The organism is Streptomyces sp. NPDC058576 (assembly GCF_042718715.1).
GTDB lineage: Bacteria > Actinomycetota > Actinomycetes > Streptomycetales > Streptomycetaceae > Streptomyces.
Genome location: NZ_JBHXPF010000014.1, coordinates 54,189 through 110,748 on the forward strand (window position 1 = coordinate 54,189; position 56,560 = coordinate 110,748).

Genomic DNA, 56,560 nt, shown 5'->3' on the forward strand with positions numbered 1-56,560 from the left:
CCCGGACATCACCGGACTGCTCGACCTGGACCGCCCGGTGGCCCTGCTGCTGGTCGCGGTGCTCCACTTCGTCGAGGACGCCGACGACCCGCGCGCCGCGGTCGCCGAACTGCGCGAGGCGCTGGCCCCCGGCAGCCTGATCGTCCTGACCCACGCCTCGTACGAGGGCATCCCGCTGCCCGAGGAGGAGGCGGCCGGCACGGTCGGCGTCTACAAGAACATCCGCAACCCGCTGATCATGCGCTCGCGCGAGGAGATCGGCCGGTTCTTCGAGGGCTACGAGATGGTCGAGCCGGGACTCGTGTCGATGCCCGAATGGCGGCCCGACACCCCGCAGTCGCCGGAGCAGGAAGACCCGTACGCCTTCTCGGGCTTCGCAGGGGTCGGGCGCAAGGCGTGAGCATTCCCGCCCAGGCGTCCGGGGAGCCGGACGCGGAACCCGACGGTCCGGAAGGCCGGCTCCGCAGATTCGCCAGGATCTGGAGCCGGGCCATCTTCCCCCTGACGGCCACCTCCCTCACCCGGCCGGAGTTCGAACAGCATCTGCTGCCCCTGGCACGCGAGCTGAACGGCATCCTGCACGCCCACCCCTTCGACGCCTCGCCCGCCCAGCGGGTCGGCGCGGCCCTGATCGAGGCGCACTGCACCGATCCGGACGCCCTCAGCTCCACGCTCGGCGTCGTCGACTCCTACCTCGTCCTGTACTGCGGCGGCAACGGACCCGGCACGCTCTCCACCGAGGACGGCCGGGCCCGCTGCGCCCGGATCCAGCACACGCTGGCCGCGGGCTTCACCGGGGCGCTGCGCGAGCGCACGCTCGCCGAGCAGGAGGCCATCGCCCGCTCGGCGCTGACCGCCCGCTCGCACGCCGAACAGGCCCTGCACGCCACCGAGGCCCGGTTCCGCGCGGTCTTCAAGGACGCCGCCATCGGCATCGGCATCGCCGACCTGGACGGCAACATCCTGGAGATCAACGACACCCTCACCAAGATGTTCGGCGGCCTTGAGCACCACGTCCGCAGCCACAAGGTGAACGAGTGGGTCCACCCCGAGGACTCGCCGCAGGTGTGGAAGTTCTACGACGAACTGGTACGCGGCGAGCGCGAGCACTACCGGGTCGAGAAGGCGTACTACCGCAACGACGGCACCGTCCTGTGGACCAACCTCACCGTCTCGCTGCTGCGGGACTCCGAGGGCCGTCCCGAATACCAGCTCGCGCTGATGGAGGACACCACCGAGCGCCGGCTGCTGAATCTGCGGCTGCGGTACGAGGCCACGCACGACGCGCTGACCGGGCTGCCCAACCGGACCCTGTTCTTCGAACGTCTGGAGAAGGCCCTCGCCGCCCAGGCGGGGGTCCGTTTCGGCCTCTGCTACCTGGACCTCGACGGTTTCAAGGCCATCAACGACAGCCTCGGGCACGCCGCCGGCGACCGGCTCCTGGTCGAGGTCGCCGACCGGCTCCAGAGCTGCGCCACCGCCCCCGGCGAGATGGTCGCCCGGCTCGGCGGCGACGAGTTCGTGGCGCTGACCACCGGCCCGGACACCGCCGACGAGGTGCACGAACTGGCCGGCCGCATCCTGGGCGCGCTCGCCTCCCCGATCCGCCTCGACGGCCGCGAGCTCACCGTCCGCGGCTCGATCGGCATCGTCGAGGGGCCCTCGGGGGAGCGCAGCGCCGCCGAGGTGCTGCGCAGCGCCGACATCACGATGTACCGGGCCAAGGCGGCGGGGGGCAACCGCTTCCAGCTCGCCGACGCGGAGGCCGACGCACGCGCCATCACCCGGCACGGGCTGACCACCGCGCTCCCCGCCGCCCTGGACCGGGGCGAGTTCTTCATCGAGTACCAGCCGCTCGTGCACCTGGGCGACGGCACCGTGCACGGCGCGGAGGCGCTCGTACGGTGGTGCCATCCGCAGCACGGCGTGCTCGGCCCCGACCGGTTCATCCCGCTCGCCGAGCACACCGGTCTCATCGTGCCGCTCGGCCGCTGGGTGCTGGAGGAGTCCGTACGGCAGGCGAACTTCTGGCAGGAGCGGCACAGCGACGGCGGCCCGCTGCGGATCAACGTCAACCTCTCGCCGACCCAGCTGCACCACCCTCGCCTCGTCGCGGAGACGGTCGACGTGCTGGAACGTTCCGGTCTGGAGCCGGGAGCGCTCTGCCTGGAGGTGACCGAGTCCGCCCTGATCGGCGCCGACGACGACCTCCTCAAGCCGCTGCGGCAGCTCGCGGAGATGGGCGTCGACATCGCGCTCGACGACTTCGGCACGGGCTACTCGAACCTGGCGAACCTGCGGCGGCTGCCGGTGAGCGTCCTCAAGCTGGACCGGTCCTTCACCCGGGGCATGCAGCAGCACCCGGCGGACCCGGTCGACCTGAAGATCGTCGAGGGCATCGTGTCGCTGGCCCACAGCCTGGAGCTGGCCGTCACGGTGGAGGGCGTGGAGACGGGCGCCCAGGCCGAGCAACTGCGCCGGATCGGCTGCGACACCGCCCAGGGCTGGTACTACGCCCGCCCGGGGGCCCCGGACCGCATCCACTCCCTGCTGCTGGCGGACGCGGTCTGAGCCGTCGCCGGGCGGGGTCCCCCGCCCGGCGGGCCGGCCCGCCGGGTGGTCAGCCGGAGACCGGCCGGTGCTCCAGCAGCATCCGCTGGAGTTCGCGCGCGGCCCGGGGCGGGTCCACGTCGCTGCGGTGCGCCAGCGCGATGGTGCGCCGCAGCCCGTCGCCCGCCAGCGGGGTCCTGCGCAGGTCGTGGCCCGCCCGGGCGGCGACCATGCTCGGCACCACGGCGATGCCGAGCCCCGCCCGTACGAAACCGAGCACCGCGTCCATCTCGCCGCCCTCGACGGTGAACGTCGGCTCGAAGCCCTCCGCCCGGCACGCGGCGAGCGTCAGCTCCCGCAGGTTGTACCCGTGCCGGAACATCACCAGCGGGGCCCCCTCCAGGTCCGCGATCCGGATCGATCCGCCCCGCCCCGGGGGCGGCTCCGTCGCCGCTGACACCACCACCAGGTCCTCCCGCAGCAGCTCCACCGTGGTCAGCGCGGGGGAGGCGGCCGGCAGCGGGAGCACCACCAGCGCCAGGTCGAGCGCCCCCCGCGCCAGCTGACGTACGAGATCGTGCGAGCCGCCCTCCTCCAGCAGCAGCCGTACCCCCGGGTGCCGGTCGTGGAAGGCCCGCAGCAGGTCCGGCAGCAGCCCGGTGCACAGGCTGGGCGTCGCCCCCAGACGTACCCGGCCGCTGCGCAGCGAGACCAGCTCCTGGACCTCGTGGCGCGCCGTCTCCGCGTCGGCGAGGATCCGCCGGGCCAACGGCAGCAGCGCCTCGCCCGCGTCCGTAAGGGTGATGTTGCCCCGGGCCCGGCTGAACAGATCCGCGCCCAGCTCCGCCTCCAGGGCCCGGATCTGCTGGGAGAGCGAGGGCTGCGACACATGCACTGCCTCGGCGGCCCGGGTGAAGTGCCGGGCCTCGGCGACCGCCACGAAGTAGGTGAGCTGCTGGAAGTGCATACGGCGACGATATCCCTCGCCGATAGGGCCTGCCTATGGAGATCAGCCGCGCCATGTCTTGGACTGATCGGCCCCGCACCTCTACCTTCGTGTGCATGGCATTGGCAACGCGGACGGACCGACGGCCGTCGATGACGCGTACGCTCTGGGACTCGACCGTCGGCAAGAAAACCATCATGGCCGTGACCGGTCTGATCATGCTCGGATACCTCGTCGCCCACATGGCGGGAAACCTGAAGATCTTCTTCGGGCCCGGTGAGTTCGACGGGTACGCCCACTGGCTGCGCACCATGGGCGAGCCGATCCTGCACTACGAGTGGGCGCTGTGGATCGTCCGTGTGGGGCTGGTCGCCGCCGTCGTGCTGCACGGCGTCTCGGCGTACCAGCTGAGCCGGCGCGACATCAAGGCGCGCCCGGCCAAATACGTCCACAAGAGGCCTCGCGCGAGCTACGCCACCCGGACCATGCGCTGGGGCGGCGTCATCCTCGCGCTCTTCATCGTCTGGCACATCCTCGACCTGACGACCGGCACCGTCCACCCCGGCTTCCAGCACGGACATCCGTACCAGAACGTCATCGACACCTTCTCGACCTGGTACGGCAACGTCATCTACATCGTCGCGGTGCTCGCCATGGGCCTGCACGTCCAGCACGGCTTCTGGAGCGCCGCGCAGACCCTGGGCGTCGGCAACGCGACCCGCGACCGCATCCTGAAGACCCTCGCCAACCTCCTGGCGGTTGTGCTGACCCTGGGCTTCATCTCCGTACCCGTCGCCGTCATGACCGGAGTGGTGAGCTGACATGCCCGACTACACGCAGTACCGCACGGGCGAGCCCGCCGTCGACACGAAGGCCCCCGAGGGCCCCGTCAACGAGCGCTGGGACACCCGCCGCTTCCAAGCCAAGCTCGTGAACCCCGCCAACCGGCGCAAACACACCGTCATCGTCGTCGGCACCGGCCTGGCCGGCGGAGCGGCCGGGGCCACCCTCGCCGAACAGGGCTACCACGTCGTCCAGTTCTGCTTCCAGGACTCGCCCCGGCGGGCCCACTCGGTCGCCGCCCAGGGCGGCATCAACGCCGCGAAGAACTACCGCAACGACGGCGACTCCATCCACCGGCTGTTCTACGACACCGTCAAGGGCGGCGACTTCCGCGCCCGCGAGTCCAACGTCCACCGGCTCGCCCAGATCTCCGTCGAGATCATCGACCAGTGCGTCGCCCAGGGCGTCCCCTTCGCCCGCGAGTACGGCGGCCTCCTCGACAACCGGTCCTTCGGCGGCGTCCAGGTCTCGCGCACGTTCTACGCGCGCGGCCAGACCGGGCAGCAGCTACTCCTCGGCGCGTACCAGGCGCTGTCCCGTCAGATCGCCTCGGGCGGCGTCGAACTCCACGCCCGTACCGAGATGCTGGACCTGATCGTGGTCGACGGAAAGGCGCGCGGCATCGTCGCCCGCGACCTCGTCACCGGGAAGATCGACACCTATTTCGCCGACGCGGTCGTCCTGGCCACCGGCGGCTACGGCAACGTCTTCTACCTGTCGACCAACGCCATGAACTCGAACGCCACCGCGATCTGGCGGGCCCACCGGCGCGGCGCGTACTTCGCCAACCCCTGCTTCACCCAGATCCACCCCACCTGCATCCCGCGCACCGGCGAGCACCAGTCCAAGCTCACCCTGATGAGCGAGTCGCTGCGCAACGACGGCCGCATCTGGGTCCCCAAGGCCAAGGGCGACACCCGCCCCGCGAACCAGATCCCCGAGGACGAGCGCGACTACTACCTGGAGCGCATCTACCCCGCCTTCGGGAACCTGGTGCCGCGCGACATCGCCTCCCGCGCCGCCAAGAACGTCTGCGACGAGGGACGCGGCGTCGGCCCCGGCGGGCAAGGGGTCTACCTCGACTTCTCCGAGGCCATCGGCCGGATGGGCCGCAAGGCCGTCGAGGCCAAGTACGGCAACCTCTTCGACATGTACCAGCGGATCACCGACGAGGACCCCTACACGGTCCCGATGCGGATCTACCCCGCCGTGCACTACACGATGGGCGGCCTCTGGGTCGACTACGACCTCCAGACCACGATCCCCGGCCTCTTCGCCATCGGCGAGGCGAACTTCTCCGACCACGGGGCCAACCGGCTCGGGGCCTCCGCCCTGATGCAGGGCCTCGCCGACGGCTACTTCGTCCTCCCCTCCACGATCAACGACTACCTCGCCCGCAACCCGCACACCGAGCAGGCCGACGCCGATCACCCCGCCGTCGCCGAGGTGGTGGCGGAGACCGAGGACCGCATCAACCTGCTGCTCTCCGTCGACGGCGACCGCACCCCGGACTCCTTCCACCGCGAGATCGGTGAACTCATGTGGGAGTACTGCGGGATGGCGCGCACCGAGGACGGCCTGCGCAACGCGCTCGCCAAGATCCCCGAGATCCGCGAGGAGTTCTGGCGGCGCATCAAGGTCCCCGGCACCGGCGAACAGTTCAACCAGTCGCTGGAGAAGGCGAATCGCATCGTCGACTACCTGGAGCTCGCCGAGCTGATGTGCCTCGACGCCCTGCACCGCGCCGAGTCCTGCGGCGGCCACTTCCGTGCGGAGTCCCAGACCCCGGACGGCGAGGCCGAACGACGCGACGAGGAGTTCTCCTACGCCGCCGCCTGGGAGTTCACCGCCACCGGCGGCGCCCCCGTCCTGCACAAGGAAGACCTCGTCTTCGAGTACGTCCACCCCACCCAGCGGAGCTACGCATGAAGCTCACCCTGCGCGTCTGGCGTCAGCGCAACGCCGAAGAGCCCGGCGCCATGGCCACCTACGAAGTCGACGACATCTCGCAGGACATGTCGTTCCTGGAGATGCTCGACACCCTCAACGAGGAACTCACCCTCGCCGGGGACGAGCCGGTCGCCTTCGACCACGACTGCCGCGAGGGCATCTGCGGCGCGTGCAGCCTCGTCATCAACGGCGACGCCCACGGCCCGGAGCGCACCACCACCTGCCAGCTCCACATGCGGTCCTTCGCCGACGGCGACACGATCGACATCGAGCCCTGGCGCGCCTCCGCCTTCCCGGTCATCAAGGACCTGGTCGTGGACCGCTCCTCCTTCGACCGGATCATCCAGTCCGGGGGCTACATCTCCGCCCCCACCGGCACCGCACCCGACGCGCACGCCACCCCGGTGCCCAAGCCGGACGCCGAGCTGGCCTTCGAGAACGCCGAGTGCATCGGCTGCGGAGCCTGCGTCGCCGCCTGCCCCAACGGCTCGGCGATGCTCTTCACCGCCGCCAAGGTCAACCACCTGAACGTCCTGCCGCAGGGCGCCCCCGAGCGCGAGACCCGCGTCCTGGACATGGTGGCCCAGATGGACGAGGAGGGGTTCGGCGGCTGCACCCTGACCGGCGAGTGCGCCACGGCCTGCCCCAAGGGCATCCCGCTGCCGTCGATCGCCGCGATGAACAAGGAGTGGCTGCGGGCGACTCGTAAAGTCCGCCGCTGACAACGGAGTTGATCCCGTACGGACCCGGGGGCCGCACCCGGAGCCGTACGGGATCAGCGTCGTGCGTTCAGCGCCGCAGCGCCTTCGTCAGATACGGGGCCGTACGGCTCCCGGCTTCCCGCGCCACCTCGGCCGGAGTGCCGGCCGCGACGATCCGGCCGCCCCGGTCCCCGCCCTCGGGCCCCAGGTCGATGACATGGTCCGCGCCCGCCACCACGGCCATGTCGTGCTCCACGACCACCACCGTGCTCCCGCCGTCCACCAGCGCGTGCAACTGCTGCATCAGCACCTCCACATCGGCCGGATGCAGTCCCGTCGTCGGCTCGTCCAGCAGATACAGCGTGTGCCCGCGCCGGGTGCGCTGGAGCTCCGCCGCCAGCTTGATGCGCTGCGCCTCACCGCCGGACAGCTCCGTCGCGGGCTGCCCGAGCCGCAGATAGCCGAGCCCCACATCGAGCAGGGTCCTCAGCGCACGCTCGGCGGCGGGTGTCCCGGCGAAGAACGGCGCCGCCGACTCCACGGTCAGATCCAGGACCTGAGCGATCGTCAGACCGTCCAGAGTGACGTCCAGGGTCTCCGGGTTGTAACGCGCGCCGTGGCAGTCCGGGCAGGGCGCGTAGGTGCTGGGCAGGAACAGCAGCTCCACCGAGACGAAGCCCTCGCCCTGGCAGGTCTCGCACCGCCCGCCGCTCACGTTGAACGAGAACCGCCCCGCGCCGTAGCCCCGCTCCCGCGCCGCCTCCGTCCCCGCGAACAGCTTCCGTACGGCGTCGAACAGTCCGGTGTACGTGGCCAGATTGGACCGGGGCGTACGCCCGATGGGCTTCTGGTCGACCTGGACGAGCCGGTCCACCGCCGCCAGGCCGGTGGCCGCCCGGCAGTACCGCTCGCCCGGCCCCGGCTCCTCGCCCGCCTGCCGGTCCGCCAGCACCCCGGCGAGCACCTGGCCGACCAGGGTCGACTTGCCCGAGCCGGACACCCCGGTCACCGCCGTGAACACCCCGAGCGGGAACGCCGCGTCGACGCCCCGCACATTGTGCCGCTCCACGCCGGTGAGCCGGATCCACCCGGACGGCGTGCGGGCCTCACGCGGAGGAGCGGAATGGTGGCCGTCCTCGGGGAACAGGAAGCGGCGCGTCGCCGACTCCGGTACCTGGGCGAGTCCCTCGGGCGGCCCGCTGTGCAGCACCCGCCCGCCGTGCTCCCCGGCCAGCGGGCCCACGTCCACCAGCCAGTCCGCCCGCCGCACCACGTCCATCTGGTGCTCCACCACGAAGACCGAGTTCCCGGCCTCCTTCAGCCGGCCCAGGACCCCGAGCAGCGCCTCGGTGTCCGCCGGGTGCAGCCCGGCCGACGGCTCGTCCAGGACGTAGACGACACCGAAGAGCCCCGACCGCAACTGCGTCGCCAGCCGCAGCCGTTGCAGCTCACCGGAGGACAGCGTCGGAGCCGTGCGGTCCAGGCTCAGATAGCCGAGCCCCAGCTCCGTCACCGTCCCGATCCGCGCCAGCAGATCGCCCGTCAGCACCCGGGCCGTCTCCTCGCCGCCCGCACCCGCCCCGGACAGCACCTCGGCCAGGACGGACAGCGGCAGCCCGGCCAGCTCCGCGATGGTCCGCCCGGCGAAGGTCACCGCCATCGCCTCGGGCCGCAGCCGGCTCCCGCCGCACACCGGACACGGGGCACTGGTCAGGAAGCGCTCCGCCTTGGCCCGCAGCGACCGGCTCTTGGTGTCGGCGAAGGTGTGCAGCACATAGCGCCGCGCGCTCATGTACGTGCCCTGGTAGGGGCGTTGGATCCGGCCAGCGTCCCGCACCGGATGCACCGTCACCACCGGCTGCTCGTCGGTGAACAGGATCCACTCCCGGTCCTTCGCCGGCAGCTCGCGCCACGGCCGGTCGACGTCGTACCCGAGCGCGTCCAGCACATCCCGCAGATTCTTCCCCTGCCACGCCCCCGGCCAGGCGGCGATCGCCCCCTCCCGGATCGACAGCGAGGGATCGGGGACGAGCAGTTCCTCGTCCGTCCGGTGGATCCGCCCCAGCCCATGGCACTGCGGGCACGCCCCGACGGCCGTGTTGGGGGAGAAGGAGTCGGAGTCCAGCCGCTCGGCCCCCGGCGGATAGTCCCCCGCACGGGAGAAGAGCATCCGCAGCGAGTTGGAGAGCGTGGTCACCGTCCCGACGGACGACCGGGCCCCCGGGGCGGAGCGCAGCTGCTCCAGCGAGACGGCGGGCGGCAGCCCGGTGATCTCCCCGACCGCCGGCGCGCCCACCTGATGGATCAGCCGCCGGGCGTAGGGGGCGACCGATTCGAAGTAGCGGCGCTGCGCCTCCGCGTAGAGGGTTCCGAACGCCAGCGAGGACTTCCCCGACCCCGACACGCCCGTGAAGACGGTCAGGGTGTCACGCGGAATGTCGACCCGGACGTCCTTGAGGTTGTGCTCGCGGGCGCCGCGCACCCGGACGTACGGATCGTGGGGGGAGTGCATAGGGCTCGGCTCCGTACGAGTGGGGGGTGCTGACGCCTGGTGGGACAAACAGTTCGATTCTAGGCGTCGGTGCCGGTGGCGGCCCGGGGGGATCCCGCCGCGTGGCTCACCGGGCCGAGGCCCGGGTCCCGCTCGTCGGCCCGGACCGGCGGGCGGGCGATCCGGGCGAGCCGCCGCAGCGAGTCCACCAGAGCCTCCCGGTCGTACGTGCTGGTCGTGACGAGCACCTCGTCCGCCCCGGTCTCCCCGATCGCCTGTTCCAGCCGCGCGGCCACCTGGTCCTCGGTGCCGTAAACATGGCCTTCGAGCCCCTGCTCGTACAGCGACCGCTCCTTGGGCGTCATGGTCAGGGCCTCGACGCGCTCGGCGGGGGCCAGCGGCGGAAAGTCACCGTGCGTACGGGAGTACGCCATGGCCCACGCCTCCGGCACGAGCAGCCGACGGGCCGCCTCCTCGGTGTCCGCGACGGCCACCGTGCCCGCGACGATCACCTCGGGCCGCTCGGCGCGGGCAGAGGGGCGGAAGTCGCGGCGGTAGACCTCGATGGCGCGGAGCACCTTGTCCCGGCCGCGCAGATCGCCGATGACGAGGGGGAGCCCGGCGGCCGCGGCGACCGACGCGCCCTCCCCGATCGCCAGGACGTACGCGGGGATGTGCAGGCCCTCCGCCGGATGGGCGTGCACCCGGGGGTGGGCCTGCTGGGTGCCGTCGATCCAGCCGAGCAGCTCCGCCAGCCGTCCGGGGAAGTCCTCGGCGTCCTCCTTGCCGTGGCCGAGCGCCCTGCGGACACCGTCGGTGAAGCCCACGGAGCGGCCGAGCCCCATGTCGATCCGGCCGGGGAAGAGGGAGGCGAGCACCCCGAACTGCTCGGCGACGACCAGCGGCCGGTGGTTGGGCAGCATCACTCCGCCGGTGCCGACCCGGATGGTGGAGGTCGCGGCGGCGACGGCGGCGGCCAGCACCGTCGGCGCGGACCCCGCGACCCCCGGCACGCCGTGGTGCTCGGAGACCCAGAAGCGGTGGAAGCCGAGCGCTTCCGCCTCCCGGGCCAGGTCCACGGTGTCGCGCAGCGCCCGGGGGGCGTCGTGCCCCTCGCGGGTGCGGGAACGGTCCAGGACGGAGAAGCGGGTCGACGCGATCACAGAGCTCACGCCCTGTTCAACACCGCCGCCCGCCCAGGATTCCCGCACGCCGGCCGACGTCCCGGGCCGGTCCCGTCGGCCGATGCCTCCCGGCGGCGGACTTCCTAAGCTGGAGGAGTGGACAACGACGCACGGCCGCTGGCCGTATTCGACCTGGACGGCACCCTCGCGGACACGGCCCACCGGCAGCATTTCCTGGAGGGCGCGAAGCGCGACTGGGCCGGCTTCTTCGCCGCGGCCGCGGACGACCCGCCGCTCCCGGAGGGCGTACGGATGGTGCACGAGAGCGCCGCGGAGTGCCGAATCGTCTATCTGACCGGACGGCCCGAGCGGTGCCGCCGCGACACCGTGCGCTGGCTGAGCCGTCAGGGGCTGCCCGAGGGAACGCTGTTCATGCGGCGCAACGACGACCGCCGCCCCGCGCGCCGGACGAAGCTGGACATCCTCCGGCGGCTGGGGCGGACGGGGCAGGTGCGCGTGCTCGTGGACGACGACGAGCTGGTCTGCGATGCGGCCGAGGTGGCCGGATTCGCTGTGGTGCGGGCGCGTTGGGCCGATTCTTCGGCGGCGCTGAAAGACGCCCAGGAACGCGAAGGGCGGACCTGATCAGGCGTTTTCGTCGAGCCGAAAGCCCACCTTCAGGCCGACCTGGTAGTGCGCGATTCGGCCATCTTCGATATGTCCCCGAACTTGATTAATCTCGAACCAATCGAGATTGTGCAACGTTTCCGCCGCTCTCGCGACGCCGTTCCGGATCGCCGCGTCGATGCCCTCCTCGGACGTTCCTACGATCTCGGTGACCCGATAGGTGTGGTTAGCCATTGTTTGTCTCCTCTCCTGTGACCACGGTGCCCCAATCCGGGGTGTCCCGCGAGAGGGAGGGCGGGGCACATCGGGGCGGGCGCCCGCCTTGACCTACTCATTGGTCCATACCAAGATTCAGCCAACCACCCGTGCGAGCGCCGCCCGCAATCCCCCACACCGGGTCCGATTTCGTCGTGCCGTTTCGCAGAAGGTGACCACGTGAAGAACCGCATCCTGGCCGGAGCCATCGCGCTCGTCTCGACCGTCGCACTCGGCGGATGCGGCTACATATCGGGGTCGGGTGGCGGAGACCGCACCGTGACGGTCTGGCTGATGAAGGACAGCGTCTCGCCCGGCTTCCTGGACAAGTTCACCCGCTCGTACGAGGAGGAGAACCCCTCGATCGAGCTGGACTTCACGATCCAGGAGTGGAGCGGCATCGGCCCCAAGGTCATCTCCGCGCTGGAGGGCGACGACGCACCGGACGTCATCGAGGTCGGAAACACGCAGGTCGCGCAGTACGCGGAGAGCGGCGGCCTGCGGGATCTGACCCTCGAATCGATGCGCGACCTGGGCAGCGAGGACTGGCTGCCCGGCCTGGCCCAGCCCGGCAGCATCAACGGCGTGCAGTACGGCATCCCCTGGTACGCGGCCAACCGGGTGGTGATCTACAACAAGGAGATCTTCGAGGAAGCGGGCATCGGCTCCGTCCCGAAGACGCGCACCGAGTGGATCGCCGCCACCGAGAAGCTCAACAACGCGGGCAACCAGGGCATTTACCTGGCAGGCCAGAACTGGTACGTGCTCGCCGGATTCATCTGGGACGAGGGCGGCGAGCTCGCCGACGAGAACGGCGGCGACTGGCAGGGCGCTCTGGACACCCCTCAGGCCCTGGCCGGCATGGACTTCTACCAGAAACTCCAGGCGCTCGGCGACGGCCCCAAGGACGCCGACGAGGAGAAGCCCCCGCAGACCGACGTATTCGCCAAGGGCGACGTCGCGCAGATCATCTCGGTGCCGGGCAGCGCCGCGCTCATCGAGCAGAAGAATCCCGAACTCAAGGGAAAGCTCGGCTACTTCCCCATTCCCGGCAAGACAGCGAAAGCCCCCGGCTCGGTATTCACCGGCGGCTCCGACCTGATCGTCCCGAAGAACGCCGACGAGCGCAGCGCCGGCATCGCCGTCGTCAAGGCGCTGGCGAGCGAGAAGTGGCAGACGGAGCTGGCCCGGAGCATGAGTTACGTCCCCAACAAGCCGAGCCTCGCCCATGTCATCGAGGGTGACGAAGGCACCGCGGCGATGGCGGAGGGCGCCACCCGGGGCCGCGCCACCCCGAACTCCTCCCAGTGGGCCAGGGTCGAGGCGGAGAACCCGATCAAGCCCTACATGACGGCAGTGCTCCAGGGCGGCGAACCGGCCCGCGAGGCCAAGGCCGCGTCCGAGCGCATCACCGCCATGCTCACCGGCAGCGGCTGATCCCTCCCGGATGCCGCGCCCCCCGGGGACACGGCATCCCTGGGGATTCAGCCGTCGCACATCCCCGCTCCCCGCAGCGGTCATGTCGAATCCAGCCAGTGACGGAAGAAGTAAGGGGCCGGGCGCTCGCACCCCGCGACAGCCCGGCAGCGACCCTCGCCGATCCGTCCCCGGAGACCGCCATGACCGTGCTGCCCGTCGCCCCGCACCCCGCCGCTCCCGCCTCCGTCCCGGCCCCTGCCGCCTCCCCCGTCCCTGCCGCCGTCACCGTCCCGGCTCCTTCCCCTGCCTCCGCCCCCGAGCCGGCCGGCGCCGCCCCGGAACCGGCCTACCGGGTCTCCCTCGCCACCTGCCAGGAGGACGTACGCGCGGCGCAGCGGCTGCGCCACCTGGTGTTCGCCGGGGAGCTCGGAGCCCGGCTGGAGGGACCCGAGCCCGGCCTGGACAGCGACGCCTTCGACGCCTACTGCGACCACCTGCTGGTCCGGGAGACCGCCACCGGCGACGTCGTCGCCACCTACCGTCTGCTGCCCCCGGACCGCGCCCGGATCGCCGGACGCCTCTACGCGGAGGGCGAGTTCGACCTCACCCGGCTCGCTCCGATCCGTGACGACCTCGTCGAGGTGGGCCGCTCCTGCGTCCACCCCGCCCACCGCGACGGCGCGGTCATCGCCCTGGTCTGGGCCGGACTCGCCCGCTACATGGAGCGCAGCGGCCACACCTGGATCGCGGGCTGCTGCTCCCTGCCGCTGACCGACGGCGGCGCGTCGGCCGCCCGGAGCTGGAACACCGTACGCGCGGGACACCTCGCGCCGGAGACGCACTGGGTCACCCCCCACCGCCTCTGGGACTCCTCCGCGCACGGCACGGAACCCGGCTCCCGGGCGGACCTTCCGCCCCTGCTGCGCGGCTACCTCCGGCTCGGCGCCCAGGTCTGCGGAGCCCCGGCGTACGACCCCGACTTCAACGTCGCCGACCTGTACGTCCTGCTCTCGATGCGCCGCACCGACCCGCGCTACCTGCGCCACTTCCTCTCCCTGGCCCCCCTGCGATGAGCGTCTGGCTGCCCGTCGCCCCGTGCACACCGGCCGGCTGCGCCCGGCACGCCGGGGCCGTACGCGCCCCGCTCCCCGCCGCCCTCCTGCTGCTGTCCGGCTGCACGCTGGTCCTGCTCGGGGTGGCCTGCGTCCCGTTGGTCCGGCTGCTCGGTGCGGCCCCCCGGCGCCGGCTGATCCGGCGCTGGGCGCGCGCGGTTCCACGGGCGTTCGGCGTGCATGTCGTGGTCCGGCAGCAGGCGCCGGACCCCGTCCCGGGCGGCGAACTCGTCGTCGCCAACCACATCTCCTGGCTCGACATCCCGCTGGTCGCCGCCGTCCTGCCCGGCCGCATGGTCGCCAAGAGCGAGATCCGCCGCTGGCCGCTCCTCGGGCCGCTCGCCGCGCTCGGCGGCACCCTGTTCATCGACCGGGACCGGCTGCGTGCCCTGCCCGCGGCCGTACGGACCATCGCCACGGCCCTGCGCTCCGGCTCCCGGGTCGTGGTCTTCCCCGAGGGCAGCACCTGGTGCGGACGGGGGCGCGGCGGCGCGTTCCGGCCCGCCGCGTTCCAGGCGGCGATCGACGCCGGCGCGACGGTCCGCCCGGTCCGCATCGCCTACCGCACCGCGGCACACCACCGCGGACCGGCCGCGGGCGCCGCCGCGTTCGTCGGTTCCGACCCGCTCGCCGTCTCCCTGTGGCGGGTGGTGCGGGCGGCCGGGCTCACGGCCCACATCGACGTGCTCGCACCCATCCCCGCGGACGGGAAGGACGGCCGCCGAGCCCTGGCCGGCAGGGCACGAACGGCCGTCCTCAGCACGGAGAATCCCCGCCGCTCCTGTCAGACCGCCGTGGCCAGCGACAGGGCGAACCGGCCCGCCGAGTCCGTCCACCACTGAGCCAGCCGCATACCGGCGGCGGCCAGCTCCTCCCGGACGTCCTCCTGCCGGAACTTCGCCGACACCTCCGTACGCAACTCCTCACCGGCCTCGAACGGCACCACGAGGTCCAGCTCCCGGATCTTGACGCCCAGCGCCCGACGGGCGCGCAGCCGCATCTCGACCCACCGCTCCCGCGGGTTCCACACCGCGAGGTGATCGAAGTCGTCGAGCGGGAAATCGGCCCCCAACTCACGGTTGACGACGCTCAGGACGTTCTTGTTGAAGGCCGCCGTCACCCCGGCCGCGTCGTCGTACGCGGCCACCAGCGTCTCCTCCTCCTTCACCAGATCCGTGCCCAGCAGCAGCGCGTCGCCGGGGGAGAGCAGCGAGCGCACCGACCGCAGGAACGTCGCCCGCTCCTCCGGCAGCAGATTGCCGATCGTGCCGCCCAGGAACACCACCAGCCGGGGCCCCGGCGTCCCCGGCAGGGCCAAGCCGCCGGTGAAGTCCGCGATCAGCGCGTGCACGGACAGCTCGGGGTGCTCCGCGAGCAGCGACTCGGCCGCCCCCGTCAGCGCGCTCTCGCTCACATCCACCGGCACGTAACTGTGCAACTCGGGGAGGACGTCCAGGAGATGGCGGGTCTTCTCGGACGACCCCGAGCCCAGCTCGATCACGGTCCGGGCGCCCGAGGCCGCGGCGATCTCCTCGGCGCGTGTCTGGAGGATCTCCCGCTCCGCGCGGGTCGGGTAGTACTCCGGCAGCCGGGTGATCTCCTCGAACAGCTCGCTGCCGCGGGCGTCGTAGAACCACTTCGGGGGCAGCGTCTTGGGGTGCCGGGTCAGGCCGCTCAGAACGTCGGCGCGCAGCGCGGCGTCCGTCGCGTCCACCGGCAGGGTACGGGTCAGCAGGAAGGGACTCACGCGGTGGGCTCCTTGAGCGGGGTGAGGAGGACGTCCGAGGAGGTCGCGACCAGCAGCGTGCGGTCGGGAACCTCGCGCCAGAGCGGGTCGTCGTCGTACGGCTCCGAGGCGACCGCGGTGCGGCGGCCCGGCTCCGTGAGGTACCAGAGGGTGTCGCCCCAGGCGGTCGCCGTGATGGTGGCGCCGTCGGTGAGCAGCAGATTCAGCCGGGATCCGGGCGCGGCGGCCGCGACCTCGCGGACCGTCTCCGCGACGGCGCGCGGCACGTCGTCCCCGGCGTCGGTCCGGTGCCGGATCAGCGCCCAGACCAGCGCCGAGTCGTTGCGGGCGGCCAACGACAGCAGCTTCTCGGCGGGCAGGGCGGCAGCCGGACCGGCGAGCGAACCCGGCCAGCCCTTCACCGCCCCGTTGTGGCTGAACAACATCCGCCCGGCGGCGTACGGCGCGGCCGCGGCCTCCCCGTCCGCACCCGCCTCGGTGGCATCTCGTACGGCGGCGAGCAGCGCGGTGCTGCGGATCACCCGGGCCAGATCGGTGAAGGTCTCGTCGCCCCATATGGGGCCCTGCCGGCGGTAGCGTCCGGGCGCCGGATCCCCGTCCGCGTACCAGCCGACGCCGAAACCGTCCGCGTTGACCGTTCCGTAGCGCTGGCGGCGCGGCTCCCAGGACTGCCGCACCAAGGAGTGCTCGGGCCGCAGCAGAACCTCGCCGAGCGCCACCGGCTTGCCCACATAGGCGACATGACGGCACATCAGGCATCCCTCGCCGTACGGAACCCGGCGAAGATCTGGCGCCGCACCGGAAGGTCCCAGTTGCGGAAGGTGCCCCGGCACGCGACCTGGTCCACGGCGAACGAGCCGCCGCGCAGCACCTTGTGCCCCGGACCGAAGAACACTTCCGAATACTCGCGGTAGGGAAACGCCACGAACCCCGGATAGGGCAGGAAGTCGCTGGAGGTCCACTCCCACACATCGCCGATCAACTGCCCTGCTCCGGACGGCGACCGGCCCAGCGGATACGCCCCGGAACGCGCCGGACGCAGATGCCGCTGCCCCAGATTGGCCCGCTCCGGCGTCGGATCCTCGTCGCCCCACGGGTAGCGCAGGGAACGGTCGGAGGCCGGGTCGTGGCGGGCGGCCTTCTCCCACTCGCTCTCCGTGGGCAGCCGCCGCCCCGCCCAGCGCGCGTACGCGTCCGCCTCGTACCAGCTGACGTGCAGCACCGGTTCGTCGTCCGGCACCGGCTCGGTCACCCCGAACCGGCGGCGCAGCCACTGCCCCGCCTCCCGCCGCCAGAACAGCGGTGCGAAAAGCCCGTGTTCGCGGACCATCGCCCATCCGTCGGGGGCCCACCAGCGCTCGTCCCCGTAGCCGCCGTCCTCGACGAAACGGAGGTACGCGCCGCAGCTGACCGGCGAGGTGTCCAGGTGGAACGCGGCCACGTCGCGCCGGTGCGCGGGGCGTTCGTTGTCCAGGGCCCACGGCTCGGCGGAGGTTCCCATCGTGAACGGGCCTCCGGGGACCAGGACTTCGTCCGGGAACGCCTCGGCGTCGACGGGCGGGGGAGGGGCGGGTGCGGTGAGCGCCGCCGGACCCGCCCGCAGCTGATGGGTGATCAGCATGGTCTCGTCGTGCTGCTGCTCGTGCTGGGCGATCATCCCGAAGGCGAACCCGGCCCGCTCCAGCGGCCGTCCGCCCTCGTGCAGCGGCGCGCCCTCCAGCAGGTCGAGCGCCCGCCCCCGCACGTCGGAGGCGTACGTCCGGGCCTCGGCCGGGGCCAGCAGTGGCAGCGAGGGGCGGGAGGCGCGGGAGTGCTCGAAGGCGTTGTACAGCCCGTCGATCTCCGGGCGCAGTGCCTCCCGGCCGCCGACGGCGCGCAGCAGCCACTGCTCCTCCTGGTTGCCGATGTGCGCCAGGTCCCAGACCAGCGGCGACATCAACGGCGAGTGCTGTGCGGTCAGTTCACCGTCGTCCACGCTGTCGGTGAGCAGGGCGGTGCGATCGCGCGCGGTCAGCAGCGCGTCGAGAGCACGCCGTCGCAGGGTCTCCGGATCGATGCCGGAGGCGGCGGGGAAGCCCGCCGAGGCGGTGGCACGCGCCGGGTCGAACGCGTCGGAGTGCTCTCGGTGTGCGGAGTCTTCACGGGGCTCGGTCATGTGGAGGCCGCCTTTCCGGGATGCGGCGGGATCGTCGGCCGGCCGGAGACCAGGCCCTCGCGCGTGCGCGCGGGCCGCTCGGGCGGTCCGGGGCGGGAGGGCGTGCTCGGATCGCAGAGCGTGCTCGGATCCGTGAGCGTGCTCGGATCGCTCAGCAGGCTCGGATCGGTGAGGTCGCCGGGGTCCGGCAGGTCGTCGGCCGGACATCGGCCGCGGGCGACATAGCGTTCGGTGAAGGCGGCCACCGTGCCGCGCACCGCGTCGCTTGCGCCCATCCGCTCCAGCGCCGGGAGCGCCGCCCCGAAGCAGGCGATGGCCGCGGCCCGCAGCTCCGGGTCGGCGAGACCCTCGCGGGCGGCCGCCGTCCAGAGCGGATTGCGCGGGGCGGCCGCCGCGCCCGCCGTCTCCGCCAGCGGCTTCACCGCGCGGTACACGGTCTCGGCGGCCTCCGGGTCGTCGAACAGGGCCGTGGCGACGGCGAGCGGCACCAGCCACCCGTCGGGCCCGCTCTGCGCGTCGATCATGCGCAGTTCGAGATGCCCACGCGGCCGGATCGGCGGGAACAGCGTGGTGAGGTGGTAGTCGAGATCGGCCTGCACCGGCGGCCGGGGCGACCCGGTGCGGATCCACTCGCGGAAGGTGAGCCCCTCCGGCACGTCCCACGGGCCCGACTCGCGTCGGATGCACAGCACGGGCGTGTCCAGCACATGCGCGGCCCAGGCCTCGCGCGGGGCGCGCCCGTGGCCCGGGGCGAGGGTGCGGCCCGGGTCGAGGTCGGCCCAGAGCGACTGCCGGGTGGAGCGCCAGCCGGTCCGGCGGCCCTGCTGGAACGGCGAATTCGCGAACGCCGCCACCAGCACCGCGCCCAGCAGGTGCGCGAGCTGCCAGCGCCGTCCGTAACCGAGCGGCCCCGGCTCCTCCTCGCCCGCGTCCAGGCAGACCTGGACCGAAGCGGAGGTGCACATCATCGCCCGCCCGGCCGGCCCCGCACGGTCCAGCGCGGCCTCCATCGCCTCGTAGCGCGGCTCCCGGAGTCTGCGCCGCGGCTGCTGCCACGGGTCCACGCCGAGCCCGACCGGCGCGAGCCCCGCCGCACCGAGCGAACCGCGGACCGCCGCCAGATCGGCCGCCGTCGTCTCGACGCACTCCATCAACGAGCCGGCCGGCTGTGAACTGAGTTCCAGCTGCCCGCCCGGCTCGAACGTGAGCGCCGCGCTCAGCGGCAGCGCCCGGACCGCCTCGACGGCGCTGTCCAGCCGGTCCTGCTCCACCGGAAGATCAGGACGTGCCCGGTCGTGGATGAGCCATTCGAGTTCCACCCCGACGGTTCGAGGGGGGCCCGTCTTGAAACATATGCCGCGCAGCAGATCCTCCGCCCCGCGCTCGTCGAGGGGGGCGGCGTCCGGGCACGCGCCCGTCGCGCCTGGAATGTCCAAGCCCATGAGGGCCTCCTTCGCAGCTGCGTACGTACCAGCGAAACCCGTACCCGGAGATCGCACAAGAGTGCCCCCGAGCCAAGAAAATACGGTTGCGCCCAGGCCGGGTTCCCCGTGAGCATGCCCCGTATGCACCACATGGGGGAGCGCCGGTGAGCGCGCGGCTGCGCGGGATCGCGCGCGAGACGGAAGCGGTCGTCGAGGCCGGGCGGTACCGCAACGCGGCAGGTCAGGACGTGTCCATCGAGCGGGCCGTGGCCGCCGCACGCTCCGGCACCAGGCTCTACGGCCCGGATCCGGTGCCCGTCGCGGCCCTGGACACCGACCGCGTCCCGCACATCGAGGTCACCGCCGAGAGCAGCCTCGCCGCGGCCCGCCGGATGACCGGCGAGGCCCCCGGCCGGGTCGCCGTTCTGAACTTCGCCTCCGCCCGCAACCCCGGCGGCGGCTACCTCAACGGCGCGCAGGCCCAGGAGGAGGCCCTGTGCCGCGGATCGGCCCTCCACACGACCCTCCTGTGCGCCCCGGAGTACTACGCGCACCACCGCGCGGAGCGCAGCGCCTTCTACACCGACCGGGTGATCCACTCGCCCGCCGTGCCGGTCTTCCGCGACGACCGGGGCGCCTTCCTGGACGCCCCGTACGCGGCCGGATTCCTCACCTCGCCCGCGCCGAACGCCGGAGTGATCCGACGACAGACCCCCGAGGACGCCCACCGTGTCCCGGCCGCCCTCGCCGCCCGCGCCGAACGGGTGCTGGAGGTCGCGGCCGTACGGGGCTACCGCAGGCTCGTCCTGGGCGCCTGGGGCTGCGGAGTCTTCCAGAACGACCCGAGCCAGGTGGCGGAGGCGTTCCGGGCCCTGCTCGGCGAGGGCGGCCGATTCGGCGGCCACTTCGAGCAGATCGTCTTCGGCGTCCTGGACCGCGACCCCGACTCGGCGGTCCGGGCCGCCTTCGCCCGGACCTTCGCCCAGGGCGGGCCGTTCGGATCAGGTCGGGCTCACGGGGTCCGACCTGATCCGGACGACACGCCCTGAGCCCGAGGGCTGCCCCGGGCGGGCCGTCCGCGCGACGGAGGGGCCCTCAGCTCCAGCCGTACCGCTCGCGCAGCCGCCCCACGACCCGGTCGAAGCGGTCCCGGTCCAGGGCGCACGCCTCCCGGCGCATCCCGTCCTCGTGGACCCGCAGCACCCGGTCCAGATCGGCCCAGGACGGCCGCCCCGAGCTGTCCCACGGTCCCGCGCCCAGCGCCACCCACTCGTGATCCCGGTCGTGCTGCTTGCTGGAGAGCTGGACGGCGAGCAGCGTGCCCGCCTCCTCACGGGCCACGACGAGCACCGGGCGGTCCTTCCCGCGCCCGTCGTTCTCCTCGAAAGGCACCCAGGTCCAGACGATCTCGCCGGGGTCGGGATCGCCGTCGCGATCGGGGGCGTACGAGGTGCGCACGGAACCCACGTCGGCGGGCTCGGCCTGCGCCGTGGCGGTCGGCCCGCTGCTGCCGGGCACGTCAAAGGGGTTGTCGGAACGGTACGCGCTGTCGTGGAACGTCATCGCAACACCGTAGAACGCTTGACCCCCGATCCTGGGAGCGGGGCGTCGGACCCGGGCCGCGGGGCGGCGTTCCGGCCACCGTGACCGGACCTGCGGGCCCCGGGCCGAAACCCGCTCCCACGGGTCTGGAAGACTTCCCGACGCCATGAGCCAGTTACCCCATCAGCCCGCCGAAGTCTCCGTCCCGACCAGCGCCGATGTCGCGCGCCTCGCCGGAGTGTCCCGGGCCACCGTGTCGTACGTACTGAACAACAACGCCGCCGTCCGGATCAGCGATCCCACCCGACGCCGGGTCAGAGAGGCCGCGCTCCAACTGGGTTACGTGCCGCACGCGGCTGCCCGCAGTCTGCGCGCCGGACACAGCCGCATGGTCCTGTTGCCCTCCGGCCACATACCCGGGGGACCACCGCACCAGTACTTCTTCGAGGAACTCCAGTCCGGGTTGCGCCGCCTGGACTACACCGTCGTCCAGTACGGCAGCGTCGGCCTCACCGCCGACGAGGCGGCCACGGCCTGGGCCGAACTGCGGCCCGTCGCCGTCGTCGTACCGCCCGGCATCACCCTCACCCCGCACGGCACGGGGATCCTGACCCGCTCCGGCGCCAAGGCGGTGATCACCCTGGGGCCCGAACCGGTGCCAGGGGCGCACGGCCTGGTCATGGACCAGCGCCGGGTCGGAGGAAGCGCCGTGGAACACCTGCTGGCGCGCGGCCGACGCCACATCGGCGTGGTCATGCCCCAGGAACCGTGCCGGGCGTCCTTCTCCGAACCCCGACTCGCCGGCGCGCGGCGTGCCGCCGAATCCGCGGGGGCCCGCGTACGCCCGCTGCCGCTGCGGTACGAGGAGGAGTCCGCACAGCAGCTGGCCGCCCGCTGGCCGGAACTGGGACTGGACGCGGTGTTCGCGTACAACGACGAGTACGCCATGCTGATGATGCGGGCCCTCCAGGACGCGGGCGTGGCCGTGCCCGCCGACACGGCGGTGATCGGCGCGGACGACTCCCTCATCGGCAGGCTGCTGCGCCCCCGGCTGAGCACGGTCCGGATGGAGCTCGCCCTGCCGCAACCGATGGCCGAGACCATCGACCGCATGGTCCAGAACCCGGGCGGGCCAACGGTCCACCACGACCTGCTCCGCACCAGCGCCGTCCACCGGGAATCCAGCTGACCGCCTCCGGCGCGACGACGTGCGCGGTGCACGGCGGATGTCTAGCGTCGGAGGCATGAGCCATCCGCAGAGTTACGAGCTCCTCCTGATCCCCGACCACAGCAGGACGCGGTCCGGAGCCCCCGGCCGGCCGATCCGGTCCGCGGTCGTCGCCGCCACCGGCGAGACGGGGGCCTCGGGCTACCCCCGCTATGCGGGCGACGGCATGGAGGCGGACGTCGATCCGGAGACCCGGACGGTGGAGGCCGTGCTCATCGACGGCGAGGAACTCGACTACGGCATGTCGGTCCGCGTCGCCGGGGCCGAGGGCGAGCGCCCCGCGTCCTGAGAACACCTGCGCACCGCCCCGCGCCCCGAGAACACCTGCGCACCGCCCCGCGCCCGGGCACGACAGAGGCCCCGACCGCGCACACCGCGTCATCGGTGTCGGTCAGGGCCTCCGGGTCGTTCGTGCGCCGGTCGGGCGGCTACTGGGGCTCCGGCTGGTCCTGCCCCGCCTCGGCCGCCCGCTTCTGCTCCTCGACGGACTTGCGGACCTCGTCCATGTCCAGATTCCGGGCCTGTCCGATGACGTCCTCCAGCGCCGCCTCCGGCAGAGCGCCGGGCTGCGCGAAGACCGCGACATTGTCCCGGACGATCATCAGCGTCGGGATGGAGCGGATCTCGAAGGCCGCCGCCAGCTCCTGCTGCGCCTCGGTGTCGACCTTGGCGAAGACCAGGTCCGGGTGGCGCTCGGAGGCCGAGTCGTAGACCGGCGCGAACTGCCGGCAGGGGCCGCACCAGGAAGCCCAGAAGTCGATCAGGACGAAACCGTTCTCGCTGACGACCTGATCGAAGTTTTCCTTGGTGAGCTCGACGGTGCTCATGCGGGGGATACCTCTTCCTCTGCCGGGGATCCTGACGGTCCTGTCCGGCACAACGGTGACGTCACTTGCGCTATTCCGCCTGCCCATGTGGCCGGGGCGCACACCCACGAGGACACTGTTTCCATGACTGATGCAGGGAAGACCTCCGAGAGCTCGACGTACGACGTGGTGGTCATCGGTGCGGGACCGGTGGGGGAGAACGTGGCCGACCGGGTCCGCGCCGCCGGGCTCTCCGCAGCGGTGGTGGAATCCGAGCTGGTCGGCGGTGAATGCTCCTACTGGGCCTGTATGCCGAGCAAGGCGCTGCTGCGCCCCGTCGTCGCCCGCGCCGACGCCCGCCGGGTGCCGGGACTGAGCGAAGCCGTGCAGGGCCCCCTGGACACCGGGGCCGTCCTCGCGCACCGGGACGAGAAGACGAGCCAGTGGAAGGACGACGGCCAGGTCGCCTGGCTGGACAGCGTCGGAGCGGACGTCTACCGGGGTACGGGGCGGATCACCGGCCCCCGGGCGGTCACGGTCACCGCCCCCGACGGCACGGAGCACCGCCTCACCGCCCGGCACGCCGTCGCCGTCTGCACCGGCACCCGGGCCGTGGTCCCCGCCCTCCCCGGCATCGAGGAGGCCCGCCCCTGGACCAGCCGCGAGGCCACCAGCGCCAAGGAGGCCCCGGCCCGGCTCGTGATCGTCGGCGGGGGAGTCGTGGGCGTGGAGATGGCGACCGTCTGGCAGGCGCTGGGCTCCGAGGTGACCCTGCTGATCCGGGGCGGCGGCCTGCTCCCGAAGATGGAGCCCTTCGCCGGCGAGCTGATCGCCGACGCGCTCACGGAGGCCGGCGCCCGGATCCGTACCGGCGTCTCCGTCACCGCCGTTCACCGCCCCGCCCCCGACGCCCCCGTCACCGTCGAGCTGGACGACGGCGACCGTGTCGAGGCGGACGAGATCCTCTTCGCCACCGGCAGGGCCCCGCGCACGGACGACCTGGGCCTGGAGACGATCGGCCTCGAACCCGGCTCCTGGCTCACCGTGGACGACAGCTGCCGCGTCGAGGGCACGGACTGGCTGTACGCGGTCGGGGACGCCAACCATCGGGCCCTGCTGACCCACCAGGGCAAGTACCAGGCCCGCATCGCGGGAGCGGCGATCGCCGCCCGCGCCGGGGAAACCCCCCTGGACACGGCCCCCTGGGGCGCCCACGCGGCCACCGCCGACCACGCTGCCGTCCCCCAGGTCGTCTTCACCGACCCCGAGGCCGCATCCGTCGGCCTGACCCTCGCCGAGGCCGAACGCGCGGGCCACCGCGTACGCGCCGTCGACTACGACCTCGCCTCGGTCGCCGGCTCGGGGCTCTACGCCGACGGCTACCGGGGCCGCGCCCGGATGATCGTGGACCTCGACCGCGAGATCCTGCTCGGCGTCACGTTCGTCGGCCCGGGCATCGGCGAACTCCTGCACTCGGCGACGATCGCGGTCGCGGGGGAGGTCCCCATCGACCGCCTCTGGCACGCGGTTCCGGCGTACCCGACCATCAGCGAGGTGTGGCTGCGGCTGCTGGAGACGTTCAGGGGGTGAGGCAGCCCGCCGTCAGAGGGGCGTAAGAGGAGTGCTGTCGTGCTTGCCTCCAGGCGGCGGCAAGGGATTCCATGGAGGCGTGAACAGCACTTGGCTCCTGCTCGACCGGCCGCCTCATCAGGCGTCGACCGGCCGCGCGGCCTGCTGTTCGGAAAGTGAGCGTGTCGAGGGCTGACGCCCTTCCACCCGACTTTTCCGGCCCCGCGAGCATCGTGCCGCGGGGCCTCTTCGTTCTCATTGTTCCCAGAACCTTGGATGACGCATGTCTTCTTCGCTGTCCGGACGTACCGTTCTCGTCACCGGAGCCACGACCGGTATCGGCCATCAGACCGCTCGGCTGCTCGCCGAACGCGGAGCGACGGTGCTCCTGCACGGGCGAACCGCCGAGGAGGCACACGCCGCCGCCGACCGGCTGATCACCCTCTCGGATGTGCCCGCCGAGCGACTCTGCGCCCACGGGGCCGACTTCGCCCGACTGGAAGAGGTTGAGCAGCTGGCTCAGCAGATTCTCGCGAAGCACCCGCGCCTGGACGTGCTCGTCAACAACGCCGGAATGGCCGCCCCCGAACGGCACACCACCACCGGGGACGGGCACGAGATCGCCTTCCAGGTCAACTTCCTCGCCCACTACCTGCTGACACACCTCCTGGAACCGGCCCTGACGACGGATCCCGGGGGCCGCGTGGTGAACGTGTCCTCCTCGCTCCACCGGACGGGTTCCATCCAGTGGAACGACGTCAACCGGACCAAGCGCTACTCCCGGCTCGCGGCCTACGCCCAGTCCCAGCTGGCACTGACCGTCTTCGCCGCTGACCCCCGGGTCACCGCGGTCTCCGTGCACCCGGGGGTCTGTGTCACCAGCCTGCTGCCGCTGTACGCGCACGAAGGCGAAGCGCCGGCCGAAGGAGCGGCCCATGTCGTCCGGCTCTGCGACCCGTCGGTGGAGATCGTCAACGGCGCCTACTACGACCGCGACCAGCGGGTCCCCCCGGCCGCCATCGCGGCGGAGCCCCGCGCGGTCAAGCGCCTCACCAAGCTCGCCGACTCGCTGGTCGGCCAGACCGTCTGAAAGGCGGCCCCACCATGTCCCGACGCGCCCGTAAGAAGAGGGCCCGCAGGAAGAAGAGAGCGAACCACGGCCGCAAGGCCGGTCAGCGCTGACACCAGGTGCGGCCCTTCCCGGGGCCGCACCTGCTTTACCCGCACCTCCCCGGAGTTCGCATGACCTCGCGCACTGTTCCGCTCGCCCCTTCCCTTCAACCGCTGCTCCTGCCCGGCGCCCCCGGGCCCGCCACGCTGGTGGAGCACGTCTTCGCCACGCGGACCGGCTGGTCGTGGGACGACCACCCGACTCGCCCCCGTGCGGTCGCCGTCGCCTGCGGCGGACGCGCCACCCTGGCGGGTGACCCCAGGGCCCTTCCCTCTGCGGAACTGGCTCCACTCTCGGGCCACCGCGTCGAAGCCCCGGACCGCTTTCTGCCCCTGCTGACCGAGGCGTTCGACGACGTGTGCGCCAACGCGAGAATGCTCTACCTTCAGGCCGCGTCTCCGGCCGGAGCTCCCCACGTACCGCACGGGATCGTGGTCCGGCGCCTCACCGCCGCCGATGCCTCCGAGCTCGACGCGTGCGGGCCGGACGGCGCGGCCGCATACGGACCGTGGGAGGGGGCGCCCGCCCTCGCCGCGTCCGGGCTCGGCTGGGGTGCGTTCCGGCACGGACGCGTCCGGGCTCTCGTCTGCACCGGCTTCCTCGGACGCCGCTACGAGAACCTGATCGTCACGCCCGTTCGCGACGAGCGGCTCTGGCGTCCGACCCTCGCGTGTCTCATCGCCCACACGGCTGACGTCAACGCCCGCGGGCACCGTGCCATCCTGTCCTGCGCGTCGCACGACCGCCCAGGACGTCTGCTGGCATGGAACGCGGGACTCCGCCTGGAGCGTGAATTCGTCGAGTACGACGTGGGCCTGCCATCAGGTGTGCGTCAGAACCCGGCGTGAGCGTGTATGACTTCCGTATGGGGCTGCATCGCCCTTCGCGGTGCCCCCTAACGTGACCGGGATGCACGATCCAACTCCCGCGCCGGCAGGGGCCGACGGACACGAAGACGTTCTGTGGCGTCCGCAAGCGCGCGCGGCCGTCGGCATCGGGACCGCGTTCTTCGTGGCCGCGCTGCTCGTCGACGCGGTCGGCCCCGGCGTGACCATGATCCGCACGGCAGGCTGGGGTTGTCTGGCGGCGGTGCTGCTCGTCGTTCTCTTCCCGCCGAGGATCAGTCTGGCCCCCGGACGGCTTGTCGTCCGGGGGCTGTTCACCACGAAAGTCGTCCTCACGGATCGGCTTTCCGCTCTCCAATGGCCTGCCGACGTGTCCGAGCGCGTGATCCTGACCGATGTCCGCGGCACCCAGGCCCCATTGGACTTCTGCCTGCTGCGCGCCAACCCGTCCCTCTGGCTCCGGCTGGAGGCCGATGCCCGGGAGTCACGCCGGTGTGGCAGCCTCGTACGGGGAACGGCCTGCTTCGACCGGCTCGTACGCCGGATGGACGAGGAAGCGGCGCGGTCGGTCTTCCGGTCGTCCGGGATCGATTAGGGGTGCGTCACAGTGGCGGCCCGAGGCGACGGCTGGGGACGCTCAGGGGTTAGGGGTACCGGCGAGGTCGCGGTTGTGGCCTGTCGGGGTGGTCGTCCACTCGATCCCCGAGACGCCTCACGGGGAGGGACCGCGCGCCGCCGTGTTCTTCCCCCGCAGAGGCATGTGCGTGACCATCAAGGGCAGAAGGTCATCGACGACAGGGGGTCGGACGTGAAGGTGGGACTGCTGAGTCGTGAGTACCCGCCGGACGTCTACGGCGGGGCCGGTGTCCATGTCGAGTTCCTGGCAGGGGAGTTACGCGCGCTCACCGATCTGGAGGTCCACTCCTGGGGCGAAGGAGCCTCGGACGGCCTGGTCAGGCACCGGCCCGGCCGGGAGCTGGACGGGGCCAACGACGCGCTGCGCGCCTTCTCCGTGGACCTGTCCATCGCCGCCGCGCTCGAAGGCCGCGACCTCGTGCACTCGCACACCTGGTACGCCAACCTCGCGGGCCACCTCGCCGGACTGCTCTACGGCATCCCGCACGTGATGACCGCCCACTCGCTGGAGCCTCTGCGCCCCTGGAAGGCCGAACAGCTCGGCGGCGGCTACGCGTTGTCCAGCTGGGCCGAGCGCACCGCCGTGGAGTCCGCCGACGCCGTGATCGCCGTCTCGCGGGGCATGCGCGCCGACATCCTCGGCTGCTACCCGCAGCTGGATCCCGACCGGGTCAGGGTCGTCCACAACGGCATCGACACCCGCCTGTACCGGCCCGTTCCCGGAGTCGACGTGCTGCGCCGCCTGGGCGTCGACCCGGACCGCCCCTTCGTCCTGTTCGTCGGCCGGATCACGCGCCAGAAGGGCGTTCCGCACCTGCTGCGCGCTGCCCACCGGCTCGACCCCTCAGCGCAGTTGGTGCTCTGCGCGGGCGCGCCCGACACTCCGGAGATCGAGGCCGAGTTCCGCGAACTCGTCGGCGAACTGAAGCGCTCGCGCGACGGGGTCCACTGGATCCCGGACATGCTTCCGCGCCCCGACGTCATCCAACTCCTCAGCAGAGCAGCCGTGTTCGTCTGCCCCTCCGTGTACGAGCCCCTGGGCATCGTCAATCTCGAAGCGATGGCCTGCGGCACCGCGGTGGTCGCCTCCGCGGTCGGCGGCATCCCCGAGGTCGTCTCCGACGGCAGCACGGGACTGCTCGTCCCGTACGAGGCCGACCAGCCGGCCCGGTTCGAGGCGGATCTCGCCGAAGCGATCGGCCAGGTGCTCGCCGACCGTCCGGCGGCCTTGCGGATGGGTGAGGCGGGCCGTGAACGTGCGGTGCGGGAGTTCGGCTGGGACATGGTCGCCCGGCGGACTCTCGAGGTGTACGAGGAGATCGTCAAAAAGGTGTAGCCGGGAACGGTTCGGTGTTTCAGGAGGGGGAGTGGCCATGCGCGCTGGACCTTCGGTGCTCGGGATCGTACTTGCGGGAGGAGAGGGCAAACGGCTGATGCCGCTGACGGCCGACCGGGCGAAGCCCGCGGTGACCTTCGGCGGAACCTACCGGCTGGTCGACTTCGTCCTGTCGAACCTCGTCAACGCCGACATCCTGAGGATCTGCGTCCTCACCCAGTACAAGTCGCACTCGCTGGACCGCCATGTGACCACCACCTGGCGGATGTCCAGCCTGCTCGGCAACTACGTCACGCCGGTCCCGGCCCAGCAGCGCCTCGGCCCGCGCTGGTACCTCGGCAGCGCGGACGCCATCCTGCAGTCGCTCAACCTCGTCCACGACGAACAGCCGGACTACATAGCGGTGTTCGGAGCCGACCACGTCTACCGCATGGACGCGCGTCAGATGCTGGAGCGGCACATCGAGAGCGGCGCCGGCGTCACTGTCGCCGGCATCAAGGTGCCCCGTGCGGAAGCCTCCGCCTTCGGCGTCATCACCCCGGCCTCCGACGGCTCACGCGTGGAACGCTTCCTGGAGAAGCCCTCCGACCCGCCCGGCCTGCCCGACGACCCGACCAGGGTCTTCGCCTCGATGGGCAACTACCTCTTCTCCACGAAGGTCCTCGTCGACGCCCTCCACCAGGACGCCGAGGACGACGACTCCGTCCACGACATGGGCGGATCCATCCTGCCCATGCTCACCGAGCGCGGGGCCGCGCACGTCTACGACTTCGACGACAACCACGTGCCGGGCGAGACCCAGCGCGAGCACGGGTACTGGCGGGACGTGGGATCTCTGGACAGCTACTACGAGGCCCACATGGACCTCATATCCGAGCAGCCGCTGTTCAGCCTCTACAACCAACGCTGGCCCATGTACACCCACGCGGGCCACCAGGCCCCGGCCCGCTTCGTTTCCGGAGGCATCGCCGGCGAGTCGATCGTGAGCCCGGGCTGCGTGATCCGCGGCCAGGTCACCGGGTCAGTGCTCTCGCCCGGTGTGATCGTCGAGCAGGGCGCGGTGGTCCAGGGCTCCGTGCTGCACCACAGTGTGCGCGTCGGCAGGGGAGCGGTCGTGCGCAACGCGATCCTCGACAAGAACGTCGACATCCCGCCCGGGGCGACGATAGGCGTGAACCCCGAACGGGACCATGAGCTCTACACCGTCTCGCGCAACGGCGTCATCGCCCTCGGCAAGGGCCAGGCGGTGTCGTAGCATCCGTCGCCCGCGTCACCGTCAGGTCGCGGTGACCGCGTACGCGGGGAGCGAGCGGTTGCCGCGCGGTCTGGCGATGGTCCGCAGAACGTCGGTCTGGCTGAGGACGAGCTGTCGCAGCGGCTCGGGCAGCGCGTCCATACGATCCCGCGTATTGGTCAGGTCCTGGCAAGCGGCGATTTCCCAGTCGCCGTCCTGCAGATCCTCGGTGTCGACCGGTCTGCTCCCCTGGGCCGTCCAGCCGGCCTCCGGCAGGAGTCGCAGCAGCGCCTCGCGGGAGAAGGGCGTGCGAACGTTGCCCTGGCCGTGTGACCCCGCGGCCTCGATCTGACCTTGGATCAGCACGGCGAGGAGGTGCGCCAGCTGGTCGTCGGATACGGGCGTCAAGTCCCATTCGGTGAACCACAGGCGTCGCGCCCACGGCCGTATCCGGGTGAGTGTGTCTCGCAGCTGGGCAAGCGAGGCGAAGTACCAGGAGCAGTGTGCGAGCACGACGTGGTCGAAGGTGTTCTCGGGGAATTCGACGGATGAGTCGAGCACGTCGGTGGAGAAGCGGAAGTCGATGCGGGGCCCGAGCGGGCCGGCTGAGAGCCGGGCCGACGATGCTCCGAGGGTGACCGGCGCCCCGTAGGAGGGGTCGGCCACGTCGGTGGCGACCACGCGCCCCGTGGGTCCGACCGCCTCTGCGAGGACGGCGGTCATGTCCCCCTGACCGCAGCCGAGTTCCAGGACGGTTGAGCCCGGGGCGATGTCCCAGCTCGCCACGAGTGCGGCGCGGTGGCGCGTCTGGGACAGCTGGACGTCCGGGCTGTGATCGGCGGCGGCCATGCCGGCCGCGAGTGAGGGAGCTCGGGTGCGCAGATCGGAGTGGTTCACAGAGTCCTTCGTCATGCTCGACAGTGTGGTGCGCGGGCAGCGGTGGCCGCGACTTCCCGCGCATCCCGTGGTGACCTCTGGATGCCCACCCGTGAAGAGGCCCGGCTGACGTGTGTCCCCGCCCGTACCGAAAGGTCGGTGCTCACGCCGAAGGGAGCGTCGCCTGATCCACCTCGTGGACGACGGTGACCCGGCCGCCGTCTCCGGGTTCGGGGTCAGGAATGACCGTTTCCGGGTCGACGAGGTAGACCTCCTGGCCGTCCAGTGTCAGCCGGCGCGCGACTTCCAGCACCATCCGCCGTGCCACGTCGTCGATCGCGTGGACACGTGTGAGGTCGATGGCCACCCGCGTCTCCTGGGGAGCCGTCTCCAGGACTTCCCGCACCACGCGCTCGGCTCCCGCGAAGCCGATGCCGCCCTGGAGTTCCAGGACACGGAGAGCGTCCGGTCCGCTGCCGACGACGTGGTTGGACCGCAGGACCGCCCGTCCGGCGGAGGGGACCTCCATCACGTGCAGGCCCATGTCCGAGGAGAATCGCTCGAACAGGGACACCCCGCGCACGCTGTTGCCGTGGCTGTCCAGACGCGGCGAGAACGTGGCGATGCCGATGCGTCCGGGCAGCGCTCCGATCAGGCCACCGGCCACCCCGCTCTTCGCGGGGATGCCGACCTGGGTTGTCCAGTCACCGGCCGCGTCGTACATGCCACAGCTCAACATCACGCTCAGCACCTGCCGCACCACCTGTTCCGGCACCACCTGTTCACCCGAGAGCGGGTTCACGCCGCGGTTGGCCAGCGTCGCCGCCATCACGGCCAGATCCCGCGTCGTGACGAGCACGGAGCACTGCCGCGTGTAGCCGTCCACGACCGCCCCGGCGTCCTCGGTCAGGACGTCGTAGCCGCGCAGCATGTGCGCGATCGCGAGGTTGCGGTGCGCGTGCGCCATCTCCGACGCACAGACCTCCTCATCCATCGCCAGCCGACGGCCGGCGAAGGCCGAAAGGCCGTCGAGCACCCGTTCCACCCGCTCCGCCGGACCGGAATCCTCCGCGCCGACCAGTGAGTGGACGGTGATGGCGCCCGCGTTGATCATGGGATTGAACGGTCGTCCGGTGCCGCTTTCGAGGGAGATCTCGTTGAACGCCTCGCCCGACGGCTCGACGCCGACCTTGGCCAGCACCGGAGCGAACCCACGGTCGGCGAGGGCCAGCGCGTACGCGAACGGCTTGGAGATCGACTGGATGGTGAACGGGACGTCGATGTCACCGGCGCCGTGGATCCGACCGTCGACGGTGGCGAAGGCCGCGCCGAGGCGCTCGGGGTCCGCCGCCGCCAGCTCGGGGATGTAGGCCGCCGGTTCTCCGGAGGCGTCGGGCTCCACATCTCCCAGTGCCTCGGCCAGATAGTCGGGAATGATGGGCCGCATTCTTACCTCTCCGTTCGCACCACCGATTTCCGGCGCGGGGTGCGTCCGGACTGTGTGCTGCGTCCTGCCGCCGGGGCGCCTCGACGGCGCCTGTTGGTGGCGTGGCCAGGCTACCGACCGGGCCGTCCGGATCGATCAGCCGCGGATCGCCGATCACTGCGCGCGTCCCGCACGACCTGGACAACGCGAGCCGGCGCACCGCGGGGGTACAGGGGTCGACCCCCTCGATGTGCGCGCCCGATCCCGTCGCCTACTCCCTCAGCCTTGCCGTGAAGCTGATCTCCACGAGCTGCCCGAGCTGTGCGAGTCGCGGCGTCACCAGGATGGTGGTCGCGACCTGGGGCGTCTCGGTGCCGAAAGCGGCCCTGCGCACGGGACCCGCTGCCGCGAACGCGCTGTCCATGTCGAGTACGTAGACCACCTCCTCGACCACGTCGTCGATGGTCGCGCCGAACCGGGCGAGCAGCTTGCCGGCGTTGGCGTAGGTCGTGCGCATCTGCTCTTCCATGGTGCCGAAGTCGGTGATCCGGCCCTGCTCGTCCACCGGGGCCGGGGCGACGAGCCCCTCGCCGTCGTGGGAGAACTGACCGGCCATATGGATGGTGTCCCCGTGCCGCACGGCCTGGACGTAACCGAACGCCTGCTCCCACGGGACGCCCCAGCTCTCGACCTGTTCCGCTGCCATGACCTGCTCCTTACGGTGGTGGTGAGATGCGCTTCCACGCTAGGAGCCGGTGCGGTCGGGCGACCAGATCGGGCGGTGCCGTTCTTGGCAATGATCGTGCCAGGAGCGGGCGGTTGCGCCGGGAGCGGCCGACAGCGCGGCCGGCTCGGCGACGACCGCGGACGATCTCCGCCGCTCGACGAGCCCGCCGAGGTGGATGACGTGGCGCCGCGCTCGTTCGCCTCCGCGCGCGTCGCTCAGCCCCTCACCTCGGCCGCACGGCGGTGCCGGCGGCGGTAGTCGCTGGGGAGCGAGCCGGTTTCCCGGCGAAAGCTGATGCGGAAGTTGGCGGCGGTGCCCAGACCGGAGGCCGCGGCGATCCGTTCGACGGACCAGTCGGAGGTCTCCAGGAGCCGCCGGGCGACCAACACCCGCTGCAGCGTGAGCCACCGCACGGGCGGCATGCCGGTCTCCTCGCCGAACCGACGGATGAAGGTGCGTCGCGACATCGCCGCGTGGCGGGCCAACTGGTCCACGGTGAGTGATTGTTCCAGGCGCTGCATGGCCCAGGTGCGGGTCTCGGCCAGGTCCGCACGGGGTGGGCTGAGCACGTCCACGTACTGCGGCTGCTGCCCGGAACGGGTCGGCTGCGCGATGATCTCCCGTCCCACCTCGCGCTCGGACCCGACCCCGAACGTGGTGCGGATCAGGTGCAGGCACACATCGATTCCCGCGCCCGCTCCGGCGGACGTCAGCAGGTTGCCGTCCTCGACGTACAACACGTCCTCGACCACCGTGGTGCCCGGGTACAGCTCCCTCAGCTGCTCGGTGTACCGCCAGTGTGCCGTGACCTTGCGACCGTCCGTGGCCCCGCTGGCGGCCACGGCGAACGTGCCGGTGCAGATGCCGACCACGGTGGCGCCCCGCCGCGCGGCGCGGCCGATCGCGTCCACGTAGACGTCCGGCGGCGGGACGTGCGGGTCACCGAATCCCGGCACCACCACCACATCAGCGGTGTCCACCACGTCCAGCGCGTGGGACGGCACGATCCTCACGCCGTCCTCCGGGCCCGCGTCCCCCGGCCGACCCGCCACCCGCAGCGCGAAGCCGGGGTGCTCTCCCAGTACATGCGCGGCGATGCTGAAGTCCATCGCGATGACCCGTGGCAGCGCCAGCAGCGCCACCTTCCGCATGACTCGGGGCACCCCGGTCACCTCCTGGACGATCCTTGCCGAGTACGGTATGTCCCGATCCGGTGACCGGGTTGTAGCGGCTCCTGACGTCTTAACACATCTGGGCGCCCGGCAAAGGAGCAGGTCATCGCAGCGGGAAGGATCTGAAGCCGGGACGCGCGCACACGCCGTCGACTGCCGGGAGTCCTCCCTCGCGCCTGGCGCGGATCGCTGTGGCGAGCGCCAGGGTTCCACCGCCGGACTCGCCTGCGACCGTGAGAGTGGAAATGCCCGGTTCCTCGCGACGGCGTCACTGTCGCAGCCCCGTACGCGCCGCCCGCTCGATCCGGGCGATGAGAAGGCTGTTGTGGACGGCGTGGGCGAATCCCGGGGTGTGGTGGGTGCCGTCCGTGATGTCGCGTGCCAGGGCGGCGTAAGCCTCGCCCACGTTGATGGACGCACCGGCCCAGATGTCGGCGGCGGTCGGGCCGGCGCCGGTGGCGGCGGGGCTGTCGGGCGCTGCGAAGTCCACGCTGGAGGCGAGGGCGAGGTCTCCGACCTGGACGCCCGCGGGGTGGTCGCCGGTCAGTCGCAGCCAGCCGTCCGAGCCGCGGACCTCCAGGGTGAAGCCGGCGTCGGGGGCGGGCACTCCCGCCAGGATCTGCCCGCTGACCGGTACGCCCGAGGCGGTCCTGGCGATGACGTCCAGGTGATCGGGTACCTCCCGGACCGACAGCTCGCCGGTGTCCACCAGCTTGACCTGTGGCCAGAGGAGCTCCGTACGTGCGTCGATCTCGGTGATGTCACCGAGGACCGCCTCGACCACGTCCAGCACGTGGCCCGCGGCGATCGGCAGGAAACCGGCCCCCGAGGCCGCTTTGTCGAAGTACCCGTAGGCGCTCACCGATTCCGGGCCGTTTCCGAAGGTCGTCGCGGTGAAGCGCGCCGACAGCAGCCGCCCGAGCTTCCCCTGCGCGATGATCTGCGCGGCGCGGCGCACCGAGGGGTTGTGCCGGCCCTGGAGGCCGATGGCCGTATGCAGTGACCCCGCCGCGGCGGCCATCTCCTCCGCCTCGGCGACGTTCACGCCGAGGGGAGACTCCGCGTACACGGCCTTGTTCGCCGCGAGGGCCGCCAGCACGAGGTCGCGGTGGGCGGGGACTTTGACGGCCACGGTGACGAGGTCGATGGACGGGTCGCGGATCAGCTCGAACGGATCGGCGAACCACCGTCCGGCGCCGAAGGTCTCGGCCGCGCTCCGGGCGCTTTCCTCGTGCCGGGTCGCCACGGCCGCCAGCTGGAACGCCGGCTGTGCCGCCAGTGCGGGTACGTGGGACGCACCGGCCCAACTCGCCCTGGTGTCCGCGCCGATGATGCCGACACGAATTGCGTTGCTCTTCATCTGACGTACAGCTCCATTCGTTGTTCTGTGTTCGCGGCACGCCTTTGCGTACCGGCCGTACTGAACCGCCCGATCGGACAGCGGGCTGTGTGCGCCCTATTCAGCGGTCGATGGACGCCATGTCGGGCTCGGCGTGGCGCTCGCCGGATGCGGGCGGCAAGCCGTCCAGCCGGGTGATCTGGTCGGGGCTGAGCCGGAGGGTGTCGGCGGCGCAGTTCTCCTCCGCCCGGTCGGCCCGCGTGGTCCCAGGAATGGGCGCGATGTCCTCGCCCTGTGCGAGCAGCCAGGCGAGGGCGATCTGCGCGGGGGTGGCCCCGGCCTCGTCGGCGATGTCCCGCACCTGGTCGAGGATGTGCAGGTTGCGCGCGAGGTTGCCGCCGGTGAACCGGGGGTTGGTGCGGCGCCAGTCGGTCGCGTCCAGTCCGTCCAGGGTGCGGACGCCGCCGGTGAGAAACCCGTGGCCCAGCGGCGCGTAGGGAACCAGCCCGATACCGAGCGCCCGCAGGGTGGGCAGCACCTCGGCCTCCACGTCGCGCGTCCACAGGGAGTATTCGGACTGGACGGCGGCCACCGGATGAACCGCGTGCGCCCGGCGGATCGTCGGCGCGGCGGCCTCCGACAGCCCGATGTGCCGCACTTTGCCCGCGGCCACCAGATCGCTCAGCGCCCCGACCGTCTCCTCGATGGGAACGCCGGGGTCGACCCGGTGCTGGTAGTACAGGTCGATGTGGTCGGTTTTGAGCCGTCGGAGCGACCCCTCGACCGCCGCGCGGACACTGGCCGGGGTGCTGTCGGGGCCCGGCCGGCCGCTGTGGGAGACCAGGCCGAACTTGGTGGCGATGACGACGTCGTCCCGGCGGCCCCTGACCGCGCGGCCCACCAGTTCCTCGTTGACGTAGGGGCCGTACACCTCGGCGGTGTCCAGGTGCGTGACACCGAGGTCCAGGGCGCGCCGAACCGTACGGATCGACTCGGCCTCGTCCCGGCCGGCTCCCGTGTAGAAAGCCGACATTCCCATCACCCCGAGCCCGATGCGTGAGGCCTGAAGTGCTCCCAGTGACGCGACCTGCATGGCGTGATCCCCTCTGGACCGATGGACAACCGGCACCGCCCACCCCACTCCGGCCGCGGGGCCGGACGGGCGACGAAACGAACTTGATGCATCAAGAACTACACCGTCGAACTTGACGCGTCAATAAGTGGGTCTAGGCTGGACCCATGACTGACACAGCGACGGGCAGGGGTGATCGGCGCCCCGGACGTTCCTCGGGCAAGGCGCTATGGCTGGACAGCGAGGAGCGGGCGGCATGGCTGGCCAACTCGGCGATCATGATCAGCCTGCCGGCGGCCCTGGACGCGCGGATGCAGCGCGAGTCCGGCATGACCTTTTTCGAGTACATGGTGCTCTCGGTCCTGTCCGAGCAACCTGCGCGCACACTGCAGATGAGCGATCTGGCCGCGCGTACGTCGGCGTCGCTGTCGAGGCTGTCGCACGTCGTCGGTCGCCTGGAGAAGCGCGGGCTCCTCACGCGAGCCCGGATCCCCGGTTCCGGCCGACGCACCAGCGCGACGCTCTCCGAGGCCGGATACAAAGAGGTCGTGGCGGCGGCGCCGGGACACGTCGCGGCGGTCCGGGAGTACCTGATCGACGGGCTCGAACCTCACGAGCTGGCGGCTCTGCAACGCATCGGCGCCTCGGTCGACGCCGCCATCCGCCACCGGACGCCGGATACGGTCCCCACGGCATCGGATCCGGCCGAGACACCGACGGACCCCGGCCTCCGGCCCTGACCGCGTGCTGCTCGGCTCTGCAGCCGCCCCCCTTGGCGCGCTCAGTACCCTGCCGGTGGCCGGGCTCATAGCTCTTCGGGCGCTGCGCCGCGTCGGGGCGGTGACCGGCAAGCGTGTTCTGATCAACGGAGCGACCGGGGAAGTGGCAGGCTACGCCGTCCAGCTCGCCCACATCGGCGCTGCACGCCGACCCTGCCAGTGCCCTCTCTTACATCGCTGGTCTGCGCGACGACCGGCCCGTCAGGCCCTCGAACACGTCCTGCCAACGGGCGGGTTCTATGCTGTGGCCCGCGGCCACCGTCTCTTCGTCGGTCCACACAACTCACGATGATCAACAGTGACCGCACCCGTCTCCACAACGCGTCAGGGTCGCGCAGTTCCGCCTGCCGTCCTGAGTCAGGAGGACCTGTGCAACGCGGCGAAGTCTGGTGGGTGGAGTTCGACGAGCGGCGGCTGGTCGTACTGCTGGCGGCAGAGGACGCGTCCGGGATCCGGGCGATGCAGGTCGTCACTCCTGCGGGCGTCGACATCAGCGGTCTGGGCGTCGAAGTGCACGTAGGTGCCATGGAAGGGCTGCCCATGGAAGGCGTGCTGCGGTTCGCGTTGCCGCGTCCGGGCTTTACCCCTTGCACGTGGCTGACCACCGTGTCCCGCGAGGATCTGATCGAGCGGGCGGGCGTCCTGTCTTCCGCGAAGCTCGACGAGATTGAAGACGCCCTCCGTCTCGGTGAACTCGCGTAGGCGGAGGGGGAGCTGACCGGTCAGGTGGCCTCCGCGGGCGCTGCCTCCTCCACGCTGCGGGAGTTCGTGAGGCTCAACGCGCCGACCGTCGCGATCAGACCGACGGCGACGGCGAGCACGGCGTAGGCGATCCGCTCCCCGTGGAAGAACGAGGCGACCAAGTCGCTGCTCCACACGCCGGCCGGGAGCTGGGTGGTGACCAGAGTGGCGATCAGCGTGCCGACCACGGCGGTGCCGACGCTGGTGCCGACCTCCTGCGCGGTGTCGTTGAGCGCGGTGCCCATCGAGGTGCGGTTGGCCGGCATCGCGTCGACGAGCGCGACCGCGCAGATCGTCATGACGGTCCGCAGCCCGATCGTCATGAGCACCATGCAGAGCGCGATGACGAGGTACCCGTGCTCGACGCCCCAGGACAGTCCCGCCAGCGCGACGGCCAGGCAGGCCGCGCCCACCAGACAGGCGACGCGGTGCCCGTAGCGGCGGGCCAGTCCCTCGGACACGGGCGTCGCGAGCAGCATCGTCACGATCAGTGGCAGGTTGGCGAGGCCGGCCCGTACGGGGCTCCAGCCGTACGCGTACTGGAAGTGGAGGATGAGTCCGAACATCACGCCTGCCATCGCGATGGACGTGCCGATCTGCGCCACCGCGGCGCCGCGGATCGTACCGTTGGAGAACAGGCCGAGGTCCAGCATGGGGGCCCGGCTGCGGCGCTCGTGCCGGACGAAGGCCGTTGCGGCGACGACCGCGCCCACGACCGAGCCGACGGTGGGGGCGGAGAGCCAGCCGTTCTCGACGCCGCTGGTCAGCGCGTAGCAGGCCAGCCCGATGGTGGCGACGCTCAGTGCTGCGCCCGGCACGTCCAGCCGGTCGCGGGTCAGGTCCTCGGGCCGGTCGGCCGGGACGCCGAGGCGGACGCCTATCCAGGCGATCACCGCGATCGGGGCGTTGACGACCAGCAGCCACTCCCAGCGCACGTGGGCCAGGGCCGTGCCGCCGATCAGCGGTCCGAGGATGAAGCCGGACATGCCGACGACGATCATCACCGTCATGGCGCGCATCCGCAGCGCCTTGTCGTCGAAGAGGCGGAAGACCAGCGAGTTCGTGATCGGGGCCATGGCCGCGGCGGCGATGCCGAGCGCGGCGCGCAGGGCGATGAGCTCACCCGCGGTGGTGACCCAGACGGCGCACAGACTCAGTGCGCCGAACACGGCGAGCCCGACGAGCAGGACGCGGCGGCGGCCGAGCCGGTCGGCCATGGAGCCCGCGGTGAGCAGCAGACCGCCGAAGGTCAGCGAGTACGCGCCGGTGACCCACTGCAGCGCGGTGGTCCCACCGCCGATGTCACGCCCGATGGTGGGCAGTGCGATCGACAGCAGGGTGTTGTCGACCATCTCCACGAAGAAGGCCAGGCAGAGAGCCGCCATCGGGATCCACGCGGCGCGCAGGGAGGGATAGGTACGGGAAGCGGGGGGTTTCAGCATCGCGGTCGTCATGGCGGCGCTCCTTTCTATCGAACGCCGCTCGATTATCGAACGGTGTTCCATGAGGTACGATAGAACAGCGTTCGATAGAGATGCAAACGAAGGGCAGAGGCCATGCCGCGCCACGAGAACCGCGCCGCCGCGGGCGGCCGTCGCCGGGCTTCCCACTCCATGGAGTCCGTGCTCACCGAGGCGGTGGCGCTGCTCGACGAGGCGGGTCCTTCGGCGCTGACGTTCCGGGCGCTCGCGCAGCGCCTCGGGGGAGGCGTGGCCAGCATCTACTGGTACGTCGCGAGCAAGGACGAACTGCTCGACCGCGCCACCGACCACGTGATCGGCGGCGTCCTCGCCGACATCGAGGCGATCAAGCCGGGCGACGACCCGATCGACGACCTGCGCGCGATGTCGCTGACCCTGTTCGACGCGATCCTGGTGCGGCCCTGGCTCGGGAACTACTTCATGCGCAACACGGACGTCCAGGGCAACGCCCTGCGTCTGTACGAGACGCTGGGGCGGCCGACTCTGCGGCTGACGCTCACCGCGCGGCAGCGCTTCCACGCCGTCTCGGCGATCACGACGGTCGTCGTCGGCTCGGCGGTGGACCTGGGGCAGGAACCGCCTCAGGAGGTCCTCGACGGCGCCCTCGGCCGTGACGAGTTCCTCGGCCGCTTCGCCGCGACGTGGCGGCGGCTCGACGCCGACGACTTCCCCTTCGTGCACGAGATTGTCGACGAGTTCGACGGGCACGACGACATCGAGCAGTTCCGCGCCGCGCTGGACCTGACCCTGGCGGGGCTGCGCCTCCAGGCCGGCGCCTGAACGAGTCGCCCGTACGAGGACTGATGGGCGCGCGGCATTGTTCGACGGTCAGGCTGAAAGCGTCCTGGCGGAACCCTTGTCCGAAGCTGAGCCGTCGCGTCCGCCCGTACGACCGCGGGCAAGCAGCGCGGGGGCTGCTTGCATCGGGCGTCCGCCTCGGAATCGTCACTCCGTGCGCGGACAGGCCCGTGTACCGCAGAATCGCGGTGTCGAGTGGACCGCGTACGGTCCCGTGTTCGGCCCCGTGGGCGATGAACCGGCCCCTGTCCCACGGGACGCGCCCGTCGACGTTCGCGGGCGTGGGGAGTTCTCCGAAGTGCTACGGGAGGTCCCGGCAGGCACTTCGGGCCGTCCGCCCAAGCGCAGCTGTCACCGGCGGCCGCGCAGCCGGCCCAGCAGGCCGCGGGCCTGGGCGCGTTTGCGCGGGTCGGCCGCGGCACGTCGGACCGAATCGATGGTCCGCCTGCCTTGCGGGCTGCGGGTGAACTGGGTGAGGCGGGCGATCAGTCCGGGCATGTTTCCTCCTTGTGGGGCAGACACTGCGTCTACCCCGCAAACGCGCATCTGATCCTGCGTGGTGACGGCGTGTCCACGGAGAACGGCGGGCCCCATCTTCGCGGGCGGTGCGCCGCCCGGCTCGCCGCCGTCCTGGCCGCGTCACTGTCCCCGCGGGCGTGGGGCGCAGCCGCCGGGACGGACGGACCGGCCACGCCGGACAGGGCACAGCGGGCTCGCGCTCGACGTTCGAGTCGGCGTGCGGTTCGGCGCGTTCGGTTCGGCGCGTTCGAGTAGGGCTGCCTGCTCGGTCTGGGTTTGGCCGAAAAGTGTGCCTTGTGGCGGCGGTCACCCGTTCCCGACAATCAGATCGCCTTGACGGGTGCATGACTAGTACGCCGTCGCGCCCCTGTCGTGGTTCCCACAGCAGCCCCCCACGAAAGAAGGCAGTCCATGAATCACCTCCTGCGTGCGCTGAAGAGATGTTCCGTCGTCGTCGCCACCGTCGCCATCGCCGTCGTCGGCCTCCAGCCCGTCACGGCCTCGGCCGCCCCCAATCCCGTGGTCGGCGGAACCCGCGCCGCCCAGGGCGAGTTCCCCTTCATGGTCCGGCTCTCCATGGGCTGCGGTGGCGCCCTGTACGCGAAGGACATCGTCCTCACCGCCGCCCACTGCGTGAGCGGCTCGGGCAACAACACCTCGATCACCGCCACCGGCGGCGTCGTCGACCTCCAGTCGTCCAACGCGATCAAGGTCCGCTCCACCAAGGTCCTCCAGGCCCCCGGCTACAACGGCACCGGCAAGGACTGGGCGCTCATCAAGCTCGCCCAGCCCATCAACCAGCCCACCCTGAAGATCGCTTCCACCACCGCCTACAACCAGGGCACGTTCACCGTCGCCGGCTGGGGCGCCAACCGCGAGGGCGGCAGCCAGCAGCGCTACCTGCTCAAGGCCAACGTCCCGTTCGTCTCCGACGCCGCCTGCCGCTCCGCCTACGGCAACGAGCTCGTGGCCAACGAGGAGATCTGCGCCGGATACCCCGACACCGGTGGCGTCGACACCTGCCAGGGCGACTCCGGCGGCCCGATGTTCCGCAGGGACAACGCCGGTGAGTGGGTGCAGGTCGGCATCGTCAGCTGGGGCTACGGCTGCGCTCGGCCCGGCTACCCGGGCGTCTACGCCGAGGTCTCGACCTTCGCGGCCGCCATCGCCTCGGCGGCCCGCACGCTCTGACGCCGCGCACCACCACCACCGTCCGGTCGCCTTCGGGTGATCACGGCTGAACCACCCGGGGGTGCCCGCACGACGGGCACCCCCGGACCCGGCTCCACGGACGGCTGGAGATCAGGGGCTCGTGGTCGAAGCTGGACGGAGATGTGGTTCGTCCGTCGTCCGGCCGGGCGCCCTTGCGGCCTGCCGGCTGATTCTCCCGGCTCCGGCCTCCAGCCCGCCCGCCGTAGCGCTGGACGGACACGCCGCCCGCGAACGAGGCCTGACGTGCACTCGACCGAGCCGCACCCGTGTGAACGTGCGCTGTCGGGGCAGCGGGGATCATGGCGGATTCACCGCCGCGGCTGACCCAGGAGAATGATCGTGACGTACACCAAAGACCGTGCAGCCCGGCTGCGGAGCGACCTCGAAGCCGCAATCGGCGGCTACATGGTGGTCGTGGCCGGGGTTCTGCTCGACGAAGAGGTTCCGGTGACCTCCGTCTCGGCGTACGGCGACTTCGACGACCTGACCCAGGACGCCTTTGAGGGGGACGTCGAAGGAAGTGTGGAGCTCGCGCACGCCTTCAGGAGAAGAGTCCTCGGTGACGGCGGCGAAGCGGGGCTGCTCTGGTGCGGCGTCTCTGGATGGTGCTTCTTCCATATACCGGAGGGTTCGGACCTGTCTCTCCTGGACTCCGCCCGCTGGATGGGGGGCGGGCTGACGCCCGAGCCCAGGCGCGTCGCCGCCTTTCTTTCCGAGGTGCGGCTCGACGCCCGCAACGCCGGAAGCGGCGAGCGGCCCTTCTACCGCGCTCCCCACAGCGAGCCGGACGTACTGCTCACGCGGCTCAGTGTCTTCGACACGGCGGGTCAGTGCGCCGAGCCGTGGACCGGGGACAGCCGATTCGCCTGCCTGCGGAGCTCGGCCCACCAGCGGCGTGCGGTGGAGGCTCTCACCGCGGCCGGCCAGGAGATCGTTGATGTCGCGCTCCACACCGGCGAGCTGAAGGCCTTGACCGGCCTCCTGGAGTACGTCGAAGGAAGCACCCCGCACGACGAGTTGCGTGAGCTGGCCCGGCACCTGGCCCGTGACCTGACGCTGCGCGCACGTGACGGCGTCCAGAGCGTCGACGAGCACCGGAACGCGTTCGGCTACGCGGACGAGCAGCGCTAGCGTGCTGCTTCCTTGCCATCCCGGTGCCGGGGCCCGCGGTGCGAGTTCGGCATCCCCGCCCTCCTCGGCCACGGAGTCGCCGCCCTGACGGGAGCCGTGCCGGCCGAACTCGCCGGCGACCCCCGGAAGAGCTGAGAGGCAGCGCGCACCTGCTGCCTCAGGCCGCGGAGTGACTGCCGGGCGGCTGGTCTTCCTGTCCGTGGGCGGCGTCGAGCTGCGTGTGCAGTCCTGCGAGCCCGTGGGCCAGGGCCCGGAGTTCGGTGGCCGGCATGTTGTCGATGGCGCGGTGGAGCATGGTGTCGCGTTGCTCGCGAATGCGTTGCAGGTGCCTTCGGCCGGTGGGGGTGAGGCGCAGCGTGATCTCGCGGCCGTTGTCGGGGCTGGGCAGGCGTTCGAGGAAGCCGATGGCTTGCAGGCGATCGCACATCCGGGTCACGGTCGGGGGCGCGGAGGCGAGGCGTTCGCAGACGGCGCGCATCCGTATGCCGTCCTCGCGGTCGACGACGTACATCAGACGCAGCTGGGAGGTGGAGCCGGGCGCTGCCATGCCCGCGGTGGAGTTTCTGGCGTGATCCCACATCACGTCGAGGATCTCGATGATGGCGCTCGCGGAGTCGGTGGCCTCCCGCCTGATTCCGCCGGCGGCTGCGTCTGGTGCGGTCATGGTTGCCCGTCGGTGTGTGCTTCTGCCCGGTGAACGGCCGGGAAGTGGCTCAGGTGGTGCCGTCCGGTCCGTTGCGGCGAGTCGCCACGACGCTCTCCTCGGTCGCCGAGGACCTCACCGCGCCGCCGAGGACCGAGGCCGTGAGGTGGTCAAGGGTACCGGTGAGACGCAGGAGCCGGTCCAGCTTCGCGGGCCGGGCGTCCAGGTGCAGCCGCACCCCGGCCGCCGTGGTGCGGCGGCTGATCATCAACAGGGCGGACAGGCCCGTGGAATCGACGGTGCCGAGTTCCGCGCAGTGCAGATGCAGGTCTGTCAGAGCGGGCCGGGCCGCGAGCTGGGCGGTGACCTCGTTCAGGAGAAGGTCGGCGCTGTCGTAGTCGAGGTCTCCGTGGACTTCTATCCGGACGCTGTCCTCGGTGTCGACCGTGGTCAGGCGCAGGTGCTGGGGGTGTGTGGTCATGCGATGTTCCCGGCGGCGGTGAAGGGGGCGGTGGTGAGGGAGTGCGTCCCGGCCCGGAGGATGCGGGCGGCCCGGGGAAAGTCCTTGAGCTCGCGGGCCAGCAGATCCAGGGCCGGGGGCAGACTGCGGACGGGGACGCCCCGGGCCGCGAGTATCTGCGCGGTCCAGGTGATGAACCAGGTGAAGAGTTCCTCGTCGTCGAGGTACAGCGCGGTGGCGAGGAACTCCACGATGTGGGCGAGATCCTCCGCGGTGCGCTCGCGCTGGAGATCGTTGTAGGAGCGCATCGCCGGGAAGGCGTCCTCCAGCGCGGTGAAGACGTTCCGGACGAGTGAGGCGCTGTTGCGGTCGACCATCGTGTATTCCTGGTCGGCCAGATGCGGCAGGTCGTCGAACTGCTGGTGGTCGGGCTCCGGCCGCGGCAGCCGCCCCCGGGCGAGGTGGTCGGCGGCGGTACGGGCGTCGGGGGCCCAGGCGTCGGCGCCCAGCAGCTCCGCATAACGGCCCCCGGGGCCGAAGGCGGCGCCGCCGACGAGGACGGGGACGCCGATGGCCTGGCAGGCGGTGATCGCCGCGTGCGCGGTGGGCAGCCTGGTGGCGATCGAGCTGGACAGCGCGACCGCGTCTGCCCGGGTGCTGTGGAGGTGGCCGATGAGGTGCGGGGTGGGGACCTGGGCGCCGAGGTGGTCGACCCGCCAGCCACGCAGCCGCAGGACTTCGGCCAGCAGGCGGGCGGGCAGCCCGTGCCATTCGCCGTCCACACAGGCCACCGTGATCCGGCCCCGGGTGACGGGGGTACGGGCGGCGGGGTGCGCGCTCACCGCGGCGACGGCGCGGTCGTTGATCGCGGTCGCCGCGTGCTCCTGGGCGATGCTGATCCGCGCGGCCGCCCACTCCTCACCGACCCTGGCCTGCACCCGGGCGATCACATCCAGCAGGACGCTCTCCGGATCGGTCCCTTCGTCGAGCATGCCGAGGACGAGCTGGGTGGCCGCGCCCTCGTCCGCGGCCGAGACCGCCTTCCACAGGAGTTCCGCCGACTGTTCCGCGTGTTCGGAGCGGGGAGGGTGTCGCGGCGTGCTGGTGTTCACGCGGTGAACCTGCCCCGGGTACGGCCGTTCACCGCACTGAGATGGTGGGTGCGGGGGGCGGAGATCACGACGACGGCCATGTCGTCGTGAGGGCGGTTGCCGAGCCATTGGGCGGCCAGCATCTGCACGTGCTCCACGATCCCTTCGGCCGGCATGCCCGCGCACCCGGCGAGGGCGCGCTTGAGCCGGTCCTCACCGAACAGGGCGTCGCCCATGGGCCCGCCCTTGGCCTCGGTGATGCCGTCGGTGTACAGGACGCAGGACTCCCCGGGGGCGAGGGACGCCGTAGCGGTGCTTGCCGTGATGTCGGGGAGGGCCCCGATCAGGGTGCCGTTCGTGTCGGCTTCCTCGACGCTTCCGTCCGAACGGATGATCAGCGGACTGGGGTGGCCGCCGCTGGTCAACTTGAGGTCCACCGCGTTGCCGCGGCGTACGGCGGAGGCCAGGACCAGCGTCGCGAACCGGGTGTGGTGGGAGCTGAGCAGCGCGGTGTTCAGCAGGCTGAGCATCCGCTGGTGGTCATCGGCCAGGGGCAGCAGGGCATGCAAGGTGTTGCGGATCTTGCCCGTCAGCACGGCTGCTTCCAGGCCCTTGCCGCACACGTCCCCGAGCGAGACCAGCGAAGCCTCACCCTCGACGGCGGCGGGGTGGACGTCGTAGAAGTCTCCGCCGATACGCTCGTGTTCCGCGGAGGGCCGGTACCGGCCGGCGAAGTCCACTCCGGAGATGTGGTGCAGGGTCGGGGGCAGGAGCTCCTGCATGAGGACGTCGGTGATCGCGGTCTGTTCCGCGTAGAGGCGTGCGGCCGACATCGCCGCCCCGGCGCGGGCGGCGAACAGCCGGGCGAAGGTCTCTTCCTCGTCGCTGAAGGCGGCGTTCTCCGTCTTGCGCAGCAGGATCAGCGCCCCGGCCGCCACACCGTGCCCGGGCAGCGGAGTGATCACTATCGAGCCGATCGGCCCGAACCCCTCGGGCACCATCCACGCGGGCGCCGTCGCCGGGTCGATCCACCGCGAGGGCACCGGCGGAAACCCGCGCAGCGCCTCTCCCAGCCCTGGCACGTCGTCAGGGGCCACCGCCAGGGTGGACAGGACGGGGGAGCCGCCGCGCAGACAGGTCACCACCGACAGCCTGTGTCCGCGAGGCGGCGCGATCGCCAGCGCCGCGTCCGCGAGGCTCTCGGCGGCCATCTGCGCGGTCACATCCATGCAGCGCCCCAGATTGAGGGAGGAGAGCAGGACGTTGGATGCCTTCGCGAGGAACGCGGTCCGCTCCCGCTCCACGTGCAGGGCTTCCCGGGCGAGCTGGTGATCGGTGTCATCCACCAGCCACCACGCCACCGAACCGTCCTTCCGCACCGTCGGGTGCGCCTCGAAACGTCGGTCGCCGATCACCCCGCGCAGCGGCCCCTCGGTGTCCGGGACGGCGTGCGGGCCGGGGAAGGTCAGCGTGGTGTGCGCGGCACAGAGCCAGTCCGGAGCGACGTCCATCAGCGGTGTCCCCGGGGCCGCGGCGGGCAGAAGAAGACCTGCGGCTTCATTGCGCCGCACGACAGCGCCCTCGACGTCGGCGATCAGAACGGGGTTCGGGGCCCCCCTCCACAGGAGGTCGGACCCCAGGTCTGCGACTGTCTGCGCTTCAGTGGGTACCAAATGTCGAGGATCCGCTGAACGGATCCCTCACCTCATCACCTAGATGATTGCCTGAAGGCAACAATCTCTCATGGAGGCACTGCCTGACAACCGGCCTCCCTCTCCCGGGCGCGCTTTTCGCGGCGAAGGTTGCAGATTCTTCACATGAGGACCACGCAACCGTCGCCGCGGGAAGAGCTAGCGGTCGCGGCTCGTACGCCCGTGCCAGTCCAGGCACATCACCAGGGAGTCGTCCGCCGCCGGGCCGGAACCGCGGTGCCCCAGCAGTTCCTGCAGCATCACTCTGGGCACCTGCGGGGCGGGCAGGAGGCGCGTGCTGTTGATGGACGCGGCCAGCGCGCGGAGGCTGTACTTCTCACCGCCCGGGGACAAGGCGTCGTAGACGCCGTCGCTGATGAAGAGCAGCCGGTCTCCGGGTTCGACCCGGAAGTGCTGCGGGACGTAGGCGGTGTCCTCGAACATGCCCAGAGGCATCTGCGCCTCCAGTTCGATCGGCTCGACGACCCCCTCGCGTACCCGCCAGACCCGTGGGGAGCCGGCATCGATGATCTCCACGTTCCCGGTCGGGAGGTGGAAGCGGAAAAGCAGCGTCGACAGATACTGGCCGCCCCTGTGCTGCCCGTAGACCGCCTGATCGGCCAGATACGCCTGGTCGCTCAGGCTGAGGCCGGCGCGGCGGGCGTTGCGCAGTGCGTTGACCGCGAGGTTCGTCAGCAACGCGGCGTCGATCCCCTCGCCCATACCGTTGCTGACGGTCACATACAGGTCATCGGCCGAGGCCGACCAGTCGAAACAGTCACCGAAGATGGCATAGGCGGGCTCCAGCTGGGCTCCCAGGCTGTACTCCGGGCGGGCGCAGGAGCGCCCGGGCAGCAGCTGCCACTGCATCTCGGCGGCCAGGGTCAGCCGTTCCGCCCGCCGTGCCTGAAGGAAGAGGTCGGTGTCCCGTTCCGCGACGACCACCTCGTGCGCCAGTGCGTCGGCGCACTCCTGCAGATCCTCCAGCACGTGAGCCGCCGGCCCGTCGCCCTCTTCCACCGGCACGGTGACGCTCAGGATGCCCAGCCGGTCACCTCGGACGCTGACCGGCAGATGCACCGCCACCGTGGACGTCGCGTGGTCGTACACGCAGTGCGGTTCCTGGGCGCCGAACGCGCGCCCCGGAGCGCTGTCGTAGACCGGCACGGGGGAGCGGGTGTGCGGCAGCACCCCGACGGGCTGCAGCCTCGTCATCGCGTAGTCGGCCAACAACAGCTCCACCGACCGGGCGTGATGGCGCTGCTCGATCACGGAGCGGACCACGTCGAAGATCTCATGGGGCACGGCCGAGCGCAGCAAGCGCTCGACCGTGCTGGGTCTGTCCACCGGTACCCAACCTGCTTTCTTGCGTAAATCCCCATCAAAGCGACTGTCGGCACGGTTCAGCCGAACCGGGCGCCGAAGCCCACTCCGGAGTGTCACACGTTCCCCGCCCCGACCCCTTCCACCCCCCGCTTCCCTCCCGTGCCCGCACGCGGTCGGGTTCTGTGCCCGGAAGCGTCCGACCGGCGCGTCCGGACGTCAGTTCCTGGGGGTTCTCGATCGACGGGCGGCCCGTCCGGGGTGTGGGCCGCAGGACGATGCGACGGGGGTCCGAACGCGTTGTCACTGGTGCCGCTTAGAGTCTCTCCCACTCGTCACGGTGCGTCGCCGTCGACGGGACGCATCAGCATGCCGCCGGTGCGGCGGCCGTCCGGAACAACGGGGAGAACAGCGCATGGGGTGGGTTTCGGCGGGCGACTACGAAGTCGCTCTGGAGGCGGGCAAGGTGGTCTGCCGCAACGGGAAGGGCCGACGGCTGAAGTCCGTTCCGGCCACGTTGAAGGACGACCCGGCGGTCGTCGGTCTCCGGCAGCTGACCGAGTGGCTGGACCGGCACGAGCGCCGGTGCCTGAGCGACGTCGAGCAGTGGATGGTGCGTTCGCTGCCCGTTCCCACGGCCGTCCTCGCCCGGGTCTGGCCCGACCCGGCGTGGCAGGCGGCCCTGCGGGACGTGGTGGTCACCGGCGCGGACGGCGGGGTCGCCGGGTTCCTGCGCGATGTCGACCCGGAGCGCGGTCTCGGCCTCGTCGACCTGGACGGCGACACCGTCCGCATCACCCCGGACGTCGTCAGCGTCCCCCACCCCGTGCTGCTCGACGACCTCGACGAGCTGCGGGAGTTCGCGGTCGAGCTGGAGGTGCGCCAGAACGTGGAGCAGCTGTTCCGCGAGGTCTGGCACCGCCCGGCCGGCCTCGCCCCGGACACCACATCCGTGGACACCTACGCCGGCGGCGTGTTCAAGGAACTCCGTTTCCTGCACGGCCGCGTCACCCAGCTCGGGTACCGCTCGCGCGGCGGATACGCGGTCTGCCCGGTCGTCGAGGACGGCGCCGGCGTCGAGGCGCGCATCTGGATCGGCGAGCACGACGGATACGACGCGTACGACACCGAGACGGGCCCCCTGGGCTGGAGCGACGCGTCGGGGCGCGCACTGACGGCGGCCGAGGTCGGCGCCGTGGCGTGGTCCGAGGGCGTGCGCATGGCGGCGGCGCTCTACGCCGGTCGCGACGTGGCGGACGAGGAGCGGGCGGCATGAACATCACGACGAACACCGAGGCGAACACGACGGCAGCGGGCTCGGCGCCCCTTCCCGTCCAGAACCGGGGCCGGAGCGCCTCCGCCCTCGCCGACGAGGCCCGCGCGGCGACCCTGCTCGACGCGGGTGCGATCCTCCCGGCCGGTACCACCGACCGGGACGACGCCGACACGCTGACCGCGCGCACCTACACGCACACCGCCCTAGGGGACCGGCCGGTGGTCCGGCTCGTGCCCGGCACACTCGGCGAAGCCGAGGACCTGGCCCTGGAGTTCCTGGGGCTGGCCCGGACCGCGGACGCCCCCGTCGTGGGACAGGTCCGCCGCGAGACGCTGGGCTTCCCGGCCTGGGCCCTGGTCAACGACCCGGCCAACGGGCACCACGCCCTCGCCCTGGTCAAGGACATCGAGCGGCTGGGCCGACAGGCCAAGACCCGCGCCGGCGCGGCCAAGGAGGGCTTCGACGAGCTCGGCACCCGGCTCGGCCGGGCCGTCCCGCACTTCCTCCCCACCTTCTACGAGCAGGTGGCACGCCTCTTCCTCCAGGCCGAGAACCCCACGTACGCAGCCTCCTTCTTCGGCAAGGCACGCGAGGCCGAGCGGGTCCACGGCCTGGTCGTGGACGAGGACCGGCAGCGCGCCGTCTTCCTGGAGTTCGCCCTCGCCGGCGCGCTGACCGTCAAGGCGCTGCGGCAGTACGTGCGCGACCTGGTGGCCCGGCTCGCACCGGCGGACGCCTGGGCGCAGTTCCGCCGACTGCTGGTCGAGCGCTGCGCCGCAGGCATGCCGCCGTACGCGGCGCTGCCGCAGGACGTACGGACGCTGGTCAAGGCCGCCGGGCTGGACCGCGAGAGCGCCGAACGCGAGCTGGTGGCCGATCTGATCGCCTCTCCCGGAGTCGTCCGCGCCCCCGCCTCGTTCTGGGCGACCTACGGCTCCGCGCTCATCGCCCTCGCCCGCACGGACGCGTCCGTGCGGGCCCGGCTCCTCGGGTTCTTCCCGGAGACCTTCAGCGAGAGCGGCCGGGACACGGACGGCGAATCCGGTTGGCTCGCGCTGCTGACCGAGTCCGGCGCCGAGGACCTGCTGACCGCCCTCCCCGGCGCCTCCGACCAGACCTCCTCCGCCTCCGCCGGCCCCCTCGACGCGTCGATCTCCCCGGCCGACTGGCTAGCCCGCTGGGAGGCGTACCGGCGGCGCAACCGGGCCACCTCGGGCCGCAGCCCGCGCACCCTGGACCTCGCCGCCCGGATGGCGGACCGGCTGCGTGCCGACGGACGCCCCGTCGAACTGTTCCAGGGCCGCTGGCAGCGCACCGCCGACCTGGACCTCCTCGACCTCTGCCTGGCCTCCGGGGTCTCCGTGGCCGAGCCCGACGACGAGGAGACGGGCCGCGGCCACGGGCGGTCGCACGGCTTCTCGCTGGGCCAGTGGCTCGCCGACGACACGCCCGGCCGGCGGGATCTGGCCGCCGTCGCGGGACACCCGGGCTTCCGCGACCTCCTGCGCCGGAACGTCGGCGGCCTCGGCGACGGGCGCGGTCAGCGGCTGAGCGACGTGGGCATGGCGAAGCTGGCGGAGCACCCGGTGCTCTCCGTCCTCCTGCGCGAGTGGCTGACCCGCTGCGCCGAGGAGTACACCACCACGCGCGGACTCCCCGGGCTGCGCATCGCCCTCAACAAACTCTCGCCGTTCCGCGCCGTCGTCGCGGACGTCGCCCCGGAGGCCGCGCGCCTTCTCGAACACCACGACGTCGTCCCGCTGCTCGTCTCCACCCTGCGCACGGGCGTCTTCGACGAACTGGGCTGGCCCGCCCTCGACGAGGCCTACGCCGAACTGGCCGCCGAGGCCGCCGCCGCATCGCGGGGACGGAACAACCGGTCGCAGGACGTCGGTGTGACCGGCGCCTGGCCCGCGCTGATCCTGAGCACGCCGGAGCGGGCCGTCGTCGTCGGCCCGGAAGGCGTCCTGCTGCGGCACACCCTGCGCCTGCCCCCGAGCACCGACCAGTGGCGGACGACCGCCTTCCGTTTCGTCGACGGCGAGTTGCTGGTGATCTGGTGGGAGGACGGCAAGCAGCGCGGCTACTGGTCGCACCGGCCCGCCGAGATGTTCACCGTCGGCGGCGAGCAGGTCCCCCGCTGGGGCGGCTCCGGTCTCGCGGACGAGGTCTGCGTGCCGCTGCCGGGCGGCGGCCGTGCCACCGGCGGCAAGGCCCTGCACGCCGGCGACACCACCCTCCCGCCCCAGCGCGCCGTCCTCTCCGACGGCACCGGACACTGGAGGGAGGGCCACCAGGGGACCCAGCGGGTGTGGCTGGAGTACGACCCGGCCGCCGGCACACACGGCCGCGCGTCCCTTCCCGCCTTCCTCCGCTCCGGGGTGCGGGACGGCACGCGGCTGCTCGCCGAGCACTGCCAGGTGCTGCCCCTCCAACCCGGCCTGGAGGCCACCCCGTTCGGCACGGACGGCACGGTCCTCGGCCGCTGGGTCCGCCGTACCGCCACCGAGCCCGGCACGGCCGCCCCAGCCGACGGCGGCCGGATCGTCGCCGGCACCCCCGACGGCCACACGGTCGCGCTGCCGCACCCGCTGCCCGACGGAGCCTCCGTGGTGCCGCTCGGCACCCTCACCCTGCCCGGCGGTTCACGGCCCGTCGCGGTCCTGCGCTACCGGTCCGTCGAAGCGCACCCGGCGGACACCGACGGCACCGCCGGCCTGTGGTCCGTCGGCACCGACTCCTCCGGCGGGAACGACGCGGCGGGCACCCCCTACGTGCCCCCCGTCGCCTACTGGCACGCCCTGCGCCCGAGGGACGAGCAAGGATCCGCCACCCTGCGGAAGCTGACGGACGACCGGGCCCAGGACCTGTTCGACGAGGTCGCCGCCGCGGTCGCCCGGCACCTGGCGGCCTTCCGGGCGGCCGATGAGTACACCGGGCCCTCGTCGAGGGAGATGAGCGAGGAGGCCGTCGCCCGGGTCCTGCCCGAGGTGTCCGACGTACGGCTCCTCGCGGGCGTCACCGCGCTCGTGCGGAACGCGGTGGACCGGGCCGTCGCGGTCGCCCGGTACCTGGAACCGCCCGCACCGGCGCAGCCGGTCACGCCCCGGAACACCGCACGCACCCAGGGCATGTTCTTCGACCACGAGCCCGAGCACGGCGACGACACGACCCTGCGGGACGCCACCGCCTGGGGCTCCGAGCAGATGCGCGGCACCTGGTGGGGAGGCGGAAGCCGGTGGACGGCGATCCGGCAGATCCTCGCCGTCAACCATGTCCTCGGCGGCGAGCCGGCCTTCGGCCCGCCCACGCCGTCGAAGGTCCCCTTCACCCCCGTGGACGGCTGGCAGCGCGACGCGTACACGGTGCCCGGCGAATCCCTCGCCTGGACCTCCCTCCTCGACAAGCTGCCCGAACTGGCCTACCGGGCCGCCTCGGAGGCCACCTCCCCCGAGCACCGCGCCGGGCTCCTCGTGCTGCTCGAAGCACTCGCCGCGGGCCCGCTGGCCGACCCCGCGGGCACGGTCCGGCGGGTGGAGCTCGTCGAACCGCTCGACACGGCGACACTCGGGCGGACGGGACGCCCCGAGGCCGTGCACCGCCTCGGCCAGGTGCTGCGCAAGGGCTCCCGCACCGTCGTGGTCCTCGCCAACCAGGGGCGCAACTCCCGCGACGACGCGGCCCGCTGGCTCGCCCTGGACCACGACCCGACCGGAGCCTTCGGCCCCGTTCCCGGCTTCACCCTGGACCGCGAGCACGTCTACCGGCAGGGCATCGCCCCGGACCGGCTCACCCGGCTCACCGCTCTGGTGCGGGACAAGGGCCCCGCGCCCTGGCGGCCGGAGGCCGCCGAGGCGCTGCACACGGCCACCGGAATCGGCCCCCTCCAGGCAACCGCGCTGGTCTCGGCAGCCGTCGAAGAGCCCGGCGCCGACGCGCTGGCCCTGCTCGGCACGAAGACACGTGCCTTCGAGGCGGCCCGGGACCGGCTGAACGCCCTGCCCCGCGACGACCGGCACGCCGTGCTGAGGGCGCTCCTGCCCGCGGACCCGGCCGGGCTGTGGTCCACCGGACCCGACGTCGGGGCCGCCGCCGAGGTGTGGCGGGAACGGCTGGGCTCCCTCGTCCGCGTCCCCGAGGAACTGGACCTCGACCTCACCGGCGCCACGGCCGCCTCCGTCGACCTGGTCCTCAACGCGGGCACCCGGAGCTGGCTCGCCCACGGCACCCCCGTGCCGGACGGCAGCGCCCGCCCGGCCCTGCACTGCGTGAACGCACGCGGCGCGGTCTTCACCGCCCTCACCGCCCTGCGCACCCTCGCGTACACGCTGCCGCACGGACACCCCCTGCGGGCGCACCTGCCCGTCGGGCTCGCGGCCCTGCGCGGCCGCCTCGCCGACCCCCGACTGGCGCTGGACCTCGGTCTGGTCTGGACCGAGTCGGGGTCCTCCCTCGGCGCCGCTGTCCGCGCCGCGCACGGGCTCCCCGAGTCCGGCGGCGCCGAGGCCGACGGACTGGTCCGGGTCGGATCGGCGATGCTCCTCGCACCTGGCTACGGAGACAGCGAGAAGCTGCTGATCCGCCCGGCGGGCCTCGACGGCCCCGACGACCCGGCGTTCGGTCTGGTCGAGGGCACCGTCGCCGCCCAGCGCACCGGCGATCTCCGGGCCCTGCGCGCCCTGCTGAGCCAGGAGAGCGACCGCGTGACCGAGGCGGGCACCCCCGACGGCTCCGCGCCCCACCCGGCCCAGGACCCGACGCGTGCAGCTCCGGACCTTGTGGCCGAGGCAGCCGACGCCCTCGGCCTCAGCGCGGACGCCGCCGCGCTCTATCTGATGCTGCTCGCCCTGCCCGACCCCACGGACCGCAACTGCGTGCGCTGGACCGAGTGGAAGCCGGCCCGGATCAAGAAGGCCCGTGCGGAACTCGCCGCCACCGACCTCGTCGTGGAAGCGAAGCGCTCCCGCGCGGGCCGCACCCTGTTCCTTCCCTGCGGCTGGCTGGAGCGCGGCGCCCCCGGGCTGCCGTTGGAGACCTGGAAGGAAAGCCTGTACCCCGTGGCGGGTTCCGCCCGGACCCTGCCCCACCTCCCCGTGCCCGCGCTGTTCGCAGCCGCCTGGGCACGGGCCCGCGGCGGCGACGCCCCCGCTTTCGAGGAACTGGACACCCGCACCACCCGGAAGGGCCGCCGCCGATGACGAACGACACCACGACCACCCCGGACAGCACCACGGGAGGCATCCCGGACCAGGCGACGCCGCCCGGCCGCGAGCCACGGCAGATCACACCGCCCGAGGACCGGTACGCCACCGAACTGGCCTTCCTCGCCGCCCACGACTCCGGGCCCCGCCCGCCCGGCTGGCTGCTCACCCCCCGTGCCGTCGTCACCTTCGTGATGGGCAGCTCCGGGGACGCGCTGAGCCTGCCGAAGGGGGCCCGGCCCGCGACCGGAGTGCCGCGCCGTCTGGTGATCGAGCAGAAGTTCGTCGGCGAGCGCGCCCTGGTCGAACGGTGTGTGGTCACCCTCGCCGGGGAGCGCGGGCTGCTCCTGGTGGGTGAACCGGGCACCGCCAAGTCCATGCTGTCCGAGCTGCTGTCGGCGGCCGTCTGCGGGACCAGCGCGCTCACCGTGCAGGGCACCGCGGGCACCACCGAGGACCAGCTCAAGTACGGCTGGAACTACGCCCTGTTGCTCGCCCAGGGGCCCACCGAGAAGGCCCTGGTGCCCTCCCCGGTGCTCGCCGCCATGACCCGGGGGGCCGTCGCCCGCGTCGAGGAGGTCACCCGCTGTCTGCCGGAGGTCCAGGACGCCCTCGTGTCCCTGCTCTCCGAGCGGCGGATCGCGGTGCCCGAACTGGCGGGCGGCGAGGGCGCCCAGGTGCACGCGGCCCCCGGATTCACGCTCATCGCCACCGCCAACCTCCGGGACAAGGGCGTCTCGGAGATGTCCGCCGCGCTGAAGCGGCGCTTCAACTTCGAGACCGTGGGACCCATCGGGGACGTGGACGCCGAGACCGCGCTCGTCCGGAGCCAGTCGCGGGCCGCCGTCGAACGCGTGGGCGCCGCCTACCAGGTGGACGACGCGGTCCTCGAAGCCCTGGTCACCGCCTTCCGGGACCTGCGCGACGGCCGCTCCGTGGAGGGCTGGGAGGTCGAACGCCCCTCCACGGTGATGAGCACGGCGGAGGCGGTCTCCGTCGCCGGCGCCCTGGGCCTGGCCGCCGCCTATTTCCCCGGCGACCGGGACGTCCTCTCCCTGCTGCCCGGCCATCTGCTCGGCGTCGTCCGGAAGGACGACCCCGCCGACGCGGCACGGCTGCTGGGGTACTGGGACGGCCCGGTGCGGCGGCGCGCGGAGCAGGGTTCGGCCACCTGGCGTGCCCTGTGGGACCTGCGCTCGGTGCTGGAGAACTGACGGATGAACGAGTCGACGACGCCCGGCCCGGCCGTCACCGCCGAGGCGTCGCCCGCCGCCGACGGGCCTTCTGCCTCCACGGTGCGGGGCCCGGCGGGCGGGCCGGCCACCTCGGAAGCCGCGACGGCGGCCCTCGCGGCGGCCGGTCCCGGGTCGCCGTTCCTGATCGGGGTGCGCCACCACGCGCCCTCGCTGGCGGCCGCCCTGCCGGCACTGCTGGACGCGGCGGCCCCCGACGTCCTCCTCGTCGAACTGCCCGCCGAGTTCCAGCCCTGGCTGGGCTGGCTCGCCCACGAGGAGACCGAGGCACCGGTGGCGCTGGCCGCCGTGCCCGCCGACGGGCCCGGGGCCGGCCCGGCAGGCGAACGGGGCCCGGCCTTCTACCCGTTCGCGGACTTCTCGCCCGAACTGGTCGCACTGCGCTGGGCGGCGAGAAACGGTGTCCCGGCCGTGGCCTGCGATCTGCCGCTGGCCGACCGGGCGTGGGCGGAGGGCGGCGACGGCGCCCCCGCTCCTGTTCCCGGAGCGGCCTCCGCACCCGTCCCGGGGGAGGGGCACGGGCTGTCCGCCGCGCTCCGGTCCCGGCTCACCGGCCGGGACGGCGACGACCTGTGGGACCGGCTGGTGGAGGCCCAGGCGCCCGGTTCGACACCCGAGGCGCTCCGCCGTGCCGCCCT

General features: G+C 72.1%; 50 protein-coding genes and 1 pseudogene (2 of these 51 only partly in view). 27 read left to right on the top strand and 24 right to left on the bottom strand.

The window, feature by feature from the left end; genetic code table 11:
• On the top strand, window positions 1-400 hold the 3' portion of the coding sequence (locus ACFWRV_RS13330; protein ID WP_384332890.1) for an SAM-dependent methyltransferase. Its footprint begins 419 nt before the window's first position; the window shows 400 of its 819 coding nt (coding positions 420-819); its start codon lies off the left edge, out of view; it ends in the stop codon at window positions 398-400.
• Window positions 397-2,571: a putative bifunctional diguanylate cyclase/phosphodiesterase gene (locus ACFWRV_RS13335; protein ID WP_384332893.1), complete on the top strand. Its 2,175-nt coding sequence runs from the start codon at window positions 397-399 to the stop codon at window positions 2,569-2,571. The genes ACFWRV_RS13330 and ACFWRV_RS13335 overlap by 4 nt, the downstream gene beginning before the upstream one ends.
• Window positions 2,572-2,620: 49 nt before the next feature.
• Here ACFWRV_RS13335 and ACFWRV_RS13340 read toward each other — a convergent pair whose 3' ends face one another.
• Window positions 2,621-3,517 (bottom strand): LysR family transcriptional regulator, encoded by an 897-nt coding sequence (locus ACFWRV_RS13340; protein WP_384332896.1) that lies wholly within the window; start codon window positions 3,515-3,517, stop codon window positions 2,621-2,623.
• Window positions 3,518-3,612: 95 nt separating this feature from the next.
• On the opposite strand from ACFWRV_RS13340, the gene ACFWRV_RS13345 reads away from it, so the two are divergent.
• Genes ACFWRV_RS13345 through ACFWRV_RS13355 form a run of 3 tightly spaced genes read left to right on the top strand, consistent with a single transcriptional unit; the run spans window position 3,613 to window position 7,011 of the window.
• On the top strand, window positions 3,613-4,317 hold the full coding sequence (locus ACFWRV_RS13345; protein ID WP_384332899.1) for a succinate dehydrogenase cytochrome b subunit: 705 nt from the start codon (window positions 3,613-3,615) through the stop codon (window positions 4,315-4,317).
• A gap of 1 nt (window position 4,318) precedes the next feature.
• Window positions 4,319-6,268, top strand: coding sequence for a fumarate reductase/succinate dehydrogenase flavoprotein subunit (locus tag ACFWRV_RS13350; protein ID WP_384332902.1), 1,950 nt, complete (start codon window positions 4,319-4,321; stop codon window positions 6,266-6,268).
• Complete coding sequence (locus ACFWRV_RS13355) at window positions 6,265-7,011, top strand: succinate dehydrogenase/fumarate reductase iron-sulfur subunit (protein WP_384332905.1); 747 nt, start codon at window positions 6,265-6,267, stop codon at window positions 7,009-7,011. The genes ACFWRV_RS13350 and ACFWRV_RS13355 overlap by 4 nt, the downstream gene beginning before the upstream one ends.
• A gap of 67 nt (window positions 7,012-7,078) precedes the next feature.
• On the opposite strand, the gene uvrA is transcribed toward ACFWRV_RS13355, so the two are convergent.
• Window positions 7,079-9,502, bottom strand: a complete 2,424-nt coding sequence (gene uvrA, locus ACFWRV_RS13360) for an excinuclease ABC subunit UvrA (RefSeq protein WP_384332908.1) — start codon at window positions 9,500-9,502, stop codon at window positions 7,079-7,081.
• Window positions 9,503-9,561: 59 nt separating this feature from the next.
• Window positions 9,562-10,644, bottom strand: a complete 1,083-nt coding sequence (locus ACFWRV_RS13365; RefSeq protein ID WP_384333068.1) for an LLM class flavin-dependent oxidoreductase — start codon at window positions 10,642-10,644, stop codon at window positions 9,562-9,564.
• 117 nt (window positions 10,645-10,761) lie between these two features.
• Between ACFWRV_RS13365 and ACFWRV_RS13370 the strand changes: the two genes are divergently transcribed.
• Window positions 10,762-11,250, top strand: coding sequence for a hypothetical protein (locus tag ACFWRV_RS13370; RefSeq protein ID WP_384332911.1), 489 nt, complete (start codon window positions 10,762-10,764; stop codon window positions 11,248-11,250).
• On the opposite strand, the gene ACFWRV_RS13375 is transcribed toward ACFWRV_RS13370, so the two are convergent.
• The gene (locus ACFWRV_RS13375; RefSeq protein WP_137228147.1) at window positions 11,251-11,466 is read right to left on the bottom strand and encodes a dodecin; all 216 of its coding nucleotides are present in this window, start codon (window positions 11,464-11,466) and stop codon (window positions 11,251-11,253) included. It abuts the gene before it with no gap.
• A 201-nt stretch (window positions 11,467-11,667) separates the two neighbouring features.
• On the opposite strand from ACFWRV_RS13375, the gene ACFWRV_RS13380 reads away from it, so the two are divergent.
• From ACFWRV_RS13380 to ACFWRV_RS13390, 3 genes are all read left to right on the top strand, one after another.
• On the top strand, window positions 11,668-12,924 hold the full coding sequence (locus tag ACFWRV_RS13380) for an extracellular solute-binding protein (RefSeq protein WP_384332915.1): 1,257 nt from the start codon (window positions 11,668-11,670) through the stop codon (window positions 12,922-12,924).
• A 182-nt stretch (window positions 12,925-13,106) separates the two neighbouring features.
• A complete protein-coding gene (locus tag ACFWRV_RS13385; protein WP_384333071.1) occupies window positions 13,107-13,979 on the top strand; it encodes a GNAT family N-acetyltransferase in 873 nt (290 codons plus the stop codon).
• Window positions 13,976-14,860, top strand: coding sequence for a lysophospholipid acyltransferase family protein (locus tag ACFWRV_RS13390; RefSeq protein ID WP_384332918.1), 885 nt, complete (start codon window positions 13,976-13,978; stop codon window positions 14,858-14,860). The genes ACFWRV_RS13385 and ACFWRV_RS13390 overlap by 4 nt, the downstream gene beginning before the upstream one ends.
• Here ACFWRV_RS13390 and egtD read toward each other — a convergent pair.
• Genes egtD through egtA form a run of 4 tightly spaced genes read right to left on the bottom strand, consistent with a single transcriptional unit; the run spans window position 14,803 to window position 19,362 of the window.
• A complete protein-coding gene (gene egtD / locus ACFWRV_RS13395) occupies window positions 14,803-15,765 on the bottom strand; it encodes an L-histidine N(alpha)-methyltransferase (RefSeq protein WP_384332921.1) in 963 nt (320 codons plus the stop codon). The genes ACFWRV_RS13390 and egtD overlap by 58 nt on opposite strands.
• A complete protein-coding gene (gene egtC, locus ACFWRV_RS13400) occupies window positions 15,762-16,517 on the bottom strand; it encodes an ergothioneine biosynthesis protein EgtC (RefSeq protein ID WP_384332924.1) in 756 nt (251 codons plus the stop codon). Before egtC ends, egtD begins: the two co-directional genes overlap by 4 nt.
• Window positions 16,517-17,920: an ergothioneine biosynthesis protein EgtB gene (gene egtB / locus ACFWRV_RS13405; protein WP_384332927.1), complete on the bottom strand. Its 1,404-nt coding sequence runs from the start codon at window positions 17,918-17,920 to the stop codon at window positions 16,517-16,519. Before egtB ends, egtC begins: the two co-directional genes overlap by 1 nt.
• Complete coding sequence (gene egtA / locus ACFWRV_RS13410) at window positions 17,917-19,362, bottom strand: ergothioneine biosynthesis glutamate--cysteine ligase EgtA (RefSeq protein ID WP_384332930.1); 1,446 nt, start codon at window positions 19,360-19,362, stop codon at window positions 17,917-17,919. Before egtA ends, egtB begins: the two co-directional genes overlap by 4 nt.
• Window positions 19,363-19,508: 146 nt before the next feature.
• Between egtA and ACFWRV_RS13415 the strand changes: the two genes are divergently transcribed.
• A complete protein-coding gene (locus ACFWRV_RS13415; RefSeq protein ID WP_384332934.1) occupies window positions 19,509-20,393 on the top strand; it encodes a TIGR02452 family protein in 885 nt (294 codons plus the stop codon).
• A gap of 46 nt (window positions 20,394-20,439) precedes the next feature.
• On the opposite strand, the gene ACFWRV_RS13420 is transcribed toward ACFWRV_RS13415, so the two are convergent.
• Window positions 20,440-20,907, bottom strand: coding sequence for a type II toxin-antitoxin system PemK/MazF family toxin (locus tag ACFWRV_RS13420; RefSeq protein WP_384332937.1), 468 nt, complete (start codon window positions 20,905-20,907; stop codon window positions 20,440-20,442).
• A gap of 145 nt (window positions 20,908-21,052) precedes the next feature.
• Between ACFWRV_RS13420 and ACFWRV_RS13425 the strand changes: the two genes are divergently transcribed.
• Together ACFWRV_RS13425 and ACFWRV_RS13430 are read left to right on the top strand one after the other, a co-directional pair.
• Window positions 21,053-22,075 (top strand): LacI family DNA-binding transcriptional regulator, encoded by a 1,023-nt coding sequence (locus ACFWRV_RS13425; protein ID WP_384332940.1) that lies wholly within the window; start codon window positions 21,053-21,055, stop codon window positions 22,073-22,075.
• A gap of 55 nt (window positions 22,076-22,130) precedes the next feature.
• Window positions 22,131-22,403 carry a hypothetical protein gene (locus tag ACFWRV_RS13430; protein ID WP_384332943.1) on the top strand — a complete coding sequence of 91 codons (273 nt, stop codon included), beginning with the start codon at window positions 22,131-22,133 and terminating at the stop codon, window positions 22,401-22,403.
• Window positions 22,404-22,542: 139 nt separating this feature from the next.
• On the opposite strand, the gene trxA is transcribed toward ACFWRV_RS13430, so the two are convergent.
• Window positions 22,543-22,941, bottom strand: coding sequence for a thioredoxin (gene trxA, locus ACFWRV_RS13435; protein ID WP_384332946.1), 399 nt, complete (start codon window positions 22,939-22,941; stop codon window positions 22,543-22,545).
• Window positions 22,942-23,064: 123 nt separating this feature from the next.
• Here trxA and ACFWRV_RS13440 point away from each other — a divergent pair, with 123 nt between their 5' ends.
• From ACFWRV_RS13440 to glgC, 6 genes are all read left to right on the top strand, one after another.
• Complete coding sequence (locus ACFWRV_RS13440) at window positions 23,065-24,510, top strand: dihydrolipoyl dehydrogenase family protein (protein WP_384332949.1); 1,446 nt, start codon at window positions 23,065-23,067, stop codon at window positions 24,508-24,510.
• Window positions 24,511-24,772: 262 nt separating this feature from the next.
• Window positions 24,773-25,579: an SDR family NAD(P)-dependent oxidoreductase gene (locus tag ACFWRV_RS13445; RefSeq protein ID WP_384332952.1), complete on the top strand. Its 807-nt coding sequence runs from the start codon at window positions 24,773-24,775 to the stop codon at window positions 25,577-25,579.
• A 152-nt stretch (window positions 25,580-25,731) separates the two neighbouring features.
• Window positions 25,732-26,508, top strand: coding sequence for a GNAT family N-acetyltransferase (locus tag ACFWRV_RS13450; RefSeq protein WP_384332955.1), 777 nt, complete (start codon window positions 25,732-25,734; stop codon window positions 26,506-26,508).
• A 61-nt stretch (window positions 26,509-26,569) separates the two neighbouring features.
• A complete protein-coding gene (locus ACFWRV_RS13455) occupies window positions 26,570-27,100 on the top strand; it encodes a hypothetical protein (protein ID WP_384332958.1) in 531 nt (176 codons plus the stop codon).
• Window positions 27,101-27,313: 213 nt separating this feature from the next.
• Complete coding sequence (gene glgA, locus ACFWRV_RS13460; protein ID WP_384332961.1) at window positions 27,314-28,477, top strand: glycogen synthase; 1,164 nt, start codon at window positions 27,314-27,316, stop codon at window positions 28,475-28,477.
• 37 nt (window positions 28,478-28,514) lie between these two features.
• A complete protein-coding gene (gene glgC, locus ACFWRV_RS13465) occupies window positions 28,515-29,732 on the top strand; it encodes a glucose-1-phosphate adenylyltransferase (protein WP_384332964.1) in 1,218 nt (405 codons plus the stop codon).
• Window positions 29,733-29,753: 21 nt separating this feature from the next.
• Here glgC and ACFWRV_RS13470 read toward each other — a convergent pair whose 3' ends face one another.
• The 6 genes from ACFWRV_RS13470 to ACFWRV_RS13495 all read right to left on the bottom strand — a co-directional run bounded on the left by ACFWRV_RS13470 (window position 29,754) and on the right by ACFWRV_RS13495 (window position 36,344).
• On the bottom strand, window positions 29,754-30,623 hold the full coding sequence (locus ACFWRV_RS13470) for a class I SAM-dependent methyltransferase (protein ID WP_384332967.1): 870 nt from the start codon (window positions 30,621-30,623) through the stop codon (window positions 29,754-29,756).
• A gap of 127 nt (window positions 30,624-30,750) precedes the next feature.
• Window positions 30,751-32,034 (bottom strand): glutaminase, encoded by a 1,284-nt coding sequence (locus tag ACFWRV_RS13475; protein ID WP_384332970.1) that lies wholly within the window; start codon window positions 32,032-32,034, stop codon window positions 30,751-30,753.
• Between the two features lie 250 nt (window positions 32,035-32,284).
• Window positions 32,285-32,719: a RidA family protein gene (locus ACFWRV_RS13480; protein WP_384332973.1), complete on the bottom strand. Its 435-nt coding sequence runs from the start codon at window positions 32,717-32,719 to the stop codon at window positions 32,285-32,287.
• Window positions 32,720-32,955: 236 nt separating this feature from the next.
• Window positions 32,956-33,903 carry a GlxA family transcriptional regulator gene (locus ACFWRV_RS13485; protein ID WP_384332976.1) on the bottom strand — a complete coding sequence of 316 codons (948 nt, stop codon included), beginning with the start codon at window positions 33,901-33,903 and terminating at the stop codon, window positions 32,956-32,958.
• A 277-nt stretch (window positions 33,904-34,180) separates the two neighbouring features.
• Window positions 34,181-35,272 carry a Gfo/Idh/MocA family protein gene (locus tag ACFWRV_RS13490; RefSeq protein WP_384332979.1) on the bottom strand — a complete coding sequence of 364 codons (1,092 nt, stop codon included), beginning with the start codon at window positions 35,270-35,272 and terminating at the stop codon, window positions 34,181-34,183.
• A gap of 100 nt (window positions 35,273-35,372) precedes the next feature.
• Window positions 35,373-36,344 carry an aldo/keto reductase gene (locus ACFWRV_RS13495; RefSeq protein WP_384332982.1) on the bottom strand — a complete coding sequence of 324 codons (972 nt, stop codon included), beginning with the start codon at window positions 36,342-36,344 and terminating at the stop codon, window positions 35,373-35,375.
• 146 nt (window positions 36,345-36,490) lie between these two features.
• Here ACFWRV_RS13495 and ACFWRV_RS13500 point away from each other — a divergent pair, with 146 nt between their 5' ends.
• A complete protein-coding gene (locus ACFWRV_RS13500; RefSeq protein WP_384332985.1) occupies window positions 36,491-37,063 on the top strand; it encodes a MarR family winged helix-turn-helix transcriptional regulator in 573 nt (190 codons plus the stop codon).
• A gap of 408 nt (window positions 37,064-37,471) precedes the next feature.
• Window positions 37,472-37,804, top strand: a complete 333-nt coding sequence (locus ACFWRV_RS13505; RefSeq protein WP_384332988.1) for a type II toxin-antitoxin system PemK/MazF family toxin — start codon at window positions 37,472-37,474, stop codon at window positions 37,802-37,804.
• A gap of 20 nt (window positions 37,805-37,824) precedes the next feature.
• Here the strand turns inward: ACFWRV_RS13505 and ACFWRV_RS13510 are convergent, their stop codons facing one another.
• A complete protein-coding gene (locus tag ACFWRV_RS13510) occupies window positions 37,825-39,297 on the bottom strand; it encodes an MFS transporter (RefSeq protein WP_384332991.1) in 1,473 nt (490 codons plus the stop codon).
• A 159-nt stretch (window positions 39,298-39,456) separates the two neighbouring features.
• Between ACFWRV_RS13510 and ACFWRV_RS13515 the strand changes: the two genes are divergently transcribed.
• Window positions 39,457-40,104: a TetR/AcrR family transcriptional regulator gene (locus tag ACFWRV_RS13515; RefSeq protein WP_384333074.1), complete on the top strand. Its 648-nt coding sequence runs from the start codon at window positions 39,457-39,459 to the stop codon at window positions 40,102-40,104.
• A 181-nt stretch (window positions 40,105-40,285) separates the two neighbouring features.
• Here the strand turns inward: ACFWRV_RS13515 and ACFWRV_RS13520 are convergent.
• Together ACFWRV_RS13520 and ACFWRV_RS13525 are read right to left on the bottom strand one after the other, a co-directional pair.
• Window positions 40,286-40,357, bottom strand: a pseudogene (locus tag ACFWRV_RS13520) (hypothetical protein); the annotation flags it as partial.
• 116 nt (window positions 40,358-40,473) lie between these two features.
• Window positions 40,474-40,620 (bottom strand): hypothetical protein, encoded by a 147-nt coding sequence (locus ACFWRV_RS13525; RefSeq protein WP_384332994.1) that lies wholly within the window; start codon window positions 40,618-40,620, stop codon window positions 40,474-40,476.
• Between the two features lie 432 nt (window positions 40,621-41,052).
• On the opposite strand from ACFWRV_RS13525, the gene ACFWRV_RS13530 reads away from it, so the two are divergent.
• Together ACFWRV_RS13530 and ACFWRV_RS13535 are read left to right on the top strand one after the other, a co-directional pair.
• Window positions 41,053-41,832, top strand: a complete 780-nt coding sequence (locus ACFWRV_RS13530) for a S1 family peptidase (protein WP_384332997.1) — start codon at window positions 41,053-41,055, stop codon at window positions 41,830-41,832.
• Between the two features lie 360 nt (window positions 41,833-42,192).
• Complete coding sequence (locus tag ACFWRV_RS13535) at window positions 42,193-42,984, top strand: hypothetical protein (RefSeq protein ID WP_384333000.1); 792 nt, start codon at window positions 42,193-42,195, stop codon at window positions 42,982-42,984.
• Between the two features lie 157 nt (window positions 42,985-43,141).
• Here ACFWRV_RS13535 and ACFWRV_RS13540 read toward each other — a convergent pair whose 3' ends face one another.
• The 5 genes from ACFWRV_RS13540 to ACFWRV_RS13560 form a co-directional block, all read right to left on the bottom strand.
• The gene (locus ACFWRV_RS13540; RefSeq protein ID WP_384333003.1) at window positions 43,142-43,648 is read right to left on the bottom strand and encodes a MarR family winged helix-turn-helix transcriptional regulator; all 507 of its coding nucleotides are present in this window, start codon (window positions 43,646-43,648) and stop codon (window positions 43,142-43,144) included.
• A 49-nt stretch (window positions 43,649-43,697) separates the two neighbouring features.
• Window positions 43,698-44,108 (bottom strand): STAS domain-containing protein, encoded by a 411-nt coding sequence (locus ACFWRV_RS13545; protein WP_384333006.1) that lies wholly within the window; start codon window positions 44,106-44,108, stop codon window positions 43,698-43,700.
• On the bottom strand, window positions 44,105-45,199 hold the full coding sequence (locus tag ACFWRV_RS13550; protein WP_384333009.1) for a B12-binding domain-containing protein: 1,095 nt from the start codon (window positions 45,197-45,199) through the stop codon (window positions 44,105-44,107). Before ACFWRV_RS13550 ends, ACFWRV_RS13545 begins: the two co-directional genes overlap by 4 nt.
• Window positions 45,196-46,689, bottom strand: coding sequence for a PP2C family protein-serine/threonine phosphatase (locus tag ACFWRV_RS13555; protein ID WP_384333012.1), 1,494 nt, complete (start codon window positions 46,687-46,689; stop codon window positions 45,196-45,198). Before ACFWRV_RS13555 ends, ACFWRV_RS13550 begins: the two co-directional genes overlap by 4 nt.
• A 339-nt stretch (window positions 46,690-47,028) precedes the next feature.
• Complete coding sequence (locus ACFWRV_RS13560) at window positions 47,029-48,216, bottom strand: PP2C family protein-serine/threonine phosphatase (RefSeq protein WP_384333015.1); 1,188 nt, start codon at window positions 48,214-48,216, stop codon at window positions 47,029-47,031.
• A 391-nt stretch (window positions 48,217-48,607) separates the two neighbouring features.
• Between ACFWRV_RS13560 and ACFWRV_RS13565 the strand changes: the two genes are divergently transcribed.
• The 4 genes in view from ACFWRV_RS13565 to ACFWRV_RS13580 are tightly spaced (at most 3 nt apart) and all read left to right on the top strand, a layout consistent with a single transcriptional unit that may run on beyond the window.
• Window positions 48,608-49,468, top strand: a complete 861-nt coding sequence (locus ACFWRV_RS13565; protein WP_384333018.1) for a DUF4132 domain-containing protein — start codon at window positions 48,608-48,610, stop codon at window positions 49,466-49,468.
• A complete protein-coding gene (locus ACFWRV_RS13570; RefSeq protein ID WP_384333021.1) occupies window positions 49,465-54,666 on the top strand; it encodes a hypothetical protein in 5,202 nt (1,733 codons plus the stop codon). Before ACFWRV_RS13565 ends, ACFWRV_RS13570 begins: the two co-directional genes overlap by 4 nt.
• Window positions 54,663-55,883, top strand: a complete 1,221-nt coding sequence (locus ACFWRV_RS13575; RefSeq protein WP_384333024.1) for an AAA family ATPase — start codon at window positions 54,663-54,665, stop codon at window positions 55,881-55,883. Before ACFWRV_RS13570 ends, ACFWRV_RS13575 begins: the two co-directional genes overlap by 4 nt.
• A 3-nt stretch (window positions 55,884-55,886) precedes the next feature.
• Window positions 55,887-56,560, top strand: partial view of a DUF5682 family protein gene (locus ACFWRV_RS13580; protein WP_384333027.1) — the beginning only. The gene runs 3,286 nt beyond the window's last position; 674 of the gene's 3,960 nt are visible here — the first part of the coding sequence; it begins with the start codon at window positions 55,887-55,889; its stop codon lies beyond the right edge, outside the window.

Bases quoted from the DNA above. Each gene is read 5' to 3' on its own strand.
- ACFWRV_RS13440 (WP_384332949.1), top strand. From the start codon at position 23,065: ATGACTGATGCAGGGAAGACCTCCGAGAGCTCGACGTACGACGTGGTG.
- ACFWRV_RS13500 (WP_384332985.1), top strand. From the start codon at position 36,491: ATGACTGACACAGCGACGGGCAGGGGTGATCGGCGCCCCGGACGTTCC.
- ACFWRV_RS13515 (WP_384333074.1), top strand. From the start codon at position 39,457: ATGGAGTCCGTGCTCACCGAGGCGGTGGCGCTGCTCGACGAGGCGGGT.
- egtA (WP_384332930.1), bottom strand. From the start codon at position 19,362: ATGGGCTTGGACATTCCAGGCGCGACGGGCGCGTGCCCGGACGCCGCC.
- ACFWRV_RS13385 (WP_384333071.1), top strand. From the start codon at position 13,107: ATGACCGTGCTGCCCGTCGCCCCGCACCCCGCCGCTCCCGCCTCCGTC.
- ACFWRV_RS13510 (WP_384332991.1), bottom strand. From the start codon at position 39,297: ATGACGACCGCGATGCTGAAACCCCCCGCTTCCCGTACCTATCCCTCC.
- ACFWRV_RS13480 (WP_384332973.1), bottom strand. From the start codon at position 32,719: ATGGCAGCGGAACAGGTCGAGAGCTGGGGCGTCCCGTGGGAGCAGGCG.
- ACFWRV_RS13495 (WP_384332982.1), bottom strand. From the start codon at position 36,344: ATGCAGGTCGCGTCACTGGGAGCACTTCAGGCCTCACGCATCGGGCTC.
- ACFWRV_RS13570 (WP_384333021.1), top strand. From the start codon at position 49,465: ATGAACATCACGACGAACACCGAGGCGAACACGACGGCAGCGGGCTCG.
- ACFWRV_RS13455 (WP_384332958.1), top strand. From the start codon at position 26,570: ATGCACGATCCAACTCCCGCGCCGGCAGGGGCCGACGGACACGAAGAC.
- ACFWRV_RS13545 (WP_384333006.1), bottom strand. From the start codon at position 44,108: ATGACCACACACCCCCAGCACCTGCGCCTGACCACGGTCGACACCGAG.
- ACFWRV_RS13390 (WP_384332918.1), top strand. From the start codon at position 13,976: ATGAGCGTCTGGCTGCCCGTCGCCCCGTGCACACCGGCCGGCTGCGCC.
- ACFWRV_RS13430 (WP_384332943.1), top strand. From the start codon at position 22,131: ATGAGCCATCCGCAGAGTTACGAGCTCCTCCTGATCCCCGACCACAGC.
- ACFWRV_RS13375 (WP_137228147.1), bottom strand. From the start codon at position 11,466: ATGGCTAACCACACCTATCGGGTCACCGAGATCGTAGGAACGTCCGAG.
- ACFWRV_RS13425 (WP_384332940.1), top strand. From the start codon at position 21,053: ATGAGCCAGTTACCCCATCAGCCCGCCGAAGTCTCCGTCCCGACCAGC.
- ACFWRV_RS13445 (WP_384332952.1), top strand. From the start codon at position 24,773: ATGTCTTCTTCGCTGTCCGGACGTACCGTTCTCGTCACCGGAGCCACG.
- egtC (WP_384332924.1), bottom strand. From the start codon at position 16,517: ATGTGCCGTCATGTCGCCTATGTGGGCAAGCCGGTGGCGCTCGGCGAG.
- egtB (WP_384332927.1), bottom strand. From the start codon at position 17,920: ATGACCGAGCCCCGTGAAGACTCCGCACACCGAGAGCACTCCGACGCG.
- ACFWRV_RS13565 (WP_384333018.1), top strand. From the start codon at position 48,608: ATGGGGTGGGTTTCGGCGGGCGACTACGAAGTCGCTCTGGAGGCGGGC.
- ACFWRV_RS13340 (WP_384332896.1), bottom strand. From the start codon at position 3,517: ATGCACTTCCAGCAGCTCACCTACTTCGTGGCGGTCGCCGAGGCCCGG.
- ACFWRV_RS13420 (WP_384332937.1), bottom strand. From the start codon at position 20,907: ATGACGTTCCACGACAGCGCGTACCGTTCCGACAACCCCTTTGACGTG.
- ACFWRV_RS13355 (WP_384332905.1), top strand. From the start codon at position 6,265: ATGAAGCTCACCCTGCGCGTCTGGCGTCAGCGCAACGCCGAAGAGCCC.
- ACFWRV_RS13470 (WP_384332967.1), bottom strand. From the start codon at position 30,623: ATGACGAAGGACTCTGTGAACCACTCCGATCTGCGCACCCGAGCTCCC.
- ACFWRV_RS13350 (WP_384332902.1), top strand. From the start codon at position 4,319: ATGCCCGACTACACGCAGTACCGCACGGGCGAGCCCGCCGTCGACACG.
- ACFWRV_RS13450 (WP_384332955.1), top strand. From the start codon at position 25,732: ATGACCTCGCGCACTGTTCCGCTCGCCCCTTCCCTTCAACCGCTGCTC.
- ACFWRV_RS13475 (WP_384332970.1), bottom strand. From the start codon at position 32,034: ATGCGGCCCATCATTCCCGACTATCTGGCCGAGGCACTGGGAGATGTG.
- ACFWRV_RS13345 (WP_384332899.1), top strand. From the start codon at position 3,613: ATGGCATTGGCAACGCGGACGGACCGACGGCCGTCGATGACGCGTACG.
- ACFWRV_RS13525 (WP_384332994.1), bottom strand. From the start codon at position 40,620: ATGCCCGGACTGATCGCCCGCCTCACCCAGTTCACCCGCAGCCCGCAA.
- ACFWRV_RS13540 (WP_384333003.1), bottom strand. From the start codon at position 43,648: ATGACCGCACCAGACGCAGCCGCCGGCGGAATCAGGCGGGAGGCCACC.
- ACFWRV_RS13530 (WP_384332997.1), top strand. From the start codon at position 41,053: ATGAATCACCTCCTGCGTGCGCTGAAGAGATGTTCCGTCGTCGTCGCC.
- ACFWRV_RS13490 (WP_384332979.1), bottom strand. From the start codon at position 35,272: ATGAAGAGCAACGCAATTCGTGTCGGCATCATCGGCGCGGACACCAGG.
- ACFWRV_RS13575 (WP_384333024.1), top strand. From the start codon at position 54,663: ATGACGAACGACACCACGACCACCCCGGACAGCACCACGGGAGGCATC.
- glgC (WP_384332964.1), top strand. From the start codon at position 28,515: ATGCGCGCTGGACCTTCGGTGCTCGGGATCGTACTTGCGGGAGGAGAG.
- ACFWRV_RS13555 (WP_384333012.1), bottom strand. From the start codon at position 46,689: ATGGACGTCGCTCCGGACTGGCTCTGTGCCGCGCACACCACGCTGACC.
- trxA (WP_384332946.1), bottom strand. From the start codon at position 22,941: ATGAGCACCGTCGAGCTCACCAAGGAAAACTTCGATCAGGTCGTCAGC.
- uvrA (WP_384332908.1), bottom strand. From the start codon at position 9,502: ATGCACTCCCCCCACGATCCGTACGTCCGGGTGCGCGGCGCCCGCGAG.